At 70.2% G+C, this 57,671-nt stretch carries 42 protein-coding genes and 1 riboswitch (1 of these 43 running past the window's edge); of the genes, 18 read left to right on the plus strand and 24 right to left on the minus strand.

Annotated elements, in window-relative coordinates; translation table 11 throughout:
* The coding region (locus HNV26_RS00835; protein WP_171452754.1) for a polysaccharide lyase family 20 protein at window positions 1-764 on the minus strand (764 nt) is incomplete at its 3' end.
* Window positions 765-1,216: 452 nt separating this feature from the next.
* Here HNV26_RS00835 and HNV26_RS00840 point away from each other — a divergent pair.
* Window positions 1,217-3,961 carry a CHAT domain-containing protein gene (locus tag HNV26_RS00840; RefSeq protein WP_171439333.1) on the plus strand — a complete coding sequence of 915 codons (2,745 nt, stop codon included), beginning with the start codon at window positions 1,217-1,219 and terminating at the stop codon, window positions 3,959-3,961.
* A gap of 27 nt (window positions 3,962-3,988) precedes the next feature.
* Here HNV26_RS00840 and HNV26_RS00845 read toward each other — a convergent pair whose 3' ends face one another.
* Entirely contained in the window at window positions 3,989-4,996 is a 1,008-nt protein-coding gene (locus tag HNV26_RS00845) for a cupin-like domain-containing protein (RefSeq protein WP_171439334.1), read from the minus strand.
* Window positions 4,997-5,157: 161 nt separating this feature from the next.
* On the opposite strand from HNV26_RS00845, the gene HNV26_RS00850 reads away from it, so the two are divergent.
* The 4 genes from HNV26_RS00850 (at window position 5,158) to HNV26_RS00865 (ending at window position 9,235) form a co-directional block, all read left to right on the plus strand.
* Window positions 5,158-5,322 carry a hypothetical protein gene (locus HNV26_RS00850; protein ID WP_020478155.1) on the plus strand — a complete coding sequence of 55 codons (165 nt, stop codon included), beginning with the start codon at window positions 5,158-5,160 and terminating at the stop codon, window positions 5,320-5,322.
* Window positions 5,323-5,456: 134 nt separating this feature from the next.
* The gene (locus tag HNV26_RS00855) at window positions 5,457-6,017 is read left to right on the plus strand and encodes an RNA polymerase sigma factor (protein ID WP_171439335.1); all 561 of its coding nucleotides are present in this window, start codon (window positions 5,457-5,459) and stop codon (window positions 6,015-6,017) included.
* On the plus strand, window positions 6,014-7,417 hold the full coding sequence (locus HNV26_RS00860) for a zf-HC2 domain-containing protein (RefSeq protein ID WP_171439336.1): 1,404 nt from the start codon (window positions 6,014-6,016) through the stop codon (window positions 7,415-7,417). Before HNV26_RS00855 ends, HNV26_RS00860 begins: the two co-directional genes overlap by 4 nt.
* A gap of 180 nt (window positions 7,418-7,597) precedes the next feature.
* The gene (locus tag HNV26_RS00865; protein WP_171439337.1) at window positions 7,598-9,235 is read left to right on the plus strand and encodes an acetate--CoA ligase; all 1,638 of its coding nucleotides are present in this window, start codon (window positions 7,598-7,600) and stop codon (window positions 9,233-9,235) included.
* Window positions 9,236-9,246: 11 nt separating this feature from the next.
* On the opposite strand, the gene HNV26_RS00870 is transcribed toward HNV26_RS00865, so the two are convergent.
* The 5 genes from HNV26_RS00870 to HNV26_RS00890 all read right to left on the minus strand — a co-directional run bounded on the left by HNV26_RS00870 (window position 9,247) and on the right by HNV26_RS00890 (window position 15,175).
* Window positions 9,247-10,416 carry an acyl-CoA dehydrogenase family protein gene (locus tag HNV26_RS00870; RefSeq protein WP_171439338.1) on the minus strand — a complete coding sequence of 390 codons (1,170 nt, stop codon included), beginning with the start codon at window positions 10,414-10,416 and terminating at the stop codon, window positions 9,247-9,249.
* Window positions 10,417-10,477: 61 nt separating this feature from the next.
* Entirely contained in the window at window positions 10,478-11,902 is a 1,425-nt protein-coding gene (gene gnd, locus HNV26_RS00875) for an NADP-dependent phosphogluconate dehydrogenase (RefSeq protein WP_171439339.1), read from the minus strand.
* Window positions 11,903-11,939: 37 nt separating this feature from the next.
* Window positions 11,940-12,611 (minus strand): 6-phosphogluconolactonase, encoded by a 672-nt coding sequence (pgl, locus tag HNV26_RS00880; RefSeq protein WP_171439340.1) that lies wholly within the window; start codon window positions 12,609-12,611, stop codon window positions 11,940-11,942.
* A complete protein-coding gene (gene zwf / locus HNV26_RS00885) occupies window positions 12,608-14,152 on the minus strand; it encodes a glucose-6-phosphate dehydrogenase (RefSeq protein WP_171439341.1) in 1,545 nt (514 codons plus the stop codon). Before zwf ends, pgl begins: the two co-directional genes overlap by 4 nt.
* 123 nt (window positions 14,153-14,275) lie before the next feature.
* Window positions 14,276-15,175 (minus strand): FkbM family methyltransferase, encoded by a 900-nt coding sequence (locus HNV26_RS00890; protein WP_171439342.1) that lies wholly within the window; start codon window positions 15,173-15,175, stop codon window positions 14,276-14,278.
* 189 nt (window positions 15,176-15,364) lie between these two features.
* Here HNV26_RS00890 and HNV26_RS00895 point away from each other — a divergent pair, with 189 nt between their 5' ends.
* Complete coding sequence (locus tag HNV26_RS00895; protein ID WP_171439343.1) at window positions 15,365-16,090, plus strand: lysophospholipid acyltransferase family protein; 726 nt, start codon at window positions 15,365-15,367, stop codon at window positions 16,088-16,090.
* Window positions 16,091-16,408: 318 nt separating this feature from the next.
* Window positions 16,409-16,723: a PQQ-dependent sugar dehydrogenase gene (locus HNV26_RS39145; RefSeq protein WP_366816715.1), complete on the plus strand. Its 315-nt coding sequence runs from the start codon at window positions 16,409-16,411 to the stop codon at window positions 16,721-16,723.
* Between the two features lie 255 nt (window positions 16,724-16,978).
* Here the strand turns inward: HNV26_RS39145 and HNV26_RS00905 are convergent, their stop codons facing one another.
* On the minus strand, window positions 16,979-17,656 hold the full coding sequence (locus HNV26_RS00905; protein WP_253816044.1) for a hypothetical protein: 678 nt from the start codon (window positions 17,654-17,656) through the stop codon (window positions 16,979-16,981).
* A 235-nt stretch (window positions 17,657-17,891) separates the two neighbouring features.
* On the opposite strand from HNV26_RS00905, the gene HNV26_RS00910 reads away from it, so the two are divergent.
* Both HNV26_RS00910 and HNV26_RS00915 read left to right on the plus strand, forming a co-directional pair.
* Window positions 17,892-19,136, plus strand: coding sequence for an exonuclease SbcCD subunit D C-terminal domain-containing protein (locus HNV26_RS00910; RefSeq protein WP_171439443.1), 1,245 nt, complete (start codon window positions 17,892-17,894; stop codon window positions 19,134-19,136).
* Entirely contained in the window at window positions 19,133-22,975 is a 3,843-nt protein-coding gene (locus HNV26_RS00915) for an AAA family ATPase (RefSeq protein WP_171439345.1), read from the plus strand. Before HNV26_RS00910 ends, HNV26_RS00915 begins: the two co-directional genes overlap by 4 nt.
* 15 nt (window positions 22,976-22,990) lie before the next feature.
* Here the strand turns inward: HNV26_RS00915 and HNV26_RS00920 are convergent, their stop codons facing one another.
* Window positions 22,991-23,914 carry a serine/threonine-protein kinase gene (locus HNV26_RS00920; RefSeq protein ID WP_171439444.1) on the minus strand — a complete coding sequence of 308 codons (924 nt, stop codon included), beginning with the start codon at window positions 23,912-23,914 and terminating at the stop codon, window positions 22,991-22,993.
* Between the two features lie 5 nt (window positions 23,915-23,919).
* Complete coding sequence (locus HNV26_RS00925) at window positions 23,920-24,747, minus strand: TIGR02266 family protein (protein ID WP_171439346.1); 828 nt, start codon at window positions 24,745-24,747, stop codon at window positions 23,920-23,922.
* Between the two features lie 216 nt (window positions 24,748-24,963).
* On the opposite strand from HNV26_RS00925, the gene cglD reads away from it, so the two are divergent.
* Window positions 24,964-28,353 (plus strand): adventurous gliding motility lipoprotein CglD, encoded by a 3,390-nt coding sequence (cglD, locus tag HNV26_RS00930; RefSeq protein ID WP_171439347.1) that lies wholly within the window; start codon window positions 24,964-24,966, stop codon window positions 28,351-28,353.
* A 116-nt stretch (window positions 28,354-28,469) separates the two neighbouring features.
* Here the strand turns inward: cglD and HNV26_RS00935 are convergent, their stop codons facing one another.
* The 8 genes from HNV26_RS00935 to thrA all read right to left on the minus strand — a co-directional run bounded on the left by HNV26_RS00935 (window position 28,470) and on the right by thrA (window position 38,865).
* A complete protein-coding gene (locus HNV26_RS00935) occupies window positions 28,470-30,245 on the minus strand; it encodes a M14 family metallopeptidase (protein ID WP_171439348.1) in 1,776 nt (591 codons plus the stop codon).
* A gap of 31 nt (window positions 30,246-30,276) precedes the next feature.
* Window positions 30,277-31,212, minus strand: coding sequence for an MBL fold metallo-hydrolase (locus HNV26_RS00940; protein WP_171439349.1), 936 nt, complete (start codon window positions 31,210-31,212; stop codon window positions 30,277-30,279).
* 98 nt (window positions 31,213-31,310) lie between these two features.
* On the minus strand, window positions 31,311-32,144 hold the full coding sequence (locus HNV26_RS00945; protein WP_171439350.1) for a MetQ/NlpA family ABC transporter substrate-binding protein: 834 nt from the start codon (window positions 32,142-32,144) through the stop codon (window positions 31,311-31,313).
* 39 nt (window positions 32,145-32,183) lie between these two features.
* The gene (locus HNV26_RS00950) at window positions 32,184-32,855 is read right to left on the minus strand and encodes a methionine ABC transporter permease (RefSeq protein WP_171439351.1); all 672 of its coding nucleotides are present in this window, start codon (window positions 32,853-32,855) and stop codon (window positions 32,184-32,186) included.
* Window positions 32,848-33,840 carry a methionine ABC transporter ATP-binding protein gene (locus HNV26_RS00955; protein ID WP_171439352.1) on the minus strand — a complete coding sequence of 331 codons (993 nt, stop codon included), beginning with the start codon at window positions 33,838-33,840 and terminating at the stop codon, window positions 32,848-32,850. The genes HNV26_RS00950 and HNV26_RS00955 overlap by 8 nt, the downstream gene beginning before the upstream one ends.
* Before the next feature lie 335 nt (window positions 33,841-34,175).
* Entirely contained in the window at window positions 34,176-35,306 is a 1,131-nt protein-coding gene (locus HNV26_RS00960; RefSeq protein WP_171439353.1) for a trans-sulfuration enzyme family protein, read from the minus strand.
* Window positions 35,245-36,345: an aminotransferase class I/II-fold pyridoxal phosphate-dependent enzyme gene (locus tag HNV26_RS00965; RefSeq protein ID WP_171439354.1), complete on the minus strand. Its 1,101-nt coding sequence runs from the start codon at window positions 36,343-36,345 to the stop codon at window positions 35,245-35,247. The genes HNV26_RS00960 and HNV26_RS00965 overlap by 62 nt, the downstream gene beginning before the upstream one ends.
* 24 nt (window positions 36,346-36,369) lie before the next feature.
* The gene (gene thrA / locus HNV26_RS00970) at window positions 36,370-38,865 is read right to left on the minus strand and encodes a bifunctional aspartate kinase/homoserine dehydrogenase I (RefSeq protein ID WP_171439355.1); all 2,496 of its coding nucleotides are present in this window, start codon (window positions 38,863-38,865) and stop codon (window positions 36,370-36,372) included.
* Between the two features lie 300 nt (window positions 38,866-39,165).
* A riboswitch (SAM-I-IV-variant riboswitch) is annotated at window positions 39,166-39,288 on the minus strand.
* Between the two features lie 511 nt (window positions 39,289-39,799).
* Here thrA and HNV26_RS00975 point away from each other — a divergent pair.
* From HNV26_RS00975 to HNV26_RS00990, 4 genes are all read left to right on the plus strand, one after another.
* A complete protein-coding gene (locus HNV26_RS00975; protein WP_171439356.1) occupies window positions 39,800-40,723 on the plus strand; it encodes a GIY-YIG nuclease family protein in 924 nt (307 codons plus the stop codon).
* A gap of 144 nt (window positions 40,724-40,867) precedes the next feature.
* Window positions 40,868-41,695 carry an MbnP family copper-binding protein gene (locus HNV26_RS00980; RefSeq protein WP_253816046.1) on the plus strand — a complete coding sequence of 276 codons (828 nt, stop codon included), beginning with the start codon at window positions 40,868-40,870 and terminating at the stop codon, window positions 41,693-41,695.
* Between the two features lie 12 nt (window positions 41,696-41,707).
* Window positions 41,708-42,847, plus strand: coding sequence for an MbnH family di-heme enzyme (locus HNV26_RS00985; protein WP_171439358.1), 1,140 nt, complete (start codon window positions 41,708-41,710; stop codon window positions 42,845-42,847).
* A 146-nt stretch (window positions 42,848-42,993) separates the two neighbouring features.
* Window positions 42,994-43,341: a hypothetical protein gene (locus tag HNV26_RS00990; RefSeq protein WP_171439359.1), complete on the plus strand. Its 348-nt coding sequence runs from the start codon at window positions 42,994-42,996 to the stop codon at window positions 43,339-43,341.
* A gap of 48 nt (window positions 43,342-43,389) precedes the next feature.
* On the opposite strand, the gene HNV26_RS00995 is transcribed toward HNV26_RS00990, so the two are convergent.
* Window positions 43,390-44,787, minus strand: coding sequence for a chloride channel protein (locus tag HNV26_RS00995; protein WP_171439360.1), 1,398 nt, complete (start codon window positions 44,785-44,787; stop codon window positions 43,390-43,392).
* A gap of 35 nt (window positions 44,788-44,822) precedes the next feature.
* On the opposite strand from HNV26_RS00995, the gene HNV26_RS01000 reads away from it, so the two are divergent.
* From HNV26_RS01000 to HNV26_RS01015, 4 genes are all read left to right on the plus strand, one after another.
* Complete coding sequence (locus HNV26_RS01000) at window positions 44,823-47,303, plus strand: heavy metal translocating P-type ATPase (protein WP_171439361.1); 2,481 nt, start codon at window positions 44,823-44,825, stop codon at window positions 47,301-47,303.
* A 140-nt stretch (window positions 47,304-47,443) separates the two neighbouring features.
* Window positions 47,444-47,857, plus strand: a complete 414-nt coding sequence (locus tag HNV26_RS01005; RefSeq protein WP_171439362.1) for a four-helix bundle copper-binding protein — start codon at window positions 47,444-47,446, stop codon at window positions 47,855-47,857.
* 87 nt (window positions 47,858-47,944) lie between these two features.
* Window positions 47,945-49,036 (plus strand): Rieske 2Fe-2S domain-containing protein, encoded by a 1,092-nt coding sequence (locus HNV26_RS01010; RefSeq protein WP_171439363.1) that lies wholly within the window; start codon window positions 47,945-47,947, stop codon window positions 49,034-49,036.
* Window positions 49,037-49,221: 185 nt separating this feature from the next.
* Window positions 49,222-50,976, plus strand: coding sequence for a hemolysin D (locus tag HNV26_RS01015; protein WP_171439364.1), 1,755 nt, complete (start codon window positions 49,222-49,224; stop codon window positions 50,974-50,976).
* Window positions 50,977-51,073: 97 nt separating this feature from the next.
* Here the strand turns inward: HNV26_RS01015 and HNV26_RS01020 are convergent, their stop codons facing one another.
* The 5 genes from HNV26_RS01020 to HNV26_RS01040 form a co-directional block, all read right to left on the minus strand.
* Window positions 51,074-54,205, minus strand: a complete 3,132-nt coding sequence (locus HNV26_RS01020; protein ID WP_253816048.1) for an efflux RND transporter permease subunit — start codon at window positions 54,203-54,205, stop codon at window positions 51,074-51,076.
* On the minus strand, window positions 54,195-55,394 hold the full coding sequence (locus HNV26_RS01025) for an efflux RND transporter periplasmic adaptor subunit (RefSeq protein ID WP_171439365.1): 1,200 nt from the start codon (window positions 55,392-55,394) through the stop codon (window positions 54,195-54,197). Before HNV26_RS01025 ends, HNV26_RS01020 begins: the two co-directional genes overlap by 11 nt.
* The gene (locus HNV26_RS01030) at window positions 55,391-56,653 is read right to left on the minus strand and encodes a TolC family protein (protein WP_171439366.1); all 1,263 of its coding nucleotides are present in this window, start codon (window positions 56,651-56,653) and stop codon (window positions 55,391-55,393) included. Before HNV26_RS01030 ends, HNV26_RS01025 begins: the two co-directional genes overlap by 4 nt.
* Before the next feature lie 109 nt (window positions 56,654-56,762).
* Entirely contained in the window at window positions 56,763-57,077 is a 315-nt protein-coding gene (locus tag HNV26_RS01035) for a hypothetical protein (RefSeq protein WP_171439367.1), read from the minus strand.
* A gap of 88 nt (window positions 57,078-57,165) precedes the next feature.
* On the minus strand, window positions 57,166-57,671 hold the 3' portion of the coding sequence (locus HNV26_RS01040; protein WP_171439368.1) for a peptidoglycan recognition protein family protein. The gene runs 340 nt beyond the window's last position; the window shows 506 of its 846 coding nt (coding positions 341-846); its start codon lies beyond the right edge, outside the window — the gene reads right to left on this strand; its stop codon occupies window positions 57,166-57,168.

Below are 57,671 nucleotides of genomic sequence, written 5' to 3' on the forward strand. Positions count from 1 at the left end.
GAGTCCGCTGGGCGCCGACGAGGCGCGGGGGGCTCGGGGGCCGGCTCCGGTGCCGGCGGCGGCATGACCTCCTCCAGCGTCGAGGCCATGGTGAAGCCGTCGTGGTACACGCTGGCCTCGGGACGGATGGCGTCGTCGCGGTACAGGCCCAGCTTCAGGTAGTTCATCTCCTTGCCGAACTGCGTCGCGACGTAGGTCTTCGGCACGACGACCTCGTTGTTGTGCCAGAGCTGGACGAAGCCCGTCTTCGCGTTGGGCGACCACTTCACCTGCAACACGAAGTCGCTCCAGTCACCGCGCTTGAGCGGGGCCGTCCACAGCACCTTGCCCTTCGCGCCGCCCACGCGCATGTGCATCGCTTCGCCGCGCACGTAGAACTCCAGCGGCGGTGAGCCGCAGCAGCCCTCCTGATGCCACTGCGCGAAGACCTGCCAGCTGTCATCGAGCGGGTAGTTGGTGGGGAAGAGGGTGCTCCACTTGTAGTACCAGGTGGAGTCCGTCTTCTCCTGGCTGATGTAGAGCAGCTCATTGCGGTTGCCGCTGGCGTTGATGGGGTCATCGCCCTGGCGCACCGTGGCCTTCAGCGCATAGCGGCCCTCGCGGACCACATCCGTCACCACCTGGAGACGGCTGTTGGAGACGCTCTGACTGCGCGTCCACTGCGAGGTATTGCCCGTCTCGAAGTCGCCTTTCCACGCCACGTCCGCGGAGGCGAACGAGGGAATCAGAGACACCAGGGCGGCGAGTCGAAGCAGCTGCGTCAAGCGAGGTCCTTTCGTTCCAGGTTGGCGCAGTGGGACACTCAGGCGGACGTGCTGCTTCCCGCTCGTGCCCTCTCGTAGAACCCTCGGGCGGGCGTGGCGCCGCCACCTCATGAGAAGGGCCGCCTGACGGGCGAGCCCCTGGCGCCATGCTGGCTTTTTCCCCCGAGGACACAGTGATTCCGGAGGGATGCGCGGAGGACCTGCACTCAAGGTTTTCGGCGCAAGCCGTCTCCAGGTCAGGCCGCCTGGTTCACGGCCTGACCACCTGGCGAATCGCGGGCGGGCAGTCGGGGAGGTGGGTTGGAAAAAGCGGGAGAAATGCCGCGGGTGGCGATGAGCCAGGCGTCTGTTTCTGGCCGCCCAGCCTCCGTCGGAAGTCGGTGGGGAACGGTGGATGGTGTACAACGCGGTGGTTGGGCGACTGCTTGGGGGATGGCGCCCGAGGGGGCAGTATGTTGAAGCCGGCGTACGACAAAGTCCTGGTCCTGGCGCTGGCCACGCCCGTCTTGGTGTTGACCGTCCTTCTTGCCCGCACGCCCTCCAAGGGAAGCGGGGCACCTGTATCCGCGCAGTTCTGGGCGGAGCGCCGCTCCGCGTCACGCATCGAGGCCCGGCTCACGCACCCCGAAGCGGACCGCTACCGGCCACGCATGTCGGCGGGCGGCTGCCCCGTGGCTCCCGAACCCATCCCGCTGCGAGACCTCGCCCGGCTGGAGGAAGCGGGCGACCTGTCCGGTATCGCCTCCGCGTATGCCCTTCAGGGTGAGTGGAACCAGGCGGCCTCGTTCCTGGAGCGCATGCCCGCCTCTCCGGACCGCGACAGTGATTTGGCCGCGGTGTACCTCGCCCGCGGCGCGCATGAGCAGGCCTTGCGGTTGCTGGACGGCGTGCTGAAGGCGCAGCCGAAGCATGCGCAGGCCATGTGGAACCGCGCGCTGGTGCTCCAGGCGATGGGGCTCACGATGAAGGCGGCGGACACCTTCGAACAGGTGGCGCTGATGGGGGAGCCGGGCTGGAGCCGCGAGGCGAAGGCCAACGCTCGCGAGCAACGCGACGCCACGATGGAGCGCGCCCGCCGGTGGAAGGAAGCGCGCGCGGCCACGCTGGCGCTGGTGGATGACCCTCAGGCACCGCTTCCGCTGGAGGCGGCCCGCAAGGACCCGGGCATCGTCCGGCAGGCCTTCTATGAAGTGGTCCGCGCGGCGCCGTCGAAGGAGCGCGTCCTGGCCCTGCTGCCCCTGGCGCAGGAGCTGGACCGCGGCCACGGCGGCTCCGCGCTGACGGACTACGTCAAGCGGGTGAGCGGCCGGAACTTCACGCGCCGCGGCGCGCTGTCGCGCGAGTACGCGTCGCTGGTGCGCGGCAAGCTGAACCAGCCGGACAAGCTGCTGGAGCGGGTGCTGGCGTCGGGAGAGGACGACCTCTTCCTGGGCACGGCCCAGCACACGCGGGCCACGCGCCGCATGTTCTCGCAGGTGGTGGAGCGGGCGAAGCGCCAGAACGACCCCTGGTTCAACCTCTACATCGAGCGTGAGGAGGCCATCCGCGAGACGGCCGAGGGCCAGTGGTGGAAGGCCGAGCAGCGCATCTTCAACGCGCTCCAGCGCTGCCGCGAGGGCGGCCTGGCCGCGCGCTGCGTGGACCTGGAGCTGCGCCTGGGCATCCTCTACGCCGACCTCCAGCGCCTCACCGAGGGCGAGCAGCACGCCCGCGCCGCCTGGGCCTGGGCGCGCCAGCTCCGGGAGTGGGACATGGAGTTCACCGCCCTGGAGGCGCTGGCCGCCATCACCCGCTCACGCGGGGACTTCGCCAGCTCGCGCGCCTATGTGGAGGAGTGGTCCGCCCGCGGGCACGTCAACTGCGTCTGGCCCCGGGAGAACCTGGCCCACACGTACTACCTGGACAACCGCATGGACGACGCGCGCCGCGAGGTGGACGCGAACGCCGCCTGCAAGAACGAGCCGCTGAGCCTGCTGTTCGCCGTCAACCTCGCGGAGCTGTCGCGCACCCGGCCGAAGCCTGGGGACGAGGCGTTGCTGCGGCAGGCCCTCACGTGGGCCGACCACAGCAACCCCATGCCCAGCGACGCGGTGTATGCCCGTTACGTGGAGGGCCGCTTCCTGCTGGATTCCGACAGAGCCCGGGGGCTGGCGCTGCTGCGGCAGACCATCACCGAGGCGGAGGCGTTGCCTCGGGGAGATTCACTGGCGCGCGAGGCCTGGGCGCTGAGCTATTCGTCGCTCGTCACGGACGCGGGCAAGGCGGGAGAGTACACCCAGGCGTTGGAGTTGATGGCCGCGCAGTTGGGCACGCCCGTGCCCCAGCGCTGCGCCCTGGCGGCGGCGGTGCATGGCGAGCGCACGGTGCTGGTGGCGCGCGGGACGCAAGGCCAGGTGCTGGGCCACTACGAGACGGACCGGCAGGGGCCATTCATCCGCGCGGACACCTCGCGGCTGGTGCCGGATCGGCTGCGTGAGGTGTTGCGTGGCTGCGAGCGCGTGGACGTGCTCGCCTGGCCGCCCGTCTTCGGCCGCACGGACCTGTTGCCGCCGGAGGTGCCCTGGAGCTTCCGGCTCGGCCGCACGGCCCAGCCGCGCACCACGCCCACGGCCCGGCGGCTCGTCGTCTCCAGCGTGGATGCGCCCGCGCTGCTCCAACTGCCGCGGCTGCCGCAGTGGTTGCCCTCGCAGGAGCCGGAGGCGGTGCCGCTGCAGGTGCTGTCCGGCTCGGACGCCACGCCCGCGCGCGTGCTGGCGGACATGCGGGACGCCACCGAAATCGAAATCCACGCCCACGGCATCATGGACCCGGCGCTCTCGGATGCGTCGCTGGTGGTGCTGTCCCCGGAGACGAGCGGCCGCTACGCGCTCACCGCGGACGTGGTGCGGCAGCAGACGCTCACGGGGGCGCCCATGGTGTTCCTGGCGGCCTGCAGCGCCGGACGCGCGGCGAGCACCACCACCAGCCACGAGCCCTTCAGCCTGCCCGCGGCCTTCATCGACGCGGGCGCGCGGGCGGTGCTGGCCTCCACGGTGGACATCCCGGATGCCGCCGGCCGCTTCTTCGATGGGGTCCGGCGCCGCATCCGCGAAGGGGCCGCGCCGGCGGTGGCGCTGCGGGATGAGCGTCAGCGCTGGCTGGAGCGGGACAGCCGTGCCGGGTGGACCCGGCACGTCATCCTCGTGGAGTCATATTGAGCGCGGGCGGCCGCGCGGCGTGGCCGTCTACTGCGGAGTCCTCAGGTGCGTGTTGCCTCCCGGGAGCTGGAAATGATGGAACGTGACAGTGGCGCTCACGTCCAGTGCGCGCACCCAGTGCCACCACCCGACGGGCAGGAAGAGCAGCTCGCCCGGCTCCACCACGCCCTCCAGGACGGTGGCCTCGCCGTAGAGCGGGAAGCGCGCCGCGTCCGGGTTCGCCGCGTCCACGGCGCTGAAGGTTCCATGGCGCGGGTAGACGAGGTGGCGCTGGAAGGACGGCACCAGCCGCACGTGCTTGCGGCCCATCACCTGGCCCAGCAGCACGTTCATGTTGTCGTGGTGGAGCGGGGTGACGGTGCCCGGCGGCCCCAGCAGCAGCGTCGTCATGTCGGGGCGCAGCTCCGGGTCGATGAGGCCCGCGGGCGCGCGGATGTCCTCGCGCAGCCGGGCCAGTCCGTCGCGCTTCCAGTTCTCGTTGCGCGGCACCATGTAGAAGTCATTCGTCTCGCCGCCCGTCTCCACCCGCTGGACGTAGTCGCGCAGCTTCACCACCTGGCGGTGTTTGTCGGGCTGCGAGGCATGGTCCGGGTTGGCGTCGCGCCCAGACATGATCTCCACCTCCACGTCCCCGAAGCGCTCCCGGAAGTCCGCGAGCGACCAGCGGCGCATCGCCGGCCAGTCCTCCATGAAGCCTTGCAGCACCACCGGCCGGTGGCCGAAGTAGTAGCGGGTGAAGAACTCCTCCGGGCTCACCCCTCGGCGCTTCTCCAGCGTCACCGCGCCGGACTGACGGTGCAGCTCCGCGTAGAGGTCCGCCAGCGCCTCCAGCCACTCGTAGCGCCGGCCAATCCGCCGCGCCGCCACCACGTAGGGGTGCGCCTGTGCCGCGGCGATCTCCCGCTGCGCCAGCGAAGCCTCCACGCCCGCGTCTTCGAGCACCCGCTGCGCGTCCTCCGTGCTCACGCCCAGGGCGAGGTTCTCCGCCAGCCAGGTGTGCCACTCCAATGCCAGGCGCGAATCTTCCCTGCTCATTCAGAACTCCGTGAATTCCATGTCGCGAATTGCCCCGTCAGATGCGCGGGGTTGGCGCGTGTCATGATAAGGACTGTACGTGTTGTCGTATCATCCATGTCTAGCTTTCAGACCATCCCCATCGCGAGGTGCGAGCGCTCATGACGCCCGTCGAATCCCTTATGGCCGGTAGCTTGGATTCCGAGTCCGGTGAAGCCCATGTCAAGAACACCTACGTCAACTGCGACACGGCCAGCGTGGCCCCGCGCAAGCGGCTCCCGCTGCCGTCGCCGGCGGTTCCTCCCCTGGTCGGACCGGAGCATCCGAACGCCAGCCAGGTCCGCTGAACTCCAGGCCCGGGCAGGGTTTTTCACCCTCCCGGGCATTTTTCTGTCCGGGTCCTTCTTTTTTCTTCTCAAGGATTGGACCGCTGCGCGTCTTTGACTGGGTAACGCGCAGGCGCGCATGTGAGTGGGGCTGCATGTCCAACCTCTTCAACCGGGACCGGAGGCGCTTCGAGGCGTTCATCCGTCAGCATCGGCCCAGCCTTCTGGGGCTGGCCCGCCGGTTGTGTGCCCGCTCCAGCCTGGAGCCGGAGGACCTCGTCCAGGAGACCTTCGAGCGGGCGATGCCGGAGTTCGCGCATCTGAAGGACCGGACGGACTCCGCGGCGGCTGCGTGGCTGTGTACGACGATGACGAACCGCTTCCTGGACTACTGCCGCCGCCAGCGGACGGAGTCCCGGGGGATGCCGCACCTGGCGCTGGTCCAGGACCTGGCGGTGTCACCGGAGGAGACCCAGGAGAACTGGGCGCTGGTGAGCACCGACGCCTTCCAGAAGGCCATCGAGCGGCTGAAGCCGCACCTGCGTGACGCCTACCGCCTGCACGCGGAGGGCAAGCGCTACAACGCCATCGCCGAGCATTTCAATGTTCCCGTGGGCACCGTGGGCAGCTGGCTCACCCTGGCCCGTAGGGATTTGAAGGAACTGCTGCTGCCCCAGGTGGCGGTAGCCCGGGAGCAGGGGGCCACGAGCTCATGACGACGCCATGCACCAATCTGCACCTCTTCGTGGACGGAGAGCTGTCCGCTCCCGACGCGGAGGTCTTCCGCCAGCACCTGGGGCGCTGCCCTGAATGCGAGGCGGGGCTGAGGGAGCTGCTTCAATTGGAGCTGCTGGCCTCCCGCGCCCTGGGGGGTAGCGCCAGCGTCGCCGAGCCGCCGCCTGCGAAGGTGACGCCGCTGCGCCCGTGGATGCAGCGGATGTCCCGCACGGTGGTGCCGGTGGCGTTGGCGGCGGGGTTGGCGGCGGTGGGCGTGTTCCGTCTCCAGACACAGCCGGAGGCTCCCACCGACGTGTGGCTGGCGGGCGCGGACGTGCGGACCTTGGAGGCGCGGCTCAGCCACCCGATGGCGGACCGCTTCCGGCCCTACGAGCCGATGCGCGGCACGTCCGGCGCCGCGAACCCGCTGCCGCTGCGTCCCCTGGCGGAGCTGGAGGAGCAGCAGGACTTCCGGGGCATCGCCGCCGCCTATGCGCTGCGCGGGGACTGGCAGCAGGCGGAGTCCTTCCTGTCGCGGGCACCGGCCTCGGCGGACCGGGACAATGACCGTGCGGTGGTGGCCCTCAGCGGGCAGCGGTGGGAGGAGGCGCTGAACCTGCTCGGTGGCGCGCTGCGCCAGGAGCCGCGGCATGCGCAGGCGCTGTGGAACCGGGGGCTGGCGCTGCGGGGGCTGGGCCTGCTGAAGCAGGCGGAGGCGTCGTTCCGCGACGTCGCGTCGCTGCCGGGCCAGGCGGCGGGCTGGCAGGTGGCCGCGGAGAAGCGCGCGGACGAGATGCGTGCGCTGCGTGACGCGGAGGCCGCGCGGTGGCAGCGCCAGGTGCGGGAGACGTGGGCGCAGCTCACCGAGAAGACGGCGGATGCGGCGTACCTGGTGCGGGAGCAGCCCGCGGTGACGCGAGCGGCCCTCTATGAAGCGGTGCGTACGGCCACTTCGGCGAACGCGGTGGCCTCACTGTTGCCGCTCGCCTCGGCGTTGGATGGGCTGGGTGAAGGCACGGTGCTCCAGGACTACGTCCGGGATGCGGCATCCCGCGACTTCAAGGTGCGTGCGCCGCTGGCGGAGGACTATGCGCGGCTGGTGAAGGGGGCGCTGGTGCCCGGTCTGCTGGAGCGCCTGCGCGTCTCCCAGGAGACGGACCTGTACGTCGGCGCGCTGCTCCACACGGGCGAGGCCACCCGGGATGCGGAGTCGCTCAAGGCCCTGCAGCGCTACGCCCATGGCTCCAGGGACCCGTGGCTCAACCTGCTGGCCGAGCGTGAGCGGGCCCGGAGCGAGGAGGCGTCCGGCCGCGCGGCCAACGCCGAGCACCTGCTGCTGGCCACGCTCCGTACGTGTGGTGCGTACAACACGCTCTTCCCGTGCGCTGAAATCAACTGAGCGCTCGCTTCGGGTGACGTCGCGCGGAGGCCGGCCTGTGACAGGGTCGGCCTCTTGCTTTTGCGGGCTTCGTGCAGGCGCGTGTCCGGGACCGGGCGAACGCGGGGCTCGTGAAGGACGTCCCTGGCGTGTCGTGGCAGGCTCTGGTGGTTGGTTTCTTCCCCCCAGGAGTCGGCCGCCATGCCCCTGTCACCCCCTCGGAACATGAAGGACTACGAGGCCACCCGCCGGGACTTCCGCTGGGAGCGGCCCGAGCACTTCAACTTCGCGGCCGACGTCATCGACCGGCACGCCGCCGAGCGCCCGGAGGCGCTGGCCCTGCTGTGGTCCGACGAGGCCGGGCAGGCACGGCGCTTCACGTGGGAGGACTTGCGGCGGCGCTCGCTGCACGCGGCCCGCTTCCTGATGGAGCAGGGGCTTCGCCGGGGGGACCGGGTCTTCATCATGATGCCGCGCGTGCCGGAGTGGTGGTTCCTGGTGCTGGGCTGCATTCGCGCGGGCATCGTCTTCATGCCGGGCACGCCCATGCTCACGCCGAAGGACATCCGTTACCGGTTGGAGGTGGCGGAGGCCCAGGCGGTGATTGCGGACGTGAGCTGCCTGGAGCGCTTCGACGGCCTGGTGGGGACGGCGGGCCGGGTCCGCACCTGGGTGTCGGTGGGCGAGGGCGCGCCGTCGCCGTGGGGGCGCTACGTGTCCGGCGTCGCGGAGGCGGAGGTGGGCGCCGCCTTCGAGCCCACGCGCGCGGATGCGCCGCTGCTCATCTACTTCACGTCGGGCACCACGGGCATGCCGAAGATGGTGCTGCACACGCAGGCCAGCTACGGGCAGGGGCACGTGATTACCGGCCGCTATTGGCTGGACCTGACGCCAGAGGACCGGCACCTGACGCTCAGCGACACCGGCTGGGCCAAGTGCGCGTGGGGCAAGCTCTTCGGCCCGTGGAGCCAGGGCGCGTGCAACGTCGTCTATGACTTCCGTGGCCGCTTCGAGCCCGCGAAGCTGCTGAAGGTGCTGGAGACGCAGAAGGTCACCACCTTCTGCGCGCCGCCCACCGCGTGGCGGGCGCTGGTGCTCCAGGACTTGAAGGCCTTCGACCTGTCCTCGCTGCGGCACACGGTGAGCGCGGGCGAGCCGCTCAATCCGGAAGTCATCGACACGTGGAAGGACGCCACCGGGCTGCACATCCATGAGGGCTACGGGCAGACGGAGACGGTGATGATTGTGGGCATGTTCCCCTCCATGGCGCCGCGCGTGGGCTCCATGGGCAAGCCGTCCCCGGGCTTCACTGTGAGCGTCATCGACGACCAGGGGCAGGAGGTGGCGGACGGACAGGAGGGGGACATCGCGGTGCGGGTGGCGCCCGAGCGGCCCGTGGGGTTGTTCCAGGGCTATCTCGGGGACGACGCGGCCAACGCCGCGTGCCGGCGTGGTGACTGGTACGTGACGGGAGACCGGGCCGTGCGCGACGCGGACGGCTACTTCTGGTTCGTGGGACGCGCGGATGACGTCATCAAGACGTCGGGCTACCGCGTGGGGCCCTTCGAGGTGGAGTCCGCGCTGCTGGAGCATGACGCGGTGGCGGAGTCGGCCGTCATCGGTGTGCCGGACGAGAAGATTGGCCAGCGGGTGAAGGCCTTCGTGGTGCTGGCCCCGGGGCATGCGGCCTCCCCGGCGCTCGCGCAGGCATTGCAGGAGCACGTGAAGCGGACGACGGCGCCCTACAAGTACCCGCGCGAAATCGAGTTCGTCACCGAGCTGCCCAAGACGGTGAGTGGGAAGATTCGCCGCGCGGAGCTGCGCACCCCGCGGACGTAGCGGGCGCGCCGTCAGGCTTCGAAGAGGACGGGGAAGCCTAGGAGCGCGCTGCCTTCCTGGGTGAACCAGCCCTCCGCCACGGCCGCGTGCTGGGTGAGGGTGTGGATGTCGCGGAAACGGCGCTGGAGCGATGCGCCATCGCGCACGGACGTGGCGCCGCCCGCGTGGTAGCAGGCCGTCACGACCTCGGCGGCTGTCTCCACGGCCCACGTCAGGGTGGCGGACACCTGCGGCGCGAGGGCGAAGGCCTTCACCGGGGACTGCTGGCAGGCATCCCAGAACACCTCACCCATGCGGCGGAGGGCGTCGTGAGCGGCGCGGGCGCCCGTCTCCGCGCGGCCCAGCCGGTTGCGGAACACAGGGGAGTCCACGAGCGAGGTGCGCGCGTACAGCCGGCGCTTGCCCGAGCGGGCCAGGGTGAGCAGGTCGTCCACCGCGCCCTGGGCGATGCCCACCGCCACCGCGCCGATGTGCATGGCGTAGTGCAGCACCGGCACCACGAAGTTGGCGCCCGGCACGGAGGGCTGGCCGGTGAAGATGTCGAAGGTGCGTTGCTGGGGGACGAAGGCGTCGATGGCGATGTCGTGGCTGCCGGTGCCGCGCAGGCCGAGCACGTCCCAGTGCTCGATGATGCGGACCTCGTTGGCGGGGAGCAGCATGGCGCGCGTCTCGGGCATGCCCTCGGCGGGACCAGGGCGGGGCTCGCCGTCTGGGCCAAGGACGACGCAGTTGCCGAACAGCCATTCACTCTGGCGGCAGCCTGTGGCGAAGTTCCAGTGGCCGGTGACGCGGTAGCCGCCGTCCACCTGCACGGCCTTGCCCTGGGCATTGAAGGCGCCGCCCACGGTGGCATTGGGCCCGGCGGCGTAGATGGCATCGAACTCCTCGCGGAGGAGGAGGGCGAAGAGTTGGGGACTCTCCGTGGCAATCATCATCGTCCAGGCGGTGGAGGCGTCCGCGCGGGCCAGCTCGGAGAGGACGTCCAGCCCGGTGACAAGGTTCAGCTCCAGCCCGCCATGGCTGCGAGGGACAAGCATCCGGTAGACGCCGATGTCCTTCAGCGTGGCGATGAGGTCCAAGGGGAGCTGCCGTGCCTGCTCAATCTCCCCGCTGCGAGCGGAGAGGGCAGGGGCCAACTCACGTACCGCATGCAGCAGGTCCGCTCCGGCATCCAGCGTCATGGTCGAGGCTCCGGAAAGAGAGCTTCAAGGATGCCTGATGCTCGATGTCTGTGAAAAGTGGCTACTTGCCCCACTCCGTGTGGACGAAGCCCGCTTCCGGTCTGTCCTTGCGCTGATACGTGTGTGCGCCGAAGGCGTCACGCTGTGCCTGGGTGAGGTTCTGCGGCAGCTCCGCGGAGCGGTAGCTGTCCAGGTACGCCAGCGAGGCGCTGAACACCGGCACGGGGATGCCCACGCGCGTGGCGACGCCCACCACCTGCCGCCACGCGGGGGCCATGCGCTCCAGCACCGGCGCGAAGGCGTCGGACACCATCAGGTTGGGCAGCGTCGGCTGCTGCAGGAAGGCCTCACGCAGGGGCGTGAGCAGCTTCGCGCGGATGATGCAGCCACCCCGCCAGATGCGCGCCAGCTCCGCCAGGTTGATGTCCCACTGATACTCCTGGGACGCCGCCTGGATGAGCCGCATGCCCTGCGCATACGTCACCACACGCGCCGCGTAGAGCGCGTCATGCGTCCACGCCGCCAGCTGCGCCCGCTCCTCCTTGCTGAGCTGCCCCACCGGGCCGTTCAGCTTCGGCGCGGCGGCCACGCGTTCGTCCTTCATGGAGGACAGGATGCGCGCGTCCAGTGACGCGGCGATGGAGGGAATCGGGACGCCCAAATCCAGCGCCACCTGCACCGTCCACTTGCCGGTGCCCTTCTGGCCCGCCTTGTCCAACACCAGGTCCACCAGCGGCTTGCCCGTCTCCGGGTCCTTCTGGCGCAGCACCTTGATGGTGGTCTCCAGCAGGAACGAGCCGGCGATGCCATGGTCCCACTGGGACAGCAGGTCCGCCAACGCGTCCGCGTCCAGCCCGAGCCCGCGTCGCAGCACGTCGTACGTCTCCGCGAGCAACTGCATGTCCGCGTACTCGATGCCGTTGTGCACCATCTTCACGAAGTGCCCGGCGCCGTCCGCCCCCACGTAGGTGACACACGGCCCCATGTCCGTCATCGCGGCGATGGCTTCGAACACCGGACGCACCAGCTCGTACGCCGCGGGGGCACCGCCCGGCATGATGGAGGGGCCGTTGCGCGCGCCCTCCTCGCCGCCGGACACGCCGACGCCCAGGAAGTGGACGCCCTTGGCCTTGCACTGCTCCTCGCGGCGGCGCGTGTCCAGGAACCACGAGTTGCCGGCGTCCATGATGACGTCGCCTTCCGCCATCAGCGGCAGCAGGCGCTCCAGCATGGAGTCCACCGCCGCGCCCGCCGTCACCATCAGCAGCACCTTGCGCGGGCGCTCCAGCCGCTGAATGAAGGCCTCCAGCGACTCGGTGCCCCAGACCTCGGGGTGTCCGTGCTTGCGGTGCATCTCATCGATGCGCTCCGCATGCCTGTCCCACACGGCCACCCGGAAGCCGTGGTCCGCGATGTTGAGGGCGAGGCTCGCCCCCATGACGCCCATTCCCGCCACGCCGAACTGCGCGCCCGCTGCCTCACTCATCGTTGCTTCCTCCTGGAAGGTTCGCGACTGGGAGCCCTCACCGCCCGGCGGCGGCGGGGTCCAGCATCCACTCCGAGTTCGTCACCCGGGCGGCGGGGAGGCTCAGGTCCCCCGCCAGCGCCCGGCGCACCGTGTCCTGCTTGCCCGCCCCCGATACGAGGGTCAGCACGTGCCGCGCGGACCGCAATACCGGCAGCGTCAACGTCATCCGCCAGGGCGGCGGCTTGGGCCCCACCACCGCCAGGACGCGCTGCTCGGACTCCTCCAGCGCGGGGTGGCCAGGGAAGAGGCTGGCCGTGTGCCCGTCCTCTCCCATTCCCAACAGCACCACGTCCAGGGCAGCAGGCAGCTTCGCCGCGTAGTCCTTCGCGGCGGCGTCCCGGTCCTCTCGCTCACCCTCCATGCGGAACACCTGCGACGGCGACAGCCGAAGAGGACGCAGCAGCGTGTCCTCCACCATCCGGTAGTTGCTGTCCACGTGGTCGGGCGGAACGAAGCGTTCGTCCACGAAGTAGATGTCCACGCGCTCCCAGGGAAGCACCTGCCCCGCCAGCGCTCGGTACGCGGGCCCCGGCGTGCTGCCGCCCGACAGGGCCAGGCTGACGCGACGCTGGGTGGCGAGCCCGTCCTGGAGCGCGCGCGCCATCCACGCCGCGGCTTCCCGGGGCAGGGACTCGGTGGGCACGACGTGTGTGCGCGTGGCGCTCACAGGCCAGTCCACCGGCGGCCATCCCGGGCCAGCAGCGCGGCCGCGGCGTCCGGGCCCGCGCTTCCACCAGGGTAGCCATGCGCCGGTCCGCCCTCGCCGGACTCCAGGGCCTGGAGGATGGGCGTCACGAAGGTCCACGCCTGCTCCACGCTGTCCTGCCGCGCGTAGAGGGTGGCGTTGCCGCGCATGCAGTCCAGCAGCAGGCGCTCATAGGCCTCGGGGACCGGCCGCTGGAAGGTCTCCTGGTAGTTGAAGTCCATGGTGACGCCCGCGATGTTGACATCCTCGCCGGGCACCTTGGATTCGAAGGAGAGCGCGATGCCTTCCTGGGGCTGGATGCGCAGCGTGAGCACGTTGGGCTGCAGCCGCTGGCAGGTGGCGCCTTCCCCGGAGAAGAGGCTGATGGGCACCGATTTGAAGTGGATGGATACCTCCGTCACGCGCCGCTTCAGCTTCTTGCCCGCGCGCAGATAGAAGGGCACGCCCGCCCAGCGCCAGTTGTCGATGTTCACCTTCATGGCGACGTAGGTCGGCGTGCGCGAGCCGGCCTTCACGCCCTTCTCCTGGAGGTAGCCGTCGTACTGACCGGCCACCACCGCGCGGGAGACCTCGCGGCCCTCCAGCGGGCGCAGCGCGCGGAAGACCTTGGTCTTCTCGTCGCGGATGTCCTCGGCGCCAAAGGACACGGGCGGTTCCATGGCGCACAGCGCGAGCACCTGGAGCAGGTGGTTCTGCACCATGTCCCGGATGACGCCCGTCTCGTCGTAGAAGCCGCCACGCCCCTCCACCCCCAGCGTCTCCGCCGCGGTGATTTCCACGTGGTCGATGTGCTGCCGGTTCCACAGCGGCTCGAAGATGGCGTTGGCGAAGCGGAAGACGAGGATGTTCTGGACGGTCTCCTTGCCCAGGTAGTGGTCGATGCGGAATATCTGCCGCTCGTCCAACACCGCCGCCAGCTCGCGGTTGAGCGCGCGGGCGCTCTCCAGATCGTGGCCGAAGGGCTTCTCGATGATGAGCCGTTGCCACGGGTGCGGGTCCGTCTGTTCCTGGCGCTTCAGCAGCCCCGACTCCGACAGGCCGTGGAGGATTTGGGGGAAGGTGGAGGCCGGGGTGGCCAGGTAATAGAACTGGTTGCCCTGGGTGCCGAACTTCTGGGCGACCCGGTCGAGCTCCTCGCGCAGGCGCACGAAGGACTTCGGGTCGTCATAGCCGCCGGAGATGAGCTCCAGGCGCGGGGCGAAGTCGTTCCAGATGGCCTCGTCCAGGGGCTGGGTGCGGGCGAACTGCAGCAGGGACGCCTTCACATGCTCGCGGAATGCCTCGCTGTCTCCTTCGGAGCGGCTGAATGCGACGACGGCGAAGTTCTTCGGCAGCAGGTGGTCTCGCGCCAGCTCGAAGAGGGCCGGGAACAGCTTGCGCTGGGCCAGGTCTCCAGTGGCGCCGAACAACACCAGCGCGCACGGGTCGGGCCGCCGGGCGCGGACCAGCGGGTCTCCTTCTCGGGGATGGGTCTCGATGTGCAGGCCCTGATGCACGTCCATTCGCTGCCTCCCTCCGGGTTCGGTCCGGCGGGCACCTTACGCCTTCTGCGCAACCACCGGGCAAGGGGGAGTGCGGGCAGTGACGCCGGTCCGACGTTGCGGAAGCGCGCCTGCTCCGCCCCTTCAAGGCAGGCAGAGCAGTTGGTACCGCTGGGTGTCGCGCTGCTTCACTTCGCGCAGGTCGACACGGCATGCTTGCTCAATGTCTCCGAAAGGCGACACCCGACCCCACAGACGGCGCAGGTGGCTCTGCTTCGCCTTGAAGTCGTCCGGGGACACGTACGCGCGGATGTTCTTGTAGTGACCTTCCAGCACCTCGCAGACGCGGCGAGGGCCGGCTCGCGCATGCTCACCCCGTCCGTGGGCCTTGATGTAGAGGATGGGCTTGTCCGGACGTTCGAGCGTGGCCCTCATGCCGGCCAGCACGTCCAACTCGAAGCCCTCAACGTCGACCTTCACGAAGTCCACGCGTGACAGGCCCTGCTTCTGGACGAAGCCGTCCACGGTGACGACCGGGACGGTGATGCCCTCCGCGCCCTCTTCGGGAACGTGTCGGTTGAGGCCCGTGGCGAAGGTGATGACGCCTTCCTGCGAGCCCACCGCTGCCTGGATGGCCTGGCAGTTGCGCAGGTGGTTGTTCTGGAAGTTGGCGTTCAGCTCCGCGTAGTTCTCCGGCTCGGGCTCGAAGCTGAAGAGCTGTCCCAGCGGGCCGATGCGGCTGCGCAGGTACATGGACAGGTAGCCGATGCTGGCTCCCACATCGAAGGCCACCATGCCCGGCCGCAGATGGGGGGCGATGAGCGGGAGGTCCGACAGGAAGTCATTGCCCTGCAGGTACAGCAGCATGTGCGTCGTGCTGCGGTGGGCCTTCAATGTCAGGTCATAGCCAAACAGCCTGCGCTGGACCTCTAACGGCTGCTGACCGTTCAGCTCCAACAGCAACCGCGCCGTGCGCAGCTGGCTGAAGGGGACGAACGTGTGAGCGAGTCGGGCGGCTCGGAGCGCGGGGGCGATGGGACGCATGGGGGCGCTCCCGCGTTTATGGCAGCGGCAGGTCCACGGGCAAGGAACGGCGGATCGCCCTGGAGGGCCAGTCTCCCTGGCGCCCTCCAGGCCGGCCGGCTGGATGGGAGGGGCGCGGCCGTGGGAATGCGGCGCCGTCAGGAGGGGCGCGTGGGATGGGCCCGAAGGTGGTATGCCTGAGGCCTCGCCATGAAGTACGCCGTCACGTTCTGGTTCTGGGTCGTCTTCCTGCTCACCGCCCCGGTGCTGTTCACCCTGGGCGCGCTGCTGCTCGTCGTCACATACCCGTTCGACCGGGACCGGCGGCTCTTGCACGCACTGGTCTGTCGTTGGTGCTACGGCCTGTGGCTGCACGCATCCCCAGGATGGCGCACGCGAATCGAAGGCCGTGAGCTCATTCCGCCCGGGCCCTGTGTGATGGTGGTCAACCACCAGTCCGCGGCGGACATCCTCGCCGTCATGGGCCTGTTCCATCCCTACAAGTTCGTGGCGAAGGCGTCGCTGTTCTCGCTGCCCCTGGTGGGGTGGATGATGACGTTGCTGGCCTACGTGCCCATCGTCCGGGGCTCATCCACCGCCATGAACCAGCTCCTGGACCCGTGCCGGCGCTGGCTTCGTCGTGGCATGCCAGTGCTCATCTTCCCGGAGGGGACGTACTCCAAGGGCGGGCAGTTGTTGCCCTTCAAGCGGGGCGCCTTCCAACTCGCGCTGGAGGAGCATGTGCCGGTGGTGCCCGTGGTGGTGGAGGGCACGCCAGGGCTGCTGGACGGAGACGGCCCCTGGATGAGTCCCACCGCCGCCATCCGCGTGCGCGTGCTTCCCGCGCTGCCGCCGGAGTCCTTCGGTCCGGACTCACAGGCGTTGGCCGCGCAGGTTCGTGCGCTGTTCGAGCAGACGTTGGCGAAGACGGGCTGAATGTCTCCGCGCACGCGCCTGTCCACGGATAGGCTCCCCTGGTGCAGGCAATGGGGGCGGAAACACTGACACAATCCAATACAGGATGGGTGAGTCACCGCGAACGTCTCTGGCGTGCTGTGGGACGCATTGCGTTGTCCTCAACATCCATGCGCTCTACTTTGATGTTACTTGGGGGGCTGTCTTCGCCCGGCTGGGCCGCGGTGCCGTGGAGACGCCCTTCACCTCCAATGCCCTCACGCAGGCAACGGGGATGGCATGGACGCCGGACGGTTCATGCCGCCTGTTCATCATCCTCAAGACGGGCGGAGTCCGGTGGTGTCGCTGAAGGACGGCCAGCCTCAAACACCGCCGGGGAACAGCGCGCTGGTGACGCAGGTGTTCGCGACGGAGGAGGTCGTCACCAGCAGCGAGTGTGGCCTCATCGGTATCGCGTTCGACCCGAACTACGTGGTCAGCCGCTACGTCTATTGCTTCATCACCGTCTCCGCGTCGGAGCAGCAGATTGGCCGCTACGCGGATGCGGACAGGACGGGCACGGCGCGCACCGTCGTCGTCAGTCGGCTGCCCACGCGGGGCGCGAACAATGACGGCGGCGCCATTGGGTTCGGTCCGGAGGGAACCCTGTGCTGATCCATTGGCGACCTGGGCAACGGCACGGGCGTGAATGCGGACCTGACGTCGATGGCGGCCAACGTACGCGGGCGCCGAGCCTCCGCCTCCCAACGAGCCGGGCGGCTGCAACTGCAACGCGATGCCGCTGGCGCCGTTGGCCTGGGGCTCGCTTGCGTGGCTCATGCTCCAGCGGCGGCGCTCGCGTCGCAGCTGATTGCGCGTGGCTGCTCTTGCACGCGCGGGGCCCGCGGCGTGTCAGCGGGGTCTCCAGCCTCAGGACTGGGGGCCTTCCTGTCCACTGCCCTCCGACCGCCACTGGGTATGGCCGCGCGTGGCCTGCACGGCGTCGGCCAGCTCACGCACGGGCGTCAGCATGCCGTACAACTCGACGGAGGTGCATGGGACGTCGTCTATCACCTCCGCCGACAGGACGCCGTTCTCGATGGAGAAGGCCTCGAAGGCGCGGGCCAGGTTCAGCAGGGGGCGCCGCATGCCCGCGCTGAGGAGGATGGCGCGGGCCTGAGGGGTGACGTTCTTCAGGTCCAGCACGGCGTCGAGGCCGGCATCGCCAATTTGCTCGTCCTGCACGCCGAACAGCTTGAGGAACTTGTCGCCCAGCCCCTCGGGCCGGATGACCACCTCGCGCGGAAAGTCGTCGCCGAGCTCGTGCCGGACGATGGTGGCGATGCGGTACGCCTTCTCATGGTGGCGGTACTCGGTCTCCAGGGTGAGCGGACGCCCGGCGTAGCTGCCCTCCATCTTCAAGGTCCCCGCGGAGTACATGAACCTGCCGGGCGTCGGCATGAAGGACCAGCCACGGGTCGCCGCGAAGTCCTGCCAGGCCTGGATCTGCTGCTTCCAGCGGCGCCAGCGGAAGTAGCCAACGATGCTCGAGACGCCGACGCCCGCCCCGAGGATGCCGGCGAAGATGCCAATTTGTAGCCCGGTCATTCCCGCGAGCATCTCCGCTCGGAGCGTATTGGCCAACCCCCTCCGTGCGTGAGGGCCTCCAGTGGGGACGTGGCGGGGCGTCTTCTCCAGAACGGCCAGGAATTACAGGAACTTGCGCGCATGTCAGAGTGAGGGAGTAAGGGAGCAGGCGCCCGCCGCTTGGAGCGAGCAGTCCCTCTGTTGGAGGCTGCCCGCTGGCCAGAGCGCCACGGGAAAGAGGGAGGGTGGACGCTTGATGCGCCTGCTGCACACGTCGGACTGGCACCTGGGACACACGCTGTACGACGTCTCGCGGGATGCGGAGCACGCGGCCTTCCTGGACTGGCTGCTGGAGACCCTGGAAGCGCAGTCCGTGGATGCGCTGCTGGTGGCCGGGGACATCTTCGACACGGCGAACCCCAGCGCGGAGGCGCAGGCGGCCTGGTACCAGTTCGTCGCGAAGGCGCGGCGGCGGATGCCCCGGCTGGACGTGGTGGTGATTGGCGGCAACCACGACTCCGCGGCGCGGCTGGACGCGCCGGACCCGCTGTTCGCGGCGCTGGGCGTGCACGTGGTGGGCGGACTGCCGCGGGCCCGGGGCGCCATGGACCAGGAGCGGCTGCTGGTGCCGCTGCACGACGCGAAGGGACGGGTGGGGGCGTGGGTGGCGGCGGTGCCGTACCTGCGTCCCTCGGACCTGCCGCCCGTGCCTGGAGACATGGGAGACCGGCTGGTGGAGGGGGTGCGCGCGGTGTACGCGGAGGTGCTGGTCGCGGCGCGGCGCAGGCGTCAGGCGGGACAGGCGCTGGTGGCCATGGGGCATTGCTACATGACGGGCACGGAGCTGTCCGCGTTGAGCGAGCGGAAGATTCTCGGCGGCAACCAGCACGCGCTGCCCGTGGACCTGTTCCCGGACGACGTGGCCTACGCGGCGCTGGGGCATCTGCACAAGGCCCAGCGGGTGGGTGGACGCGAGGGGGTTCGCTACAGCGGCTCGCCGTTGCCCCTGTCGCTGTCGGAGGCGGGCTACCGGCATCAGGTGCTGCTCGTGGAGCTGGAAGGTGACGCGCTGCGCGAGGTGCAATCCCTGCCCGTGCCCCGGACCACGGACATGGTGCGCGTGCCTTCGCGGGACGCGGCGCCCCTGGACGCGGTGCTGACGCAACTGGAGGGCTTGCCGGCGCAGGACGCGGACACGCTGGAGTGGCGGCGGCCCTACCTGGAGGTGTGCGTGTCGTTGCCCCGGCCGGAGCCCGCGCTGCGGCAGAAGGTGGAGAAGGTGCTGGAGGGGAAGGCGGCGCGGCTGGTGAAGCTGACGCCCGCCTATACCGGGACGGGCGGCGCGCTGGCGGAGGTGCAGCCGGGCCTCTCCCTGAAGGAACGCACGCCCGAGGATGTCTTCCGCGCGCGTTACGCCCGTGACTTCGAGGAGCCCCCCACACTGGCGCTGCTGGAGGCGTTCCATACGTTGCTGACCGACGTGCAGGAGGAGTCGCCGTGAAGGTGCTCGCGATTCGCGGTTCCAACCTGACGAGCTTCGCGGGGGACTTCGCGCTGGAGCTGGACCAGCCGCCGTTGGACCGGCTGGGCCTGTTCGCGATTACCGGCGCCACGGGCGCGGGCAAGAGCACGTTGCTGGATGCCCTGTGCCTGGCGCTGTTCGACCGCACGCCCCGGCTGGGGGGACGCGGCGGCGCGCCGGTGGGCCGCGCGGACGAGGACGAGGACGCGCGGCTGTCCGCCTACGACGTGCGCGGCATGCTGCGCCGGGGGGCGGGAGAGGGCTACGCGGAGGTGGACTTCCTGGGCAAGGACGGGCGGCGCTACCGGGCGCGCTGGTCCGTGTGGCGCGCGCGCAACCGCGCCGAGGGGCGCTTCCGGCCCCAGGAAATGCAGTTGATGGACGTGGTCACCGGGCAGCTCACGGGCCGCACCAAGGGCGAGGTGCTGGCCGCCATCCAGGAGCGGCTGGGGTTGTCGTTCGACCAGTTCCGTCGCTCGGCGCTGCTGGCACAGGGCGAGTTCGCGGCCTTCCTCAAGGCGGATGCCAGCGAGCGCGCGGAGCTGCTGGAGCGGATGACGGGCACGGAGGTGTACAGCCGCCTGTCCATGGCCGCGCATGAGAAGAACAAGGCGGAGCAGGAGTCGCTGGCGAAGCGGGCGCAGGGATTGGCGGCGATTGCCCTGATGCCAGAGGCAGATCGCGCGGCGGCGGCGGCGGCGCTCGGTGAGGAGTCCCGGGCGCGTCAGACCGTGGAGGCGCTGCTCAAGGACGCGGAGGGCGCGGCGGCGTGGCATGTCACGCGGGCAGGGCTTCGGGAGGCGGAGCAGGCGGCGGAGGCCAAGGCGCAGGCGGCCAGGACGGCCATGGAGGAGGCGGCGCCGCGCGCGGCACGGCTGGAGGAGGTCCGCGAAGCGGAGGCGTTCCGGGGGCCGGTGGTGGCGGTGGAGGCCGCGGAGCGCTGGTGGGCGGAGGCGGAGGCTGCGCAGGTGGCGCGGGCGTCGGAGGTAGAGGCGGCGCTGTCGGAGGTCTCGGCGCGGCGGGTGGGGCAACTGGAGGCGGAGACCGCGCGCGCCGCGGCGCAGGAGCGGGAGGTGGCGACGCGTCCCGCGCTGGAGGAGGCGGCGCGACTGGATGCGCGGCTGGAAGGTGTCTCCCAGGAGGCGCGTGAGGCGCGGACGCGGGCGGAGACGTCCCAGGCGGCGCTGTTGGAGGCGAAGGCGGAGCTGGACGCCGTGCTCGCGCGCGAGGCCGAGGCACGGGACAAGGGGGAGGCCGCGAGGCACTGGCTGACGGAGAAGGCGCACTGGGTGGCGCTCACCAGCGAGTGGCCGCGCTGGCAGCGCGAACTGGAACGCTACGAGGGGGCGCAGGGCGAGCGGCGCAAGGCTCGTGAGGAGTCCGGACGGCTGCTCGGTGAGGTGGATGGACTGCGCGAGACGGTGGGCCTTCGGCGGGAGGAGCGGGATGTCGCGGTCCGTGCGGAGGAGATGGCCCTGGCCGCGGCGACGCATGCCGAGGCGGCCGTGGGGACGGAGACGGGCGCACACCGGCGGGCGCAGCGTGAACGCCTGTTGGCACGGCAGGAGGCCGTGCGGGGATTGAAGGCTGCTCACGAGGGGCTCGTCGCGGACGAGGCCGAGGCTCGCGAGGCGGGCACGGAGGTGAAGGCGGCGAAGGCGGAGGTCGAGGCCGCGACGGCGGAAGCGCGTGCGGCGGAGACTCGGCGGACGCAGGCGGAGGCCGCGCTCAAGGAGGCGCAGCGCTCGTTGTCGCTGGCGCAGGCGACGCAGGGCTATGCGTCCCACCGTTCCTTGCTGAAGGACGGTGAGGCGTGCCCGTTGTGTGGCGCGGAAGAGCACCCCTACGCGCGCGAGGTGTCCGCGCTCGACGGGCTGGTCGCGGAAGCAGCTTCGCGTGTGGAGACGCTGGAGATGGAGCGGACCTCGGCCACCCAGGCGGAGGTGGCGGCGAGCGCGCGGCGCGCGGCGGCGAATGCGCGCGCCGGACAGGCGGAGGCGCGCAGGCAGTCAGCGGAGGCCCGGGCGGAGGCGCACGGCGAGGCTTGGCGGAAGGGGCGTGCCTCATGGCTGGAGTCCATCCGGGAAGAGGGAGCGGAAGTGTCCGGCCTCGCCGCCTCCGTGACGGAGCCCGATTCAGGCACGCCGTCGCCACCGGCGGCAGGGGGCTCGCCCGAGGCGGGCGCGTGGCTCGACGCGGCGCGCGCCGAGGTCGCGGAGCGGCTTGCGGCGCTGAAGGCCGAAGAGCAGGCCGCCGAGTCACTGGCCCGCACCGCGCGCGAGGCCCGCGCGGCGCTGGAGACGCAGCGCACCCGGCGCGAGGTGGCAGCGGAGTCGCTGCGCCGGGCGGAGGAGGCGCTGTCTCGCGCGGAGTCGGTGCTCAAGGACGTCCATGCCCGACTCGAGACCGCGGAGCAGACGCTGCGGCAGGTGCTCACGGAGGTGTCACCCGTCTTCACCGCGGACGCGGGCTGGGAGCGGAAGCTGGAGGAGGACCCGGCCACCTTCCGCCGCAAGTGTGGAGAGCGGGTGGTGATGTGGAAGGGGAAGGAGGAGGCCCGCCTGAAGGCGGAGGAGCGCGAGGCCGAGGAGCAGCGTCACCGCGCCCGGGCGCAGGGGCTGGTGGAGGTGAGCACCCGCCACGCCGAGGAGCATCAGGCCCTCGCCGTGCGCAAGGAGCAGGAGCGCGGCGAGCTGACCCGCGCACGCGCGGCCCTGCTGAACGGCCGCCCCACGGCGGAGGTCCGCGCAGAACTCCAGGCACGGCTGGAGGCCACGGAGTCGGCCTTCGAGCAGGCACGTGAGCGCGCCGAAGCGGCGCGTCAGGCGGCGCAGGTCGCCACCGCGCGTGCCGAGGATGCCGTGCGCGCCAGGGCGGAGGCGCTGGCCCTGCGTGAGTCGGAAGGCGCCGCGCTGACAACGCTGCTCGCCGCGCGTGGGACCACGCTGGAGGCCGTGCGGACGCTGCTGGCCTTCGACGCGGCCTGGCGCGAAGCAGAGGCTCGCGCACTGTCGGCCCTGCGCGAGGCGCTCGCCCAGGCTGCCGCCGTGCAGGCGGAGCGAAGCGAGCGTCGCGCGCGGCATGAGGACTCTGGTCCTCCTTCGCTCTCCGAGCAGGACGCGGGCGCCGAATGCGAGCGGCTGCGCGCGGAGGTCGAGGCCCGTCGTCATGCCGAGGCCGCGCTGCACGCGCGCCTGGAGGCGGACGACACGGCGCGGGCGCGGCACGGCGCCGAGGCCGCGGCCCTGGAGGAGGGCCGCCGCGCGGCGGAGGTGTGGAAGGTGCTGGGCGACCTCATCGGCTCGCACGACGGCAAGCGCTTCAAGGTCTTCGCTCAGAGCCTCACGCTGGACGCCTTGCTGCTGCACGCCAACGCGCACCTGCGGGAGCTCGCGCGGCGCTACCGGCTGATGCGCGTTCCCGGACACGACCTGGACCTCCAAATCGTGGACGGGGACATGGGCGACGAGGTCCGCAGCGTGGCCAGCCTGTCCGGCGGTGAGAGCTTCCTGGTGTCCCTGGCGCTCGCGCTGGGACTGGCGTCCCTCTCGTCGGAGACGACGCAAGTGGAGACGCTCTTCATCGACGAGGGCTTCGGCACGCTGGACCCGGAGACGCTGGAGGTGGCCCTGGCCACGCTGGACGCGCTCCAGGCCACGGGCCGGCAGGTGGGCATCATCTCGCACGTCAGCGGCATGGCGGAGCGCATCGGCGTGCAGGTGCGCGTGGTGAAGCAGGGCGGCGGGCGCAGCCGGCTGGTGGTGGAGGGCGACCCGGGCATGGTGCCTCCTTCCATGGGTCAGCAGGAGGTGGCGTAGCGGGCCCTGGCGGGCTCAGGTCTCCATCAGCCCGCGCACCACCGCGGCCACGGCCAGGGGCGTGGCCACGCGGTCATCGCTCAGCGGCGCCAGGGCCCGGGCGAACTGCTCCGCGGAGCCGAAGCGCTGTGAAGGGACGGGCGCCAGCGCGCGGTCCAGCACCAGCGCCAGCGCGTCGGGGACGCCGGGCACGCGCACGCGCACGGGGGTCACCCGGCCGCCGCGGATGGAGGACTCCACCTGCTCCTCCGGGCCGGAAGGGAAGGGCGACTCCAGCGCCAGCAGTTCGTAGAGCAGCACCGCCGTCGCCCACAGGTCCACGGCCACGGACACGTCGCCCGCGAGCAGCTCCGGGGAGCGGTAGTGCTGCTTGCCCAGCCGCCGGATGTCCTGCACCGCGCCCGCGCGGGAGCGCGCCACGCCGAAGTCCGCCAGCTTCACCTCCCCGGTGCGGGACAGCAGCACGTTGTGCGGGGACACGTCGCAGTGCACCACGCCCAGGGGGCGGCCCGTGGTGCTGACGGCATGGTGCGCGTGCGACAGGGCCTCCAGCACCTGCCGGACGATGAGCACGGAGATGTCGACGGGCAGCTCGATGCGGCGGCGGCGGCACCGCGCCAGCACGCGGCCCAGGTCGGGGCCTTCCACCAGCTCCAGCGCCAGGTAGCCACCGTCCGGCAGCTCGCCGTACTCCACGAAGCCGACGATGTAGGGATGGCGCAGGCAGCGGGCGAGCTCGGCTTCGTGCAGGAGCTGCTCGTGGGCCTCCGCGTCTCTCAGGCGCTCGGGACGCACGCGCTTGAGGGCCACCTGCGCTCCGGCATGTGGGCCCTGCTGCATCCGCGCGAGAAACACCTCCGCCATGCCGCCGCGTCCCAGCCGGGACAGCAGCTGGAAGCGGCCATGGTCGCGAGGCCAGATTTCCCGCACGTTCTCCATCACGTTCAGCCCACGCCACCCGCGAGGCTCGCCAGGTAGTCGTCCAGCGTCTGGGAGAAGGTGGCGTCGTCGTTGAGGAACGCCAGGCCCACGCCACCCGTGTACGGGTCGTCCACCACGTGGACCACCACCGCGTCGCCCTGAAGGCGTTCGCCGTTGGGCAGCTTCACGTCCACGGTGACGACGCTGTCGGGCAGGGGCCGGTGCGCGGTGCGCACGAAGAGGCCGCCGTTGGAGATGTTGAGGGCGTGCTCACGCACGAAGTCCAACTCGGTCCGGAACTCCATTTCCAGCTTCACGGCGAAGCGGCGACCGCGACGTTGAGGCCCCTCCAGCGGGCGGACGAGCACCTGGTGAGGCCGGTTGCTGGGAGAGGGAGCAGGCGCCTCCGCGGGCTTCGGGCTCGGTTGAGGCACGGAGGCCGCGGCGCCACCCACGGTGGGCCCCGCGGGGCGCACGCTGCTGACGGGCAGCGTGCTCAGGTGCTGCAGCAGCACCCGCGCCGCGGCGGAGCATTCGTCTCCCCGGTAGGTGGTGCCACCCCCGAAGGCCGCCGCGCGAAAGGCATCTCGCTCCGCCTTGGGCAGACGCCACAGCTCCACAAACGTGCCGCCGCTGCGCTTCGCGTCCTCCGCGAGCCGCTCCACGGCGGAGCGTGGATAGCCTGGAGCCTCCACCTTCAATTCAATACCTGCTTCCTCCGGGCGCAGGGCCACCACGAGCTGGAGTGACTGCGCGGAGGTGAGCACCTCGCCAATCCCTTCCACCCAGGCTGCCACGCGCTCCGGGGGAGCCGAGCCATTCCACAATGCCGCAAGACCGAAGACGGGCACGGGCGCGACGATAGCCGAGCCCATCCCACCCGCGAACCCCGTTTGCCAACAGCCTGAGCGCAATCCAGCCACATTACTGGACTGGGATCATCCAGACCCCGACTCAGGGTTGCCCCAGGGGAACAGGTACTCGGAAACTCCCGCGTTGTTCTCTATTATGGAAGTCTGCTTCGACTCACCCCCCACCTGGAGTCGGAGTCATTGGAGTCAAAGACGATGCGCAACTCCCTGATGAGGTACTTCTCCTGCGCGTTGCTGGCAGCGTCGTTGCTGACTGGCTGCGGCGGTGGGAGCGACCCTGACCCCAAGCCACAACCGAACATCGATGGAGGCCCCGACGGTAACTCGGACGGCGGTACGGATGCCGGCCCGCTTGAAGAAGACGCGGGCGTGATAGTGGATCCGGACCCAGACCCGGGTTTGGTGCCCACGGATATCGATGACCCTGACAACTCGACGAAGGACTCCGACTGTGACGGCCTGACGGACGCGGAGGAGTTCGCGACCCTCTATCCTGGCGGCGCGAAGACGAACCCCGGCCTGCGCGACACGGATGGCGACGGCATCCGCGACGGCGTGGAGGTGGGCCGCACCTCGAGCCCCGACCCCCGCTGTAACTTCCCCGGTGACCAGGACACGGCCACGCGCACCTCGCCGGTGCTGGCGGACACGGACGGCGACGGCATCCCGGACGGCCTGGAGGACCTCAACCGCAACGGCCGGAGGGACCCGGGCGAGACGGACCCGAACGCCATCGATTCGGATGGTGACGGCCTGTCGGACGGTGCGGAGGACGCCAACCGCAACGGCGTGGTGAGCCCCGGTGAGACGGACCCGCGCAAGCGCGACACGGATGGCGACGGCCTGGATGACGGCCTGGAGTCGCGCACCGGCACCAACCCGCTCGCCCCGGATTCGGACGGCGACACCTGCAGCGACGGTGACGAGGACGTCAACCGCAACGGCATCGTGGACGGCAACGAGACGGACCCGCGCGTGGCGGACTGCGCCGCGTCGATTCCGGACGCCGACTTCGACGGCATCCCGGACTCGGTGGAGGTTGCGACGGGCACGGACCCGAACAACGCCGACACGGACGGCGACGGCATCCAGGACGGTGTCGAGGACAAGAACCGCAACGGCCGCGTGGACGCTGGTGAGACGGACCCCCGCCTGACGGACACCGACTGCGACGGTCTCCAGGACGGCCCGGGCCGCAATGGCTTCCGCGGTGAGGACACCAACGGTAACGGCCGCGTGGACCCGGGCGAGACGGACCCGACCGACCCCGACACGGACGGTGACGGCCTGCTGGACGGCCTGGAGCTGGGTGTGGCGACGGCGCAGGCGCCGCGTCAGAACTGTGGCTACGTGGGCGACGCGGACCCGACCACCACCACGTCCCCGACGAACCCGGACAGCGACGGTGACGGCATCCAGGACGGCGCGGAGGACGCCAACCAGAACGGGCGCGTGGACGCGGGCGAGCTGAACCCGAACGACTCCGCCGACGGCGCGGCCAACACGCCGGCGGGTCAGGCCTGCCGCACGACCAACCTGCGCACCGTCACTTTCAAGGAAGAGAACGGCGCGGACCTGCGGCTGGCGCTGCCCTCCACCTTCACGGACGCCAACCTGCGCACCATCCGCGATGGCAACAACGCGGTGGGCATCATCGGCTGGGACGCCACCAAGCAGGTGACGCTGATTGCGTACAAGCGCGGCCGCGTGGGCTCGTCGTCCAACCCCACGAACGACGAGGCGGGCATCCGCTCCGCGTCGTTCAACACCGCCACGCGTGACTTCCAGCAGACCTTCACCACCTGGGACGGCTACGCCGCGCTGTCGGCGCGCTACGGCCTGGCGGGTGGCGCGGACCTGAAGGCGTTCACCAACACCCTGACCCGCTCGCTGGTGCCCGGAAGCACGGGAGAGCTGACGGGAACGGCCGGCATCACCGGACCCTTCACCATGCAGGCGCAGTACGTGCACCGCTCCGACCAGAGCGTGGTGGTGGTGATGGCCATTACCCCGACGTCTCGTTACAACGAGGCGGGCAGCCTCTTCACGACGGCGGACACGGCGGGTGGCTCGGCGCTGGCGCAGTTCGGCGACGCGGACGCGGTGCAGTGCGAGAAGTTCACCGTGCGGCAGGCGGTGGTGGACTTCCTCTTCGTGGTGGACGACAGCGGCTCCATGGCCTCGTCGCAGCAGTCGCTGGCCAACGCGGCCTCGGCCGTGGCGGCCAAGCTGGCCAACGCGACGCTGGACTATCGCCTGGCGATGGTGAGCACGTCCTATACTCACACCGGCGAGCCGAACTCGAACGTGCTGCGTGGCTTCACGCAGAACATCAACCAGTTCCGGGCGTGGCTGACGCAGAACAGCACCTGCAACAACGGCCAGTGCACCATCGTCACCATCCCCGCGGGGACCCAGCCCACCACCTGCTCGTCCAACTCGCAGTGCTGGGTGAACCAGGACGGCAACGGCACGGAGCGTCCCCTGCAATCCGCTCGCGCGGCCATCAACCTGTTGGCCTCGTCCGGTGGCACGGCGGAGACGCGCTTCCGCGTGGGCGCCAAGGTCGTGGTCGTCATCCTGACGGACACGCGGGACCAGTCCTCCGACACCGTCGAGACCTACACCCAGTACTTCCTGGGCACGGGCAACACCTCGGGGACGAACCGCAACCCGCTGAACCAGCCCATCGACGTGCACGGCATCCTCTGCCCGCATGAGAACGCCACCAACGACACCAGCACCTGGTGCCAGACCCAGGAAGACCCCCGGAACCCGCGGCACCTGGACATCATCCAGGCCACCGGCGGCGTGTACGGCAGCATCCGGGACGCGAACGCCATCACCACCACCATCAACGCCATCATCGACAGCGTCATCGCGTCGGTGGGTTACCGGACGCAGAAGCCGCCCATCGGCGCCTCGCTGAAGGTGGCCATGGACGCGGTGGCGAACGCGTCGCAGTGCCCCACGCCGGGTGACCTGCCGCGCAGCCGCACCCACGGCTTCGACGTGGACGGCATCAGCCGCGCGGTGTCCTTCTACGGCGGGTGCCGCCCGCAGAACGCGGGGACCACCCAGGCGGCGCTGTCCTACCGCTATTGGACGGACCGCACGACGAACCCGAACGGTGTCCCCGCGCCCTGCGCGGCGGACCCGTACCACGACCCGAACGACCCGGACTTCTGCGAAGGCAAGCTGACGTGCAACCGCACCACGGACCAGTGCGAGTGCCCGGCGGACTGCGGCGGCGGCGGTGACCCGGGCCAGGTGTGCAACACGGACCCCGCGGTGTGCACCTTCACCTGCGCGCCGGACTGCGGCGGCACGTGCGGCACCTACGAGACGTGCAACACGGACACCTGCTCGTGCTCGTGCGTCCAGTCGGCCACCTGCGCGCCGGGCTTCAAGTTCGACTCGAACACGTGCGGCTGCGTGTGTGACACGGCCGCGCTGAACTGCGGTGACCGGTACCAGGCGGACCCCAACACGTGCGCCTGTGCCTGTAAGTCGGACTGCGGCGGCTGCGGTCCGAACGCGGTCTGCAACCAGAGCTACTGCGCCTGCGAAGGCATCATCGGCTGATGATGCGGAAGCGCTCCGGCCTTCGTTGAAGAAGGAGGCCGGAGTCGGCAGGGCTGAATGAAAAACGCCCCGGGGCCTGCTGGCTCCGGGGCGTCTTCATTTCATGGCCAGACTCTCTACGGCTTCGCGGGCTTCACCGCCGCCAGCCCCTGGGGCGCGGCCTGGATGCGCAGCACCGGGTAGACGCGGAGCTGGACGTCGCGGGCCGGGTGGCGCTCATAGAAGAAGCGCAGGCGGGCGCGCGCGTCCTTGGCGAAGGCCGGGTCCTTCAGCTTCGCCTCCCACTCCGCCTTCACCGAAGCGTCCTTCGCGAGCAGCTCCCGCGCGAAGGGCTCCAGCACGTAGTCCTCCACGTACTCCTTCTGCTCGAAGTGGGCGTTGAAGAAGCCCCAGGACAGCAGCGAGTCAGGCCCCGTGGGCTCAAACAGGTGCGCCACCAGCTCCACGCCCTCCTGCGCCACCGGCACGTACAGCGTGCCCGTGGGGAGGGCCTGTGACTGCGGCGCCCACGCGCCCTTCACGTTGAGCGTCTGCCGGTTCTCCACGGACTGGATGCTCCACTTCACCTCGGTGGCGCGGAAGCGCTCCACCGCCGCGCTGGCCACGGGCTTGGAGAGGCGCTGCGAGCGCAGGCCGTGCGCGGCCAGCTTCGCCTCCACCCAGGCGGCGTGCGCGGGCGGCACCAGGTAGCCACCCGCGGGCAGCGAGGCGGTGAGCGCGGGCTGAATCTCCTCGAAGTAGGGCACCTTCCAGACCTGGGGCTTCGTGTCGTCGTAGCGAATCCACGTCTGACCGGACACGTCGGAGGCGCCCCGCTCATAGGCGTAGCCCCGGAAGTCGATGGTCCGCTTCTGCTCCGTGTTCTTCCACGCGAGCACCACCTCGCGCGTCTTGCCGGCCGCGTCCGCCGCGTCCGCTGCCTTCACCGCCGCGCGCAGGGCGGCGCCGTCACGCGCCACCAGCCGCAGCAGGCTGGCCACGACATGCCGCGTGGCCTTCACGCGCTCCGCATAGGGCTTCCACGAGTGCGTCTCCACCAGCACGCCGAAGCGGCGGTGCGCGGCCCAGTAGGCATGACTGAAGCGCGGCGACGGCACCCCGTAGGCGAAGCCGGAGCTGGGGTCATCGTCCTCGATGAAGGACGGGTAGAAGGGCACGGGTAGGTGCTGCTGGGACTCCAGCTCGGTGAAGAGCTCCTCGCGCAGCTTCACGCCCAGCTCGCGCAGCGCGGCCGGTCCGGACTTCTGCGGCTCGATGCCCACGGACACGTCATGCTCGAACTTGGCGCCGTTGGTGGCGTGCAGGTCGGCGTAGACGAGCGGGTCCCACGCGTGGAGGTACTTCAGCAGGGCCACCATCTCCGGGGCCTCCGCCTTGGCGTAGTCGCGGTTGAGGTTGAGGTTCTGCGCGGTGGCGCGCCAGCCCATCTCCTCGGGGCCATTCTGGTTGGGACGGTGGTTGGGGCCGAAGCGCTCATGGCCGTCCACGTTGAAGACGGGGACGAAGACGGCGGTGACGCGCTGGAGGATGCCGGGCTGCTCCTTCCCGACGAGCAGGTCGCGCAGCAGCCAGAAGCCCGCGTCCTTGCCGTCAATCTCACCGGAGTGGATGCCGCCCTGGAAGAAGACGACGGGGCGCTGCTTGCGCGCCGCGGCGGCGGGCGTGAGGGTGCCATCCGCGCTGGCGACGAGCGCGAGCAGCGGCCGGCCTTCCGGAGTGGTGCCAATCGTGTCGCAGCGGACCTTGCCCGGGAACGCCTTGGGGAAGGCGCGGCAGAGGGACTCCACTTCCGAGTAGCGGCCCGTGCGCGTCCAGCCGCTCTGTTCGGAGACGGTGGTGAGGGACGACGGTGCCTGATGCAGCGTCATGGCGAGGAGGGTGGGCAGGAGCATGCCCTTCCCACAACATAGCCCCTGGTGGGTTTCAACCGTGGCGCACGGTGAGTGTTCCGCCTACTGGCAGCACTTCGACGCGCTCAGGCGCCAGGCCCCGCCGGGTCCACTCCGCGTCCAGGCGGCGGGGCGGCTCGTCGAGCGGCTCGTCGGTGAGCTTGAAGGTGCCCCAGTGCATGGCCAGGAAGCGCGCGGCGCCCAGGTCCTCGAAGGCCTGCACGGCTTCCTCGGGGTTCATGTGCTGACGGCGCATGAACCAGGCCGGGTCATACGCCCCAATGGGCAGCATCGCGGCGTCGATGCCCGGGTAGCGCAGGCCAATCTCCTTGAAGCCCTCGAAGTAGGCGGTGTCGCCGGAGTGGAAGACGCGGGCGCTGGAGCCTTCGATGACGAATCCGCCCCAGAGCATCTCGTTGACGTCGTTGAGGCCGCGCCGGCTCCAGTGTTGCGAGGGGACGAAGTGCACCGTGACGGGGCCCACCTGCGTGGAGCGCCACCAGTCCAGCTCCGTGACGTCCAGGCCCGAGCCCCGGAACACCGGCGCATGGCCCAGGCCGGTGACGATGGGCGCGCCCACCTTCTCCAACGTGGGCAGGTCCAGGTGGTCGTAGTGGTTGTGGGAGACGAGGCTGGCGGTGATGGGCGGCAGCTTCTCCATGGGGACGCCGGGCGGGACGTTGCGCCGGATGACGCCGCTGATGACGTCGCGCAGCACCGGGTCGATGAGCAGCGACAGTCCGTCCAATTGCACGAGCCAGCTCGCATGCCCCAGCCACGTCAGCCGCGCGCCTTCTCCCGTCGCGGGCGGCGTGGCGAGCAGCGCGAGGTCGGGCTCCACGCGGGGGACCTCGGCGCGGGCTGGGGCCTTGCGGCGGCGGCCGGCGAGCTTGTCGGCCACGGCCCACTTGAAGATGCTGCTGAACGGCTGCGGCCCGCTGCCATCGAGGTTCTTGAACCGCAAGGCCATGTGCTCGCTCCCTCGTCTGGCGGGGATGGGAGGGCCCCGCGCGCGTGCCCCTGTCATGCTCGGACCGGGCGCGGCGCGCAAGGAAGACGTGGCCTCCGTCAGAAGGCGGGGACCACCGCGCCGCCGTAGGTGGACTCGATGTAGCGGCGCACGTCGTCGGACTGGAGCGCCTTCACCAGCGTGCGCACCTCGGGGCGCTGCTCGTCACCCTGACGCACGGCGAGCACGTTGGCGTAGGGGTTCTCCCGCGCGGCCTCGCGGGCCAGCACCTTCGCGTCCAGCTTCAGGTGCTTCTGGGCCTCCAGGAAGTAGTTGCCGTTGATGACGGCGGCGGCCACGTCCTCCAGCGTGCGGGGCTGCTGCTCCGCATCAATCTCCCGCAGGTTGAGCTTGCGCGGGTTGCCCACCACGTCCCGCACCGTCGCCGTGGCGCCCGCGTCCTCGCGCAGGCGCAGCAGGCCCTGGGCTTCGAGCAGGCGCAGCGCCCGCGCCAGGTTGCTGGGGTCGGCGGGCAGCGTCACCTGCGCGCCCTCCGGCAGCTCCGCGAGCTGATGGAACTTCGTGGAGTAGAGCGCCAGGGGCTCCAGGTGCACCGGGCCGGCGCTCGTCAACGCGAGCTTCCTGTCTCCGGCGAAGCGCTCCAGGTAGGGCACGTGCTGGAAGTAGTTGGCGTCGAGCTGTTTGTCGGAGAGCGCGATGTTCGGCTGGACGTAGTCGGTGAACTCCACCACGTCGACGCGCACGCCCTCGCGCAGGGCCACGGCGGCGGCGGCGCGGAGAATCTCTCCGTGGGGCACCGGGTTGACGCCGACCTTCAACGTGCGGACGCCGGAGGACTCGCCCGAGGACGCCTCCTGCTTCTGGCAGGCCGTGAGCAGCAGCGTCACGGAGAGCAGCAGCGGGGTGAGCAGGGAACGAGAGGGGGACTTCATGTCGGGAGACTCCAGGGGCAACGGTGAGGAGAGGGCGCGTCAGCGCGACGAGCGCGCGCCGGTGTGGTCGAAGCGGGAGGCCAGCGCGTCACCCAGCCATTGGACGAACTGCACCAGCACCAGCAACACCACCAGGCAGCCCACCATGACGTCGGTGCGGAAGCGCATGTAGCCGTACTTCACCGCGAGGTCGCCCAGGCCGCCGCCGCCCACCGCGCCCGCCATGGCGCTGTAACCCAGCAGGCTGATGATGACGAGCGCGGTGCCGCGCACGAGCGAAGGCAGCGCCTCCGGAATGAGGACCTGGAAGACGATGCGGCGGTGGGTGGAGCCCATGGCGATGGCGGCCTCCACCAACCCGGCGTCCACCTCGCGGAGGCTCTGCTCGACGACGCGGCCCATGAAGGGGATGGCCGCCACGACCAGGGGGACGATGGCGGCGGTGGTGCCGATGGTGGTGCCCACCAGCAGGCGGGTGAGCGGGACGATGGCCACCATGAGGATGATGAACGGGACGGAGCGGCCCACGTTGACGAGCGTGCCCAGCACCCGGTTCAGCGCCGGACGTTCCCACAGGCCACCCCGGTCCGTGACGACCAGCAGCACGCCCAAGGGCAGTCCCGCGAGGAGGACGAGCGCCGCGGCCACGGACGTCATGTAGAGCGTCTCGCCGGTGGCCACGCCCAGCAGGCGCGGGAGTTGGCTATCCATGGGCGGCCTCCTCGAGCGTCAGTCCCTGCTCGCGCAGGTAGGCGAGTGCCTGGCTCACGGCTTCGGCGGAGCCCTGGAGGTCGACGAGGAGCCTCCCCACGCGGGTGTTGCCCACGCGCTCCATGGCGCCTTCCACCAGCAGGGCGTCCACGTCGAACTGGCGCGCCAGGGTGCCCAGGAGGGGCCGCCGGGCGTGCTCACCCGCGAGCGTCAGCGCCACGCGGCGGCCCGAGGGCGCGTCCGTCGGTGGGGCGAAGGCCGGAAAGCACAGTTGATGCAACCGGGTGCTGGGATGGGCGAGCAGCTCCGTCACCTTGCCCTGCTCCACGAGCCGCCCCCGCTCCAGCACCGACACCGAGTCGCAGATGGCCTTCACCACGTCCATCTGGTGGGTGATGAGGAGCAGCGTCACGCCGAGCTTCTGGTTGATGTCACGCAGCAGCCCCAGCACCGAACGCGTCGTCTCCGGGTCCAGCGCGGAGGTGGCCTCGTCGGAGAGCAGGACGCGAGGCCGGGGCGCCAACGCCCGCGCGATGCCCACCCGCTGCTTCTGTCCGCCGGAGAGCTGCGAGGGGTAGGCCTGCGCCTTGTCGGACAGTCCCACGAGCGACAGCAGCTCCTCCACGCGCTCGCGGATGGCCTCGCGTGGGGCGCCCGCCACTTCCAGCGGGTACGCGACGTTCGCCGCCACCGTCTTCGAGCCGAAGAGGTTGAAGTGCTGGAAGATCATCCCGATGCCCTGGCGTGCCTTGCGCAGTGCCTCGGGACTGAGGGCCAGCAAGTCCTGTCCATCGACGGAGACGGAGCCCTCGGTGGGGCGCTCCAGGAGGTTGGCGCAGCGGATGAGCGTGGATTTGCCGGCGCCGCTCTGTCCCAGCACGCCGTGGATTTCACCGGCCTCCACCCGAAGCGACACGTTCCTCAGCGCCGCGACCTCTCGCCCGCCCGCCGTGTAGACCTTGCTGACTCCGCGAAATGTAATCACGGCGTGGCGCTCCGGTTGGGCGTGCCTCGCGCGGGCCCAGGGGGCCGCTGCTCATTCGTGTCCGGGGTGCCGCGCATGGACTGCTCCTGGGGACTGCGAAGGTGGGACGGGGGCTCGCACGAGGTGCGCGAAGGGCGGCCCGTGCCTGGACGAAGCAGGCAACGGGCCGGGAGGAACGTCGGTTCGTTTCGTGAGGGAGGCTCAGCGCGCGCGAACGGACGGACCCGTGGGGGCATGACAACACATGCCTCCGCGACAGAATCCGAACATGGCGCAACCAGCGAGCATCGACCCAGACAGGTAATGGAGCCGACGCGCCATGTCAACCTGACGGCCTATGCCGCCGCGCGGTCTGCCTGCGTGAATGCCCGCACGAAGTCCTCTTGCAGGTCCTCCAGGTCCTCCAGTCCCACCGAGAAGCGGATGAGTCCGTCGGTGATGCCCCGGCGCTCCCGCTCGGCGACAGGGACGGAGGCGTGGGAGTGCCGCGCGGGGACTGTGACGATGCTCTCCACCGCGCCCAGCGACACGCCCAGCAGGGGGAGCTGGAGCGATTCCACGAAGGACGCCGCCAGCGTGTCCTGGGCCAGCCGGAACGACACCACCGCGCCCGTGCCTGGATAGAAGACCTGCCGCACCTCCGGCCGCTCGGCGAGCCACTTCGCCAGGGCTCCCGCCGTGCGCACCTGGCGCTCCAGGCGGACCTGCAGCGTCTTGATGCCCCGCTGGAGGAGGAAGCAGTCCTGGGGGCCCAGCACCGCGCCCACCGCGTTCTGGAGGAAGCCGAGCTCCTGCGCGAGCGCGGGCGTCTTCACTACCACCGCCCCGGCGACGACGTCACTGTGGCCGCCGAGGTACTTGGTGGCGGAGTGGATGACGATGTCCGCGCCCTCGGTCAGCGGGCGCGAGAGGGCCGGGGACAGGAACGTGTTGTCCACGATGAGCAGCGCCCCATGCGCCTGGGCCACCCGCGCCATCGCGGGGATGTCGGTGCGCTTGAGGAAGGGATTGCTCACGCTCTCCACGAGCAGCGCCCGCGTGTTGGGACGGAGGGCTGCGCGCACGGCGTCCGGGTCGCTGGTGTCCACGAAGGTGGCCTGCAGGCCGAAGCGGCTGAAGACGCGTGTGAGCACCCGGTAGGTGCCGCCGTAACAGTCGTCCGTCACCACGACGTGGTCTCCCGCGCTGAAGAGCATCAGCACGCTGGACACGGCGGCCATGCCAGAGCCGAAGGCAAAGGCCGCGTGGCCTTCGTCCAGCGCAGCGAGCACGCCCTCCAGGGCCTTGCGCGTGGGGTTGCCGGAGCGCGCGTAGTCGAACTCGCCGGGCGTCTCCAGGCCCGGCTGGTCGAACATGGACACCTGGTAGATGGGGACAGCGGCGGCGCCCGTGACGGGGTCCTGCTCATGCCCCGTGTGCAGCAGACGGGTCGCGAAGCGCGTGGGCCAGGTCGGCGATGATGTCATGGGAGTCCTCAATTCCTACGGAGAGCCGGAGCAGCCGGTCGGAGATGCCCAGCGCCTCCCGGCGCTCGGCGGGGATGTCAGCGTGGGTCTGCGTGGTGGGGTAGGTGATGAGCGTCTCCACGCCGCCGAGCGACTCGGCGAAGAGACACAACCGCACGGACGCGAGCACCTGGGGCACCAGGGCCGCGTGGGCGACGGTGAAGGACAGCATCCCGCCCACGCCGGGATAGAAGACGCGCTCCACGCCCGGGTGGGCGCGCAACCACGCGGCCACTTCCCGCGCGTTGGCCTGGTGCCGCTCCATGCGCAGGGCCAGCGTCTTCAGGCCGCGAATCACCAGGTACGCGTCCTGCGGACCGAGAATCGCGCCGATGCCGTTCTGGAGGTACGCGAGCCGCTCGCCCAGCGCGGCGTCCTTGACGACCAGCGCGCCCGCGACGACGTCGTTGTGTCCGGCCAGGTACTTCGTCGCGCTGTGCACGACGATGTCCGCGCCCAGCTCCAGCGGGCGCTGGAGCCACGGCGTGAGGAAGGTGTTGTCGACGATGAGCAGCACCCCGGCCTTGCGGGCAATGGCCGCCAGCTCGGAGAGGTCGGCGGTGCGCATCATCGGGTTGGTGGGCGTCTCCACGACGATGGCGCGGGTGTTGGGGCGCAGCGCGTCCCGCACGGCGCTGGGGCGCGAGGTGTCCACGAAGGTGCAGGGGACGTGGAGGATGCGGTCCACCAGCCGGTAGGTGCCGCCGTAGAGGTCCTCGGTGAGGAGGACGTGGTCCTCCGGGCCGAAGAGCTGGAGGGCACAGTGCAGCGCCGCCATGCCGGAGCTGAAGGCCAGGCCCCGGCTGCCACCCTCCAGTTGCGCCAGCGCATCCTCCAGCGCGGAGCGGGTGGGGTTTCGCGTGCGCGAGTAGTCGTAGCCGGTGGACTGCCCGAGCGCGGGGTGCTGGAAGGTGGCGGATTGGTAGATGGGGACGGCGACCGCGCCGGTGGTGGGGTCGCGGCGCACGCCGGCGTGGACGAGCGCGGTGGCGAGTTTCATGGGAGGACCCTTTCGGTGGCGCGCTCAGCGGCCGCGCAGCGTCTGGGAGATGCGGAGGATGTCCGCCAGCACGCCGGACGCGGTGACGGCGCCGCCCGCGCCCGCGCCCCGGACGGTGAGCGGGAAGTCGCTGTGGCGGGTGGTGGTGAAGGAGACGAAGGACTCGGAGCCGCGGAGGTCTGCCGCGGGGTGGCCCGCTTCGACGCCTACGGGGCCCACGCGGATGACGGGACTGCCCGTGCCCGCCTTCGATGGGTCGATGCGTGCCAGGTAGCGCAGCACGGTGCCGGCGTGGCGGCAGCGGGCCACACGCTCCGCGTAGGCGGCGTCCTGCGTGGCGAGCACCTGGAAGAACGAGTCCACGCTGGCGCACTCGTCCGTGGCGACGAAGGGCTCCAGCGCCACGTCCGACAGGGAGAGCGGCAGGCCCAGCTCCCGAGCGAGGATGAGCGCCTTGCGCGCGACGTCCGTGCCGCTCAGGTCCTCGCGAGGGTCCGGCTCCGTGAAGCCCCGCTCCCGGGCGGTGCGGACGGCCCGGGACAGGGGCACGCCGGCCGTCAGTTCGTTGCAGATGAAGCCCAGGCTGCCGGACAGGGACGCGGTGATGAGGCGAACGGTGTCACCGGTGCGCACCAGGTTCGCCAGCGTGTCGATGACGGGCAGGCTGGACGCCACCGTCGTCTCGTAGTGGTACGCGACGTGGTTGCGGCGCGCCGCGTCCACCAGCGCTTCGCGGGCCTCCCACGGCAGCGCCAGCGGCTTCTTGTTGGCCGCCACCACGTGGATGCCGCGCTGGAAGGCCTCCGTGTAGAGCGCCTCCAGCCCGCCCGCGGCGGTGCAGTCGACCAGGATGGGGACGGGCAGCCGCCGGAGCGCATCCAACAAGGGGACCAGGGTGCGCGCCTGGGGCGCCTCGGGCGCCACGCCTTCGAGCCGCGCCTCCACGCCGTCGAGTGCGAGCCCCGCCGCGTCGAAGAGCGCGCGCTTGCTGTCCGCCAGCCCCACGACGCGCAGCGCGATGCCGTGCCTGTCCCGGAGCAGCGCCTGCTGGGCGCGCAGCTGGGCCAGCAGTTGTCCGCCCACCGTGCCTCGGCCGAGGACGAAGAGGCTCACCTGCTGATGGGCCAGGTTGAAGGCCGCGTGCGTGGTGCGCGCGGCGACGGCCGTGTCCGCCGCGTCGACGACGCACGAAAGGGAGCGGGAGCTGGCACCCTGGGCGCTGGCGCGCACGTTGACGCCCACCGCGCCCAGCGCGCTGAAGAAGCGCCCGGCCACGTTGACGCCGTGGCCCATGGTCTCCGCCACCAGCGTCAGCAGCGTCACCGGCTGGCGGACCTCCAGCGGTTCCACTTCGCGGCGTGACAGCTCCTGCGCCAGCTCGGCGGCGAGCACGGACCGCGCGTGCTCCGCGTCGGGACGGGGCACGACGACAGCCAGTGACTGGCCATTGGCGGACTGCGCGGTCATCCACACCGTGACGCGCGCTTCTCGCAGCGCGGCCAGCACGCGCTCCCCCAGTTGGAACTGGTCGGACAGCTTGCGCACCTCGATGCCGAGCAGCGCCAGGTCCTCGCGCGTCGCGATGCAGGCGGGACGCTGGCCGTCGCGCGAGCCGATGGCGTCGATGAGCGTGCCCGGGTGCTCCGGCTCCATGGTGTTGCGGATGCGCAGGGAGATTCCGGACTCGATGAGCGGAATCATCGTGCGCGGGTGCAGCATGCGGGCGCCCACCGCCGCCAGCTCCAGTCCCTCGCCGTGGGTGAGGTGCGCCACGGGGTAGGCGTCCGTGACCAGCTCCGGGTCGGCGGTGTGCAGGCCGAGCACGTCCGTCCACACCGTGACTTCCGACGCGCCCAGGCCCTGGGCCACCAGCGCCGCGGTGTAGTCGGAGCCGTTGCGGCCCAGCGTGGTGGTGCGTCCGTCCGGCGTGGCGGCGATGAAGCCTGGGAGCACGGGCACCTCGACGCCCCACGTCTCCCGGGCGGCCTGGAGTCGCTCCCGCGTCCGAGCCAGATCCACCCGCGCCGCGCCGAAGCGGTCATCCGTCACCAGGAGCTCCCGCGCGTCACGGAAGGTGGCGGACGTGCCATGGGCCGTGAGCAGCTCCGCCAGCAGCGTGGCGGACACCAGCTCACCGAATGACAGTACCCGGTCTCTGGTGGGGGCGGAGCACTCTCGCGTGAGTGAGACGCCATGGAGCAGCTGACGCAGCGGCGCGAGGAGCCCGTCGACACGCTCGGCCAGCGCGGTGGTTTGTCCGGGCGCCAGCGCCGCGGCGTTGGCCTTCGCGAGGTCGGCGATGCGCGTGGCCACCGCGAGCGCGCCTTCCAGGTCACCCTCGGTGGCGAGGTGGGCCGCGTCTAGCAGCCAGTCCGTGGTGTCGCCCATCGCGGAGACGACCACTGCCAGCGGGCCTTGCCGCGCGTGCTTGCCAATCAGCTCCACCACCTGGCGGAGCCGCGTGGGCGAGCCCACGGACGTGCCACCGAACTTCATCACCTGCAGGGACGTGCTGCTCATCGAAGAACCTCGAGGGGGCCGGCGGGCCCTGATTCGAAAGGGAAGGGCAGACGCGGCGCCCTGTGCCGGACACACGCCGGCCAGACGCGGCGCGCGAGCGCCCACGGAGGGAGGAATGAAGGGGTTGGAGTTGGAGCCCTGGCGGACTAGTGCGTGCCGCCGGGCCAGCGCATTCGATGCGCGACGCGCGCGCGGCGAAGCACGGGCAATACGGGCGCGGCGGTCAACGGTGCGGGTGCGGAGCAGGTGGATGGAACCACGGAGGTCCTCTCTCACCGAAGCGGGAGGGAGCCCTCCGGCTTCGGACGCTTGGATTGCTCGGGGAGCCCCTGCTCCTCGAACCGCATCGTTTGGACACCTTGGAGGTCCGACTCCAGGTTGTCGGGCCACCGCGCGAGGCGGCGGCCGCTCTTGATGCTGCGCACGAAATAAGCGTGGACCCCGGTGTCTGTCAATGCCTCGTGTGGTTTTCACTTCCGTCACGGCATCTTCCATTCACGTCAGGGTTTGGCGGGAATGCCCGGTGCCCGGGGCGGATGCCGGCGGTGCGTGGGTGAGCGGGTGCCCACGCTCAAGCCGGAGCACGCCGACATCCTGCGGAAGGTGGACCTGGCGGAGCGCGGTGTCCCGGACGTGGCGCGCCAGGCGCTGAAGACGCAGCTGGAGCGAAGCTGCGGCAGTTGCGCCGCGCACGGATGTCTGGACTGCTCTTGCAAGCCATCCCACCGGGCAGGGGGACCCCGGCGTCTGGCCCGGCGGGCGTCTGAAAGCGCTTGCACCGGGACGGTCCGCCTCGTTAACTCCCACCCAGGTGCCGAGGGGCGCCTGCCCGAAAAGACGACGTCACCCTCGCTTCTCTCCGCCGTTCGACAGTTCCAGATGAGTTCCTTCCACGGCCCACGAACGGGTGAGGGCCGGCGCCAAGGGACTTTTCATGCGAACCGTCGTCTCCCTCCATGAATGCAAGGTCCGCGCGTCGCTCCTGCTCAAGGAGCTGGCCTCGGCGGATGCGTCGCGCGCGGCCCGGGCCGCGGAGCGGCTGCGCGTCCTGCCCGGCTTCGCGGGACTGCCCTTGGGCGAGGTGCTCGCGCGCAAGGAGACGGTGCAGCGCAAGCATGCGCTGACCGTCATCGCGCGTGAGCAGGGGCACGCCACCTGGGGCGAGCTGAAGCAGGTGCGTGAGCTCGACTTCGAGCACCTGCTCGCCCCCGTGGGCGGCTCCCACCTCAACCGCTGGTTCTCCTCCTATGCGGAGGCCGCTGACTCCCTACGGACGCAGGGCGGCTTCCTCTTTCCATTCCGCGAGCAGTTCTTCGTCTGCGAGGCCAGCCTCGTCGAGGCGCTCGGGGGCGACCCCGCTGACGCGGACTGGTCGCTCATGGGCCGCGACTGGATGGCGCCGAAGGATGGGGCCGCGCAGGCCCGGCTCGCCCAGCGGTTCGCCCGGCATTCGCCTTCCCACGCTTCAACTTCCCCAGACACGAGGTCTCCCATGTCCGCTGACTCCCGCCGCTCCGAACTGAAGCGTGCCTACCGGGAAACACCGCCTCCCATGGGCGTGTATGCCGTGCGCTGCCTCGCCAACGGGAAGGTGCTGGTGGGCGCGAGCGCCAACGTCCAGGGCATGCTCAATCGCATCCGCTTCGAGCTGTCCACGGGCATGGACCGCCTGCCCACGCTGCTGGAGGACTGGAAGCGCTACGGGGCGGAGCAGTTCACCTTCGAGGTGCTCGACGTGCTGAAGCCTTCTGACGAGCCCGTGGTCGCGCCGGAGGAGGAGTTGAAGGTGCTGGAGGCGCTCTGGTTGGACCGGCTCAAGCCCTACGGCGACGCGGGCTACAACGTGCAAGGCGGCTGAGGTGGGCCGCCTGCTGCCTTCCATGGGGCAAGTATGGCGGCCTGTGGCAACTTGCCACGTTCTCCACCCGGTGGGATTGCGTTACGCGAAGACTCCATTTCAAGGGAGTCCGCCATGGTGTCCGCTCATCGTCGTGCTGTCCGTATGCTTCCCTTCGCGCTGTTGGGCGTCCTGGGCTGTGGCGAAGGCATGGAAGTCGCCATCCCCTTCGAGGCCCGGGTGGGCAGCGAGCCCTTCGCATGTGGCCGCATCTACACCGGGGTGGGGACAACGGGGACGACGTACGAGCCCATGGACCTGCGCGTGTACCTGCACGACGTCCGGCTCGTCACGGCCGAGGGCACGGAGGTGCCACTGAAGCTCAAGCAGGACGGGCGGTGGCAGACGCAAGGCACGGCGCTGCTCGACTTCGCGGACAAGACGGGCCTGTGCACCAGCGGCACGGAGGCGACGAACCTGCGCATCACCGGCACGGCGCCCGAGGGCCTCTACACCGGCTTGCGCTTCAAGCTGGGCGTGCCGGAGACGCAGAACCACCTCGACGTGTCCACGGCGCCCTCGCCGCTGAACGACACGAGCCTCTACTGGAGCTGGCGCTCGGGCTATCTCTTCATGCGCAGCGAGGGCCGGACGACGGGACTTCCCGAAGGGCACGTCATGCACCTGGGGAGCACGGACTGTGCACCGCCGCCGGAGGGCCGGACGAACGGCACCGCGGGATGTACGTTCGGCAACCGTCCGGAGGTGGCCCTGGACTCGTTCGACCTGGCGTCTGGCAAGGTGGTGCTGGATTTGGGGGCGCTCTTCTCAGGCTCGAACCTGGACGAGAACGCGGAGGTACCCAACACCTCCGTGGGGTGCATGTCGCAGCAGGCGGACCCGGACTGCGCGCCCGTGTTCAGCCGGATGGGGCTGACGCACCGGAGCCAGGAGATGGCACCGGGGCCTCAGGCATTCATCAAGGCGGAGTAGGAGGGGGACGTCATGGCATGGCGCGTGGGAAGACGAGCAGGGGTGCTGGCGGTGCTGGCCTGGCTGGGCGCGGGCTGCGGCGGCAAGGACGCCGAGGCGGAGCGCTACGTGTGGAAGCTGCCCACGGGGTTTCCCACGCCGCGAGTGCCCGCGGACAATCCGATGACGGAGGAGAAGGTGCAGCTGGGCCGGAGGCTCTTCTTCGACGTGCGCCTGTCACGGAACGAGACGCAGTCCTGTGCGTCCTGCCATGACCCGGCGCGGGCCTTCACCGAGCCCCTGGTGACGTCGCAGGGCAGCACCGGCGAGACGCACCGCCGCAACTCCCAGGGGCTGGCCAACGTCGCCTATGCCACGAGTCTCACCTGGGCGAATCCCTCGCTCACGACGCTGGAGGCGCAGGCGTTGGTGCCCTTGTTCGGCAAGGAGCCGGTGGAGCTGGGCTTCGGTGACAGGGAAGAGGAGCTGCTCGCCCGGCTGCGCGCGGTCCCGGAACTGGAGGCGGAGTTCCAGCGCGCGTTTCCGGAGGCCGTGGAGCCCGTGTCCGTGGCCACGCTGACGCGGGCGCTGGCGTCGTTCCAGCGCACCCTCATCTCCGGCAACTCCGCGTATGACCGCTATGTGTATGGCAATGACGTGGAGGCCATGACGCGGCAGCAGAAGCGGGGCATGGAGTTGTTCTTCTCGGAGCGGCTGGAGTGTGACCACTGCCACTCCGGCTTCAACTTCCAGGACGCCACGGTGCACGAGGCGACGTCCGAGCCCATCCTGCCCTTCCACAACACGGGCCTCTACAACGAGGACGGTCAGGGCGCGTACCCTGCCGAGGACCCAGGCCTCATCGAGCTGACGGGCCGCCCCGAGGACATGGGCCGCTTCCGCGCGCCGTCCCTGCGCAACGTGGCCGTCACCGGGCCGTACATGCATGACGGCAGTCTGGCCACGCTGTCAGATGTGCTGGACCACTACGCCGCGGGAGGCCACGCGCGGCGGGTGCGCGGCGGCGAGGCCAGCCCGCTGCAGAGTGGCTTCGTGAGAGGCTTCACGCTGACCGAGCAGGAGAAGGAAGACGTCTTGGCGTTCCTCGAGTCACTCACCGACACGGAGTTCCTGACGGACCCGCGCTTCTCGGACCCGTCCAACCTACCATGATGGGGTTGGGCTCACCCGGGCGCCGCGCGGGTGGAGGGAGGGGTGGAGCGTTTACAGGAGATGCCATTGGCGCTTGAATGCCATTGGGACCAGCAATGCCTTGCGAGGGGCGCCCTGGTGCCGCATCCCCTTTCAGGAGCACGTTCATGGCGGGTTTGGCAGAGGCGAAGATGCAGTTGAGGCAATGTCTGGTGGCGTCGAAGAACCGGCGAGACCTCCAGGCCATCGGAGTGGGATACGCCATCTCCAGCCCGAACTTCCCCGACACGAACCGGCTTTCCATCAGCGAGGAGGACTTCAAGAGCCTCAAGAAGTACTTCCTCGATGACTTGGCGAGCGACCTCGAGTTCAGCTTCCTGTACCCCGACACCGAGTTCGCTTGGGAGGTTGCCTCCTCGGGAAGCACGCGTGGCGTGCAGGACTTCAAGATTTCGCCCAGGACTGTGTTTGGCTCCGGGACGGCCATCTTCAACTACCACATCGGGGTTGCCTGACCCGTTGCGCGAGCCGCCAGGGAGCGTGCGTCCCTGTCGTGTCCGCGCTCAATCGGTCGCGACGGGCTCCGCCGCCACGGCCTCCTCGCGGCGCTGCTCGTTGTACACGGACAGCCGCAGCGTCAGCACGTAGGTGACGCAGCAGGCGAGCACGGCGGGCGGGCCATACGCGGAGCCGAACACCTCCAGCACCAGGGCGATGGCCGCCAGGGGAACGCCCACCACCGCCACCAGCGCGGAGGCGATGCCCACGACCACGAACACCGTCACGTCCGCCGGCCCCGTGCCCGTCACCGACGCGAGCATCTGCGCCGTGGCCGCGCCCGAAACGCCGCCCAGCACCATGCTGGGGATGAGCATGCCCGCCGAGCCACCCGACTGCACCGTGAAGCCCGTGGTGAGCAGCTTCCCACCCACGATGAGCAGCAGGTACCACCACAGCGACAGCGGCCCCGGCGTATCCGCTAGCAGCTGGGCGATGGTGTACTCGCCCATGCCCAGCACGTGCCGGAAGTCCATGCCCACGCCGTAGTAGAGCCCTCCGGCCACCAGGATGGTGCACAGCGCCCCCATGGCGCCGCGCAGTACCGGGCTGACGCGCTCCACCACCTGGCGCGTGTGCTTCATGGTCAGGCCGAACAGCAGCGCGACGGGCGCGGACACCGCCACGGCCACCAGCGCGGTGAGGCCGTACTCCCCCAGGGTGTACGTGTGCGGGTGCGGCGGCGCCACGAAGATGGGCTTGAAGCCGAGGAAGCGGTTGTTGAGCGCGTACGCGATGATTCCCGCCAGCAGGCAGTACGCGAGCTTCCGGTAGACGATGCGGTTGCCGTAGACGACCTCGAGCGCGAAGAGCGCGGCGGCGAACGGCGCGTTGAGCAGCGTTCCCACCGCCGCGGCGATGCCCGCCAGTTGGCAGGTGCGCAGCGTGTGCTCGGAGCGGGCACGGGTGAGGCGGGCCACGCCCGCGCCCAGGGACTCGCCCACCAGCACCACCGGACCCTCCAGCCCGCCCGACGCGCCGGTGCCCAGCGTGAGCAGCGTGGCCACCGCTTTGCGCAGGGCGAGCCGGATGGCGGGCCGTGAGTAGCGAGGGCGCGGGTCGTCCGCCGGGTCCTCATAGGTGATGTGGTAGTTGAAGAGCGCGACGTTCACCCCATCCGAGGCCACGTCGCTCCAGCCAGGCCGGCGGTTGAGCAGCCCTCGCAGCAGTCCGCCCAGCAGCAGCACGCCCGCGAGCACCAGCGGCGCCCACCAGAGGCTCCGCCCCGACGCGAACGCCAGCAGCGTGTCACTGGTGGCATGGACGCCATACCGCAGCGCCGAGCACACTCCCCAGACGAGCACCGTGCCCAGGACCACCCGGCCCACCGTGCGCAGCACCGTGTCCCACGAGTCGTGAAGGGCACTCTGCTCCTCGTCCAGGGGCTCTCGACGGCCAGCCATGGAGCGAGAGGGAATGTGCTTGGAAGTCAAGGCGAATGTCCGTGGCCGGAGGAGCGATTACCTCTAGAGAAACACCCAGTAAGAGTCGGCCGGGTGCTTCGTTGGCCTGGGCGATTCGTTGGCCTGGGCGAAAGGAGCCTCGAAGCGCCATGCCCCAACACCCTTCGCACGCGCCGCATTCCCGCACGCCCCCTCCCTCTCCGGCCGGGGATGCGCCCGCCATCGACCCCGTCTGCGGCATGAAGGTGGACCCGAACGCCCCGAAGGGCGGTCACCTGGAGCACGCCGGGCTGACCTATGCCTTCTGCAATCCCCGGTGCCGGGAGCGGTTTCGCGCGGACCCGGAGCGCTACCTCTCGCCCGCGGAGACCGCGCCAGAGCCGACGCCGGTGACGGCGGCCCTGTACGTCTGCCCCATGGACCCGGAGGTCCGCCAGTCGCATCCCGGCGCCTGCCCCAAGTGCGGCATGGCCCTGGAGCCGCGCACGGTGCTGGCGGAGGAGCCGCCGGACCCGGAGCTGCAATCCATGTGGCTGCGCTTCCGCGTGAGCCTGGTGCTCACTGCGCCGCTGCTCTTGCTGGCCATGTCGGACATGCTTCCCGGGCAGCCCGTGCAACACGCGGTGTCCGCGGGCGTGCTGGCCTGGGCACAGCTCGTGCTGGCCACGCCCGTGGTGCTCTGGGTGGGCTGGCCCTTCTTCCAGCGTGGCTGGGCGTCGGTGCGCAACCGGCACCTCAACATGTTCACCCTCATCGCGCTGGGGACGGGCGCCGCGTATCTGTTCAGCGTCTTCGCCACGCTGCTGCCGCAGGCCCTGCCACAGGGACTGCGCACGGGGCACAGCGGCTCCGCGCCCCTCTATTTCGAAGCCGCCGCCGTCATCGTCACCCTGGTCGCGCTGGGGCAGGTGCTGGAGCTGCGCGCCCGGCACGCGACTTCCGGTGCACTGCGGGCGCTGCTGAGCCTCGCGCCGCCGGTGGCGCGGCGAATGGGAGAGGACGGTCACGAGGAGGATGTGCCGCTCGCGAGCGTCCAGCCTGGGGACACGCTGCGCGTGCGCCCCGGAGAGAAGGTGCCCGTGGACGGCGTGGTGCTCCAGGGGACCAGCGCGGTGGATGAGTCCATGGTGACGGGCGAGTCGCTGCCCGTGGAGAAGGCCCCGGGCACGCAGGTGACGGGCGGAACGGTGAATGGCACGGGCTCACTGGTGATGCGCGCCGAGCGCGTGGGCCAGGACACGTTGCTCTCCCGCATCGTCCAGCGCGTGAGTGAAGCGCAGCGCACCCGCGCGCCGATTCAGCGGCTCGCCGACAAGGTGGCGGCCGTCTTCGTTCCGGTGGTCATCGTGGTGGCGGTGGTGACGGCGGGCGTGTGGGCCATCTGGGGACCCGAGCCCCGGTTGGTGCACGCGGTGGTCAACGCGGTGGCGGTGCTCATCATCGCCTGCCCCTGTGCGTTGGGGCTGGCCACGCCCATGTCCGTCATGGTGGGCACCGGGCGCGGCGCCCAGGCGGGCGTCCTCATCCGCGACGCGGCGGCGCTGGAGCGGTTGGAGGCGGTGGACACGCTGGTGGTGGACAAGACGGGCACGCTCACCGAGGGCAGGCCGCGCCTCGTGACGGTGGTGCCCGCGCCAGGCTTCGAGGAGGCGCGGCTGCTGCGGCTGGCCGCGAGCCTGGAGCGTGGCAGCGAGCACCCGTTGGCCGCGGCCATCGTCGCGGGCGCGAAGGAGCGTGGCGTGACGCTGGCCCCCGTGGAGGACTTCCGCTCGCTCACGGGCAAGGGCGTTGTGGGCAGGGTGGAGGGGGCCGAGGTGGCCCTGGGCAACGCGGCCCTGACGGAGGCGCTCCAGGTGCATGGAGGGGAACTGACCTCCCGGGCCGAGGCGCTGCGGGCAGGGGGCCAGACGGTGGTGCTGGTGGCGGTGGCGGGGAAGGCAGCGGGGTTGCTCGGTGTCGAGGACCCGGTGAAGTCCTCCACGCCGGAGGCCCTCGCGTTGCTGCGCGAAGAAGGGCTTCGGGTGGTGATGCTCACGGGTGACAGCCAGACGACGGCGGACGCGGTGGCGCGGCGGCTGGGCATCACCGAGGTCATCGCCGGGGTGTTGCCCGAGGTGAAGGGCGACGCCGTCCGGAAGCTCCAGCAGGAGGGGCGGGTGGTGGCCATGGCGGGAGACGGCGTCAACGACGCGCCCGCGCTGGCGCAGGCGGACGTGGGCATCGCCATGGGCACCGGGACGGACATCGCGATGGAGAGCGCGGCGGTGACACTGGTGAAGGGGGACCTTCGGGCCATCGCTCGGGCACGCCGCCTGAGCCAGGGCACGCTGCGCAACATCCGGCAGAACCTCTTCTTCGCCTTCATCTACAACGCCGTGGGTGTGCCGGTGGCGGCGGGCGTGCTGTACCCCGTCTTCGGTCTGCTCCTCAGTCCCATCTTCGCCAGTGCCGCGATGAGCCTCTCGTCGGTGTCCGTCATCGGCAATGCGCTCCGGCTGCGGAAGCTGAAGCTGTAGGCCCGGTGGTGGAGGAGGCCGCCTGCACCGGGCTCCCTCCCTCGAGCTGGGGGCGGGCGGCCCGCCGAGGCCCACCCGCGCGGCGCTGGGATGCCCACCCTTGAGCTCGAACGCATCAGCCCCTGGGAGAGGTGGACACCATGGCCGTAGCCGAAGCGATGAACGCCGACAGCGACATGCGCCAGTGCATCGAGGACTGCCTGGCTTGTCACCGCATCTGCATGGAGACGCTGACGTATTGTCTGGGAATGGGCGGCAAGCATGCGGATGCCAGGCACCTGCGCTTGCTGATGGACTGCGCGGAAATCTGCCAGACGAGCGCGAACTTCATGCTGCGGGGCTCGGAGCTGCATCGCCGCACCTGCTTCGCCTGCTCGGAGGTCTGCGGGCGCTGCGCGGAGTCCTGCGCGCAGATGGGCGAGGACGTGGTGATGAAGGCCTGCGCGGACATGTGCACCCAGTGCTCGGATTCGTGCTGGAGGATGGGCGGCGGTGTCATGCCGCGGACGCCCAACCCGGAGGCCGCCCAGCGCGCCGCCGACCTCCCCGCGTGAGGGGGCGCCCGGAAGAGTCCAGGCAAGCCGGAACGGCCCTGTCGCGGGGCCCTTCACTCGCCGTCAAGGCCGATTAGAGTGCGCTCCATGAGCTCTCGCGAGGAGGGGCGCGCCTCCGGTACGCCCGCTGGACATATCTCCGTCGTCCACCTGCCCAACGCCTGGTTCATCCTCTGTGCTTCGAGTGAGCTGGGGGACAAGCCCCTGGCGCGCATGCTCCAGGGCTCGCCCCTGGTGCTCTTCCGAGGTGAGGGCGGCAAGCCCGCGGCCCTGGTGGACCGCTGCCCGCACCGCAACGTGCCGCTGTCGCTGGGCCGGGTGAAGGAAGGCCAGCTCCAGTGCGGCTACCACGGCTGGCGTTTCGACGGCGCGGGGCAGTGCCGCGCCATCCCTGGCTTCCTGGGCGAGCCCGGCGCGCGTGCTCGCTGTGCCACGGCGCATGCCACGCGTGAGCAGGACGGCTTCGTCTGGGTCTACTCCTCGCCGGGCGTCGAGCCCACCACGGAGCCCTACCGCTTCCCGCTTCTGGAGGCGCGCGAATACACCACCGTGCGCCGCGCGCTGCGGGCTCCCGGCTCGCTGCACTCCACGCTGGAGAACACGCTGGACGTGCCCCACACCGCGTACCTCCATGGCGGGCTGTTCCGCACCGAGGAGAAGCGGAACGAAATCGACGTGGTGGTGCGCCGGAGCGCGGACAAGGTGGAGGCCGAGTACATCGGCGAGCCGCGTCCCAGCGGGCTCGTGGGCCGGCTGCTCGCGCCGGGGGGCGGGGTGGTGCAGCACTTCGACCGCTTCCTGATGCCCTCCATCGCCCAGGTGGAGTACCGCATCGGTGACACCAGCCACATCATGGTGACCTCCGCGATGACGCCCGTGTCGGACTGGGACACGCTGGTGTACGCGGTGGTGACGTTTCGTCTGCCATTGCCCCGCTGGTTGGTGCGCGCGGCGCTCCCGCTCATCATGCCCGTGGCGCTCCACATCTTCGGGCAGGACGCGCGCATCCTCCGGCAGCAGACGGAGACCATCCGCCGCTTCGGCACGGAGGCCTATGCCTCCACGGAGATCGACGTGCTGGGTCCCGGCATCCTCCGCCTGCTGCGCGCCGCCGAGCGCGAGAAGCCTGGCGCCGTGGGGGACGCGGTGCATGAAACACGACTGAAGATGCGGACCTGAGAGGCATTGCGATGTTGCGTTCCCGCGTGACGCGGTTGCGTGCTCGCGTGACGCAGTCTCACGCCGTCGCTCCCTCCAACGGGTTGATTTCGGAGACATGGGGCATTGGCGCGCCTGTTGCTTGGTACGTGTCAGCTCCACGCATTGTCCGTGGGGCGTTGTTTCACGCCCGAGGAATCCTCCCCATGAATATGAAGACCTTGCTCGTCTGGCGTCCACGCCTGGGGGGCAGAGCCATCGCGCTCGGCCTCTCGCTGTCGGCCCTCGCTGGACTGGGGGTGGTGCCCCGCGAAGCGGCTGGATTCACGCAGAGCGGAGCGGGCGTCGCCTTTGGCAATGGCATCCCCATGGGCCATGAGTGGATCACCCGGCTCGCGGTGCTGGAGCTTATCGGTGGCGACCCCATCATGCAGCCGGACCCGAAGGATCCACGCAAGGGCTGGACGAAGGGCAAGGCGAAGAACACGAATCTCTCGTCGCCGGAGGCGCAGCGCGAGCTCAACCGCATCAGGAGCTCCAAGTACGCCGACCAGCGATATCAGTCCACGTACAAGGCTGTCTACGACGCCATCGTCGGTGAGCGCTGGGTGGACATCGCGGGCTTCAACGTCACCAACGGACAGATGGGCAAGTACAATTGCTTCGACGCCGTGGCCCAGGAGCCGGTCGAAGTCCAGTACGACCACTTCATGCGTCGCTATGACGACCGCGACGCGAATGGTGGCGTGAAGGCCGCGAAGGAGTCGCGGTCGCGCTTCGTCAAATACTTCGTGGATGCGGCGATGGCGCCGCCCTCCATCATGCGGGTGTGGGACGGCGGCGGTTACAGCGCGCAGACGGACGTGGACCGCAACTATTTCCTCTTCGGCCGGGCGGCGCATCTTTTTGAGGACTCGTTCAGCTCTGAGCACGTGGTGCGCATCCCGGCGGACAACTACGAGCGGGTGCGTCAGGTGAAGAGCTACCTGTGCGCATCAGGCGCCGAGCAGCACTCTCACTCGATGAAGGATGTCCTCAGCTACCAAAGTGGTGACGCCATCTGGTTGCCCGGAACGCAGTTGGAGACGGGGTGGAGCGCTTACAAGCCCAGCTTCATGAAGACGCAGGCGCTCGTCGCGACGGAGGCGACCAAGGACCTGTGGGCCGCGTTCATCCGGACCATGGGCACGCCGATGTCGAAGCGGAAGCAGGTGGCGGAGGCGGAGGCGAACCGCCTGGCGGACAACTGGATGGGCATGGACGAGGCCGAGGCTCGTGCCTGGTACAACGACGAACGTCGCCGGGACTCGACCTATGTGCTGGCGAGTGGCCAGACAGGGAAGGGCCAATCGGTGTCTGCCTGCATGAAGGGCCTTGGTGTCGGCTCGGGCAACCAACTCGACAAGGTGAAGGAACTGGAGGAGACCCAGCGTATCTGTCTCTACAACGTAGAGGCGGAGCCAGGATACGCGGACCTCTTCGACCCTTCCGTGCGGATGCCGTTCAACTGGCGATGGAAGAGTTCGACGTGGCAGATGCCCCCGAAGGATTGGAAGATTCCCGAGCGGGCGGCGGACACCGGAAAGCGGGTGCGCATCAAGAGCGTTTCGAATGGGCAGTACATGTCCGCGCCGGATGGCGTCGCGCACAACCAGTGGCTCTACTGCCGCGCCAACTCCACCCCGCTCGATTTCATCCTGGTGGGCTCGCAGAGCGACGGCTTCTACCGTGTCGCCTCGTCTCCTGGGCTCTTCATGAGCTATACGACGTCGACGGGGGCCGTGAAGCTGTGGAATTCTCCGACGCAGGCGAATTACAAGCTGGAGAGCTCGTCCACGGGACACGCCATCAAGAGCCTGTACTGGAACCAGTACATGTGGTTGTCCAAGGAGTCTCCCTACATTACGAAGGCCGGTGACCCCAAGGCGCGCAGCGCCTGGTGGGCCGTCGAAGGGCTGTAGTGACGGTGCTCGCCCCCTCCTTTCGAGAAGGAGGGGGCTTCGTGTGCGCCGGCGAGTCGTTCCGTTCAGGGGGGAAGGGTTCGTCGAGGAGTCTGTCTCACCTGCGAGCCGCCTTCCGGGCGGCCAGCCGCTGTGTCATCCGCTCCTGCCACCCGTGCACGAAGGCATAGAAGGTGGGTAGCACCAGCAGGGTGAACAGCGTGGAGGTGACGAGCCCGCCCACCATGACGACGGCCAGGGGGCGCTCCACTTCCGTGCCGTGCAGTGGCAGCACCAGCAGCGGCAGCAGGCCCAGGATGGCGGTGCCAGCCGTCATCAGCTTGGGGCGGACGCGGCCGATGCTCGCCTCTCGGATGGCCTCATCGAAGGGCTTGCCGTGCTGCATGAGCAGCTTCGTCTGCGCCACCAGCACCAGGCCATTCTGGACGGCAATGCCAAACAGGCCGATGAGGCCCACCAGGCTGGACACGTTCCACGTCTCCCCGGCGATGAGCAGCGCGAGGATGCCGCCGACGAAGGCGTCCGGGAGGGTGGCGATGATGACCAGCGACTCCGCCAGCGAGCCCAGCGCCAAGTAGAGCAGGATGAACACCGCGAGCAGGGCCACCGCGATGGCGACCGTCATCGCCTGCGCGGCGCGCTGCTGGCTCTCCACCTTCCCGCCCACGTCCAGGAAGTAGCCGGTGGGCAGCTTCAACTCCGCCGCCAGCCGCTCGCGCACCTCGGCCGCCGTGCTGCCCAAGTCCCTGCCCGCGACGCTGGCCTCCACGGCGATGCGCCGGCTGCCCGCCTCGCGGCGGATGCTGCCCGCGCCGAACGTCTCCTCGATGGAGGCCAGCTGGCTCAACGGGATGCGCGTGCCGTCATGGCCATCCACCAGCAGGCCGCGGATGGCGGTGGCGTCGCCCCGGCGGTGGTCCGCCAGCCGCAGCAGCAAGTCGTAGCGGCGCTGGCCCTTCCATACCTGGGCGAACTCCTGGCCCACCATCCCCACCTTCACGGCTTGGATGACGTCCCCGGGTGTCAGGCCCACGCGCGCCACCGCGGCGCGGTTCACGGTGATGCGGAGCTGGGGGAGGCCGGTCAGCTTCTCCGCCCGCAGGTCCTCCACGCCTTCCACCTTCGCCATGATGGCCTGCGCCCGCTCGGCCAGTCCGGCCAGCGTCTCCAACTCCGGCCCGAAGATGCGCACGGAGAGGTCCGCCGGGCTGCCGCCGAGCCCTTCATCGATGCGCATGCCCAGCGGCGTGGTGAACAGCGTCGACACCCCAGGGACCTGCCCCACCGCCTCGCGCATCGCGGCTTCCAGGTCCTCCATCGAGCGTCCCCGCTCCGGCTTGAGGATGACGAGCACGTCCGACAGCGTGTGCGGCATCGGGTCCTCCGTGCGCTCGGCGCGGCCCGTGCGGCGCACCACGTCCTCCACCTCCGGGAACTTCAGCAGCGCGTCCTCCACCAGGTGGTTGAGCCGGTCCACCTCCTCCAGCGAGGCCTCCGGCGGAAGCACCGTCTGGAGCAGCAGCGCGCCTTCATCCAGCTTCGGCATGAAGTCGCTGCCCACCACGAAGGCCAGTGACAGCGCGGGCACGGTGATGGCTAGGGCCACCAGCCGCACGAGGCCCGCGTGGCGCATGCACGCCTCCAGCATGGGCGCGTAGACGTGCTTGATTTTGCGGATGAGCCACACGTCCTCGGGCTGTCCTTCGCGGGGCGCGCGCAGGAAGAGCCCGGACGCCACCGGCACCAGCGTCAGGGCCAGTCCCAACGACGCCGTCAGGCAGGCCACCACGGCCGCGGCGAGCGGTTGGTACATGCGCCCCTCGATGCCCGTCATGGCGAACAGGGGGATGAACACGGAGACGACGATGAGCGTGGCGAAGGCAATGGGCCGGGCCATCTCGATGGACGCCGCCAGCGCCACGTCGCGCCGCGAAGCCGTGCCCTCCGCTTCACGCAGGCGGTGGACGATGTTCTCCGTGACGATGATGGCCGCGTCCACCAGCAGGCCCACGGCGATGGCCAGTCCTCCCAGCGTCATCGTGTTGATGCCGATGCCGGCGAACTTCAGAAGCACGCCCGCCAGCGCCAGGGACAAGGGCAGGGTGAGCGTGACGATGAGCGCCGCGCGCCAGTCTCCCAGGAGCAGGAAGAGCACGAGCACCACCAGCACCGCGCCCAGCAGGATGGCCCGGCTGACGCCGCCCAGCGCGGAGTCCACCAGCACCGACTGGTCATACACGATGCGAAGCTGCACACCGGGCGGAAGGCCCTGTTTCAGCTCCTGGATGGCGACGCGGATGCCCGCCGTCACCTGCTGTGTGTCCGCGCCGAACTGCTTGATGACACGGCAGCTCACCACCTCGCCCTTCAGCCGGTGGGCGATGCCCCGGCGCACGGCGGGGGCCTCGCGGATGTCGGCCACGTCACCCAGCAGCACGGGCGTGCTGTCGCGCACGGCGACCACGGTGTCGCGCAGGTCCTCCACGGACTCCGCGCGCCCCACCGCGCGCACCGTCCACTCCATGGGGCCCTGCACCACGAAGCCGCCCGAGGCGTTCACGTTCGCGCCCTCCAGCGCGTGCTCCACCTGGTTCAGGGTGATGCCGCGCGCCACCATCTGGTCCGGGTCGAGCTGCACCTGGAACTGGCGCAGGTAGCCACCCAGGCGCTCCACGCCGGCGACGCCGGGCACGGCGAGCAGCCGGTTCTTCACCTCGAACTCGGCCAAATCCCGCAGCGTCATCAGCTCCGCCGCGCCGGGCTCCGCTTCCAGGGTGAACTCGAACACCTCGTTGAGCCGCCCGGTGAGGCTGGAGACCAGCGGCGCGTCCGTGCCGGGGGGGAGCTCGCTCTGCGCCTGGGCCACGCGCTCGACGACGTACTGCCGGCTGCGGAAGTAGTCGGCGTCTGGCTCGAACTCCACCGTGAGCTGGGTGACGCCCAGCTGCGAGGTGGAGCGGATGCGGCGCACGTCGGGCAGGCCCGCGAGCGCCACCTCCATGGGGATGGCCACGGACGTCTCCAGCTCCTGCGCGCCCATCGCCGGGTTCTGCACGATGACGTTGAAGATGGGCGCGGACAGGTCCGGGAACACGTCGCGCGTCAGCCCCTTGATCGCCACCGCGCCGAAGGCGGAGAGCGCCAGGGCCAGCACCACGGTGAGACCAGGCCGGGCGAAGGAGGACCGCAGGACGCGGTTCATCCAGGAGTCGGGGGCGTCAGTGCGCATGGCCGTCACTCCCTCCGCCGCTCAGCTTCTCCGCCTCCGCCTTGAGAAGGAACGCGCCTTCCACCACCACCTGCTCGCCGGGTTTCAGTCCGGTGAGGACCTCCACGTCGCCGCCCAGCGTGCGGCCCCGGCCCACCTCTCGCCGCTCGAAGACGCCGCGCGTGTCCGTGGGCAGGAAGGCCACCCAGCCACCTTCCAGCCGCTGGAGCGCCGCCGCGGGCACGACGGTGATGGGCGCTCCCGGGTCCCCCAACGGGATGTAGGCCGACGCGGACATGCCGGGCCGAAGTTGGCCGTCGGCGTTGTCCAGCTCCAGCCTCACGGGGATGGTGCGTGACGTCGCATCCACGCGCTGCCCCACGTGGCCCACCTTCGCCATGAACTCCTGGCCGGGAAAGGCCGCGAAGGTGATGCGGGCCTGCGTGCCACGCTGGATGCGCACGGCGTCACGCTCGAAGGCGTGCACCACCAGCCACAGCGAGGACACGTCACCAATGCAGAACAGTGGAAGGTTGGGGTCCGCCATCTGCCCCATCCGCGCGGTGCGTTCGACGACGGTGCCGGACAGGGGGGCGCGCAGGACGAAGCCCGGGGGGACGTTGCCGCCGCGCAGCGCTTCTTCGCTCACGCCCAGGGCCACCAGCTCCGCGCGCGCGGCGGCGACCGAGGCCTCGGCGGCGGCGGCCTCTGCTTCGGCGGCTTGCACGTCCTTGCTCGCGATGATGCGCTCGTCAGCGAGCGTGCGCTTGCGCTCGGCGGCCTGACGCGCGGCCTGGGCCTGGGCCTGGGCCGCTTGCAGCGCCGCGCGCGCCTTGCCCAGCTCGGGGCTGCGCAGGTCCGCGAGCTTTTCGCCCTGCTTCACCACCTGACCGGTGGTGACGAAGACGGCGCTCACGCGGGCGGCGATGGGGGAGGCCACCTCCGCGTAGGCGTCCTCGCTGAAGGTGAGCTCTCCCAGGACGGTGACATTCTCACCGCCCGGTCGCACGCCTACGGGCGCGGTGGTGATGCGCAAGTCTCTCAACATCTCCGCCGCGATGCGGACATGGGGTTCGCCATGGTCGTCGTGGTGGGCACCTGCCTGGGCGGGGGGCTCGTCGTGTCCGTGCGCTTGCTCTTCGTGCGGCGCCTCGCGCTTGCAGGCGGTGAGCAGGAGGAGGGCGGCCACCGCGGCGTGGAGGGGCTTCATGGAAGGGCTCCGGTCTCCACGGCCAGTTGGACGCGGGCGAGGGCAGCCTGGAGGAGGCTGTCGAGGTAGGCGGCACGGGCTTCCAGCGTGTCGCGGCGAACGAGGAGGAATTCGGCGAGGCCCATCTCTCCGGCTTCGTAGGAGCGGCGAGCGAGACTTTCGTTGTCACTGAGCAGCGGCAGGGCGTCGGCTTCCAGCAGCGTCACGGCTTCCAGCAGCTTGCGGTGCTGCACGCGCGCGGCCTCCACCTGGACGTCCACTTCCAACCGGGCCGCGGCCAGCAGGGATTGGAGCCGGCGCACGCGGGCGTCGCCCGTCACCCGGGCGTTGTCTCCCCGGGCGAAGAGCGGCAGCGGCACGCTCAGGGCACCAAGGTAGGCGACTTCATCAATCTCCCGCTGGTACAGAAACCCCGCGGTGATGTCCGGCCAGGCGCTCGCCCGGCCCATGCGGCGGTCGGCATCCGCCTGGGCGAGTTCCGCTTCCAACGCGGCGATATCGGGCCGCGCCGCCACGGTGTCTGTCTTCACCTCCGTGACAGGCTGGAGCGCGAGCACGCGGAGCTCGCCGCGGATGGCCAACGGATGCGTGAGCGGAAGGCCCAGCATCGCGCGCAACTGGTGGAGCTGGGCGGCCTCGTCCCCCTCCGCGGTGGCCACCTCAGCGCGCATTCGGGCCAGGGACACGCGCGCCACGTTGACGTCCACCACGGGCACATCACCGGCCTCGAAGCGCCGCTGGGCGGAGTTCGCGGTCTCCCGGGCGGTGGCCTCGGCTTCTCGCGCGAGGCTCAGCCGCTCCCGCGCGTGCAGTGCCTGGAGGAAGCGCGCGGCGACGTCACCCAGCACCCGGCGCTCGGCGTCGCGCTGGTGAGCCGTCGCCAACTCCAGGCCGGCGCGCGCGGACTCCCGGCGGGCGCCGCGCTTTCCACCCAGCTCGAAGGCCTGGCTGATGCCCACGCTCAAGTCCAGCCCGCGCACGGTGGGGTTTCCCGGCGAGCCAGGGGCACTGCGCGGGCCCGCCTGGAGCTCGAAGGTGGGGTTGTCGTTCAGCAGCGACGCGGCGGCCGCCACATCGCCCTGGGCCTCGGCGGCGCGGCCCGCGGCATCCAGCAGCGCGGGTGCGCGCTGGCGGGCCAGGGCCAGGGTTTCTTCAAGGGACAGCGCGGCGTCGGCGGAGCCCGGCCGGGCCGCGGCGACACGCGAAAATAGGAGTGCGGCGGCGAGCCCGAAGGCTGCCACCGTGAGTGGATGGGGCACGGCGATGACCTCGCGAAAGGGAGGCGTGCGTCAGGTGGAGCGTGCCCCGTGACGACACATGGGCACACCTGTCCTGGCGGACGCGAGCGAACGAGACGGCGGACGCGACCTACGCGAGGGGGACTATGGGGACGTGGAGGATGTCACGCCCGTCGGCCGACAACGGTTCGGACTTCTCGTAGGCGACGCGCAAGGGCCGCGACACGAGCAGCACGAAGGAAGACGGCGGGGCATGCGCGGCCACGGTGCGCACGTGGGCACAGCAGGTGCAGTCGATGCAGTCCGGGGCGCACTGCCCCTGGTCATCATCGTCCGGGCAGCTCTGCGTGCAGACCTCGCCCACCGCGCCAGTGAGGGTGGGCATCAAGCCCCCCAGGCCCGGGGCGAACAGGAACAGGCAGACGATGAGCCAGATTCGGAGCACGCTGGCGACCTTCTACCACGTTTCCAAACGCAATGCGTGCGAGGGCCTCACACCGGGTGAGTCCCTCGCACGCAGGGGAAGAAGACGGTCAGGAGATGCCCTTGCGCAGCCGGTTCCAATCGAAGTTGGGCGCCGGGTCGTTCTTGCGGCCCTTGGGGACCGCCACGTCGGCGTGGCCCACGATGTTCTTCATCGGAATGTTGTGCTGCTGCTTCAGGTAACCGGTGAGCTGGGTGAGCGACTTGTACTGCGCCTCGGTGAAGGGCGTCTTGCCGCTGCCGTCGTTCACGATTTCGATGCCAATGGAGCGGTTGTTGATGTCCGAGGGCACGCCGTGCAGCTCGCCCTTGCCCGCGTGCCAGGCGCGCTTGTCGTCACCGACCAGCTGATAGATCTTCCCGTCGCGGTCCACCATGTAGTGCGCGGACACCTTGCTCTGCGGATTGCGCATCCACGACAGGTCGCCCGCGCCGTTGTTGGTCGCGGTGTGGTGCATGACGATGGTGTCGATCTTCGTCCCGCCGCGCGAGTTCTGGTTCGGCGAGGGCGCGTTGATGACCGCGGGCTTGGTGAACTTGCCGCCCGGAGTGGTGG

Source organism: Myxococcus xanthus (assembly GCF_013116825.1).
GTDB lineage: Bacteria > Myxococcota > Myxococcia > Myxococcales > Myxococcaceae > Myxococcus > Myxococcus xanthus_B.

Excerpts from the sequence above, each read along its gene's own strand:
- HNV26_RS00980 (WP_253816046.1), top strand. The coding sequence starts at position 40,868 with ATGCTTCCCTTCGCGCTGTTGGGCGTCCTGGGCTGTGGCGAAGGCATG.
- HNV26_RS00975 (WP_171439356.1), top strand. The coding sequence starts at position 39,800 with ATGCGAACCGTCGTCTCCCTCCATGAATGCAAGGTCCGCGCGTCGCTC.
- HNV26_RS00960 (WP_171439353.1), bottom strand. The coding sequence starts at position 35,306 with ATGACATCATCGCCGACCTGGCCCACGCGCTTCGCGACCCGTCTGCTG.
- HNV26_RS00840 (WP_171439333.1), top strand. The coding sequence starts at position 1,217 with ATGTTGAAGCCGGCGTACGACAAAGTCCTGGTCCTGGCGCTGGCCACG.
- HNV26_RS00945 (WP_171439350.1), bottom strand. The coding sequence starts at position 32,144 with ATGAAGTCCCCCTCTCGTTCCCTGCTCACCCCGCTGCTGCTCTCCGTG.
- HNV26_RS00940 (WP_171439349.1), bottom strand. The coding sequence starts at position 31,212 with ATGGCCTTGCGGTTCAAGAACCTCGATGGCAGCGGGCCGCAGCCGTTC.
- HNV26_RS00895 (WP_171439343.1), top strand. The coding sequence starts at position 15,365 with ATGAAGTACGCCGTCACGTTCTGGTTCTGGGTCGTCTTCCTGCTCACC.
- HNV26_RS00870 (WP_171439338.1), bottom strand. The coding sequence starts at position 10,416 with ATGACGCTGGATGCCGGAGCGGACCTGCTGCATGCGGTACGTGAGTTG.
- HNV26_RS00845 (WP_171439334.1), bottom strand. The coding sequence starts at position 4,996 with ATGAGCAGGGAAGATTCGCGCCTGGCATTGGAGTGGCACACCTGGCTG.
- HNV26_RS00990 (WP_171439359.1), top strand. The coding sequence starts at position 42,994 with ATGGCGGGTTTGGCAGAGGCGAAGATGCAGTTGAGGCAATGTCTGGTG.
- zwf (WP_171439341.1), bottom strand. The coding sequence starts at position 14,152 with ATGGACGTGCATCAGGGCCTGCACATCGAGACCCATCCCCGAGAAGGA.
- HNV26_RS00905 (WP_253816044.1), bottom strand. The coding sequence starts at position 17,656 with ATGACCGGGCTACAAATTGGCATCTTCGCCGGCATCCTCGGGGCGGGC.
- HNV26_RS00965 (WP_171439354.1), bottom strand. The coding sequence starts at position 36,345 with ATGAAACTCGCCACCGCGCTCGTCCACGCCGGCGTGCGCCGCGACCCC.
- HNV26_RS01015 (WP_171439364.1), top strand. The coding sequence starts at position 49,222 with ATGAATATGAAGACCTTGCTCGTCTGGCGTCCACGCCTGGGGGGCAGA.
- HNV26_RS00850 (WP_020478155.1), top strand. The coding sequence starts at position 5,158 with ATGGCCGGTAGCTTGGATTCCGAGTCCGGTGAAGCCCATGTCAAGAAC.
- thrA (WP_171439355.1), bottom strand. The coding sequence starts at position 38,865 with ATGAGCAGCACGTCCCTGCAGGTGATGAAGTTCGGTGGCACGTCCGTG.
- HNV26_RS00920 (WP_171439444.1), bottom strand. The coding sequence starts at position 23,914 with ATGGAGAACGTGCGGGAAATCTGGCCTCGCGACCATGGCCGCTTCCAG.
- HNV26_RS00985 (WP_171439358.1), top strand. The coding sequence starts at position 41,708 with ATGGCATGGCGCGTGGGAAGACGAGCAGGGGTGCTGGCGGTGCTGGCC.
- HNV26_RS00890 (WP_171439342.1), bottom strand. The coding sequence starts at position 15,175 with ATGCGTCCCATCGCCCCCGCGCTCCGAGCCGCCCGACTCGCTCACACG.
- HNV26_RS00995 (WP_171439360.1), bottom strand. The coding sequence starts at position 44,787 with ATGGCTGGCCGTCGAGAGCCCCTGGACGAGGAGCAGAGTGCCCTTCAC.
- HNV26_RS01000 (WP_171439361.1), top strand. The coding sequence starts at position 44,823 with ATGTCCGTGGCCGGAGGAGCGATTACCTCTAGAGAAACACCCAGTAAG.
- cglD (WP_171439347.1), top strand. The coding sequence starts at position 24,964 with ATGCGCAACTCCCTGATGAGGTACTTCTCCTGCGCGTTGCTGGCAGCG.
- HNV26_RS01010 (WP_171439363.1), top strand. The coding sequence starts at position 47,945 with ATGAGCTCTCGCGAGGAGGGGCGCGCCTCCGGTACGCCCGCTGGACAT.
- HNV26_RS00910 (WP_171439443.1), top strand. The coding sequence starts at position 17,892 with ATGCGCCTGCTGCACACGTCGGACTGGCACCTGGGACACACGCTGTAC.
- HNV26_RS00950 (WP_171439351.1), bottom strand. The coding sequence starts at position 32,855 with ATGGATAGCCAACTCCCGCGCCTGCTGGGCGTGGCCACCGGCGAGACG.
- HNV26_RS01025 (WP_171439365.1), bottom strand. The coding sequence starts at position 55,394 with ATGAAGCCCCTCCACGCCGCGGTGGCCGCCCTCCTCCTGCTCACCGCC.
- gnd (WP_171439339.1), bottom strand. The coding sequence starts at position 11,902 with ATGAGTGAGGCAGCGGGCGCGCAGTTCGGCGTGGCGGGAATGGGCGTC.
- HNV26_RS00860 (WP_171439336.1), top strand. The coding sequence starts at position 6,014 with ATGACGACGCCATGCACCAATCTGCACCTCTTCGTGGACGGAGAGCTG.
- HNV26_RS00855 (WP_171439335.1), top strand. The coding sequence starts at position 5,457 with ATGTCCAACCTCTTCAACCGGGACCGGAGGCGCTTCGAGGCGTTCATC.
- HNV26_RS01020 (WP_253816048.1), bottom strand. The coding sequence starts at position 54,205 with ATGCGCACTGACGCCCCCGACTCCTGGATGAACCGCGTCCTGCGGTCC.
- HNV26_RS00935 (WP_171439348.1), bottom strand. The coding sequence starts at position 30,245 with ATGCTCCTGCCCACCCTCCTCGCCATGACGCTGCATCAGGCACCGTCG.
- HNV26_RS01005 (WP_171439362.1), top strand. The coding sequence starts at position 47,444 with ATGGCCGTAGCCGAAGCGATGAACGCCGACAGCGACATGCGCCAGTGC.
- HNV26_RS00865 (WP_171439337.1), top strand. The coding sequence starts at position 7,598 with ATGCCCCTGTCACCCCCTCGGAACATGAAGGACTACGAGGCCACCCGC.